This is a genomic window from Franconibacter helveticus LMG 23732 (assembly GCF_000463115.2).
GTDB classification, from domain to species: Bacteria; Pseudomonadota; Gammaproteobacteria; order Enterobacterales; family Enterobacteriaceae; genus Franconibacter; species Franconibacter helveticus.
In genome coordinates this window covers 33069-90739 of record NZ_AWFX01000038.1, presented here as the reverse complement: position 1 = coordinate 90739, position 57671 = coordinate 33069, and the positions used below count along the sequence as shown (strand labels likewise).

The 57671-nt window shown below is 59.2% G+C and carries 42 protein-coding genes and 1 pseudogene (1 of these 43 only partly in view); 19 read left to right on the top strand and 24 right to left on the bottom strand.

Annotated elements, in window-relative coordinates:
• The 5 genes and pseudogenes from DW56_RS09400 to DW56_RS09380 form a co-directional block, all read left to right on the top strand.
• Nucleotides 1-308, top strand: partial view of a helix-turn-helix domain-containing protein gene (locus DW56_RS09400; RefSeq protein WP_024552148.1) — the 3' portion only. It extends 241 nt beyond the left edge of the window; the window shows 308 of its 549 coding nt (coding positions 242-549); its start codon lies beyond the left edge, outside the window; it ends in the stop codon at nucleotides 306-308.
• 133 nt (nucleotides 309-441) lie between these two features.
• Nucleotides 442-651, top strand: a complete 210-nt coding sequence (locus DW56_RS09395) for a YdgH/BhsA/McbA family protein (protein ID WP_024552149.1) — start codon at nucleotides 442-444, stop codon at nucleotides 649-651.
• Between the two features lie 107 nt (nucleotides 652-758).
• Nucleotides 759-1761 (top strand): annotated as a pseudogene (locus DW56_RS09390) (LacI family DNA-binding transcriptional regulator).
• Nucleotides 1762-1878: 117 nt separating this feature from the next.
• Nucleotides 1879-4002: an alpha-galactosidase gene (locus tag DW56_RS09385; RefSeq protein WP_024552151.1), complete on the top strand. Its 2124-nt coding sequence runs from the start codon at nucleotides 1879-1881 to the stop codon at nucleotides 4000-4002.
• Nucleotides 4003-4058: 56 nt separating this feature from the next.
• A complete protein-coding gene (locus DW56_RS09380; protein ID WP_024552152.1) occupies nucleotides 4059-5321 on the top strand; it encodes an MFS transporter in 1263 nt (420 codons plus the stop codon).
• Nucleotides 5322-5387: 66 nt separating this feature from the next.
• Here the strand turns inward: DW56_RS09380 and rhaM are convergent, their stop codons facing one another.
• From rhaM to rhaB, 9 genes are all read right to left on the bottom strand, one after another.
• On the bottom strand, nucleotides 5388-5702 hold the full coding sequence (rhaM, locus tag DW56_RS09375; RefSeq protein ID WP_024552153.1) for an L-rhamnose mutarotase: 315 nt from the start codon (nucleotides 5700-5702) through the stop codon (nucleotides 5388-5390).
• Entirely contained in the window at nucleotides 5699-6847 is a 1149-nt protein-coding gene (gene fucO / locus DW56_RS09370; protein ID WP_024552154.1) for a lactaldehyde reductase, read from the bottom strand. The genes rhaM and fucO overlap by 4 nt, the downstream gene beginning before the upstream one ends.
• 62 nt (nucleotides 6848-6909) lie before the next feature.
• Complete coding sequence (locus DW56_RS09365; RefSeq protein ID WP_024552155.1) at nucleotides 6910-7926, bottom strand: ABC transporter permease; 1017 nt, start codon at nucleotides 7924-7926, stop codon at nucleotides 6910-6912.
• A complete protein-coding gene (locus DW56_RS09360; protein WP_024552156.1) occupies nucleotides 7923-8927 on the bottom strand; it encodes an ABC transporter permease in 1005 nt (334 codons plus the stop codon). The genes DW56_RS09365 and DW56_RS09360 overlap by 4 nt, the downstream gene beginning before the upstream one ends.
• Nucleotides 8927-10438, bottom strand: coding sequence for a sugar ABC transporter ATP-binding protein (locus DW56_RS09355; protein ID WP_024552157.1), 1512 nt, complete (start codon nucleotides 10436-10438; stop codon nucleotides 8927-8929). Before DW56_RS09355 ends, DW56_RS09360 begins: the two co-directional genes overlap by 1 nt.
• Nucleotides 10439-10606: 168 nt before the next feature.
• Nucleotides 10607-11599 (bottom strand): rhamnose ABC transporter substrate-binding protein, encoded by a 993-nt coding sequence (gene rhaS, locus DW56_RS09350; RefSeq protein WP_024552158.1) that lies wholly within the window; start codon nucleotides 11597-11599, stop codon nucleotides 10607-10609.
• Nucleotides 11600-11699: 100 nt separating this feature from the next.
• The gene (gene rhaD / locus DW56_RS09345) at nucleotides 11700-12524 is read right to left on the bottom strand and encodes a rhamnulose-1-phosphate aldolase (protein WP_024552159.1); all 825 of its coding nucleotides are present in this window, start codon (nucleotides 12522-12524) and stop codon (nucleotides 11700-11702) included.
• A gap of 9 nt (nucleotides 12525-12533) precedes the next feature.
• Nucleotides 12534-13790 carry an L-rhamnose isomerase gene (rhaA, locus tag DW56_RS09340; protein WP_024552160.1) on the bottom strand — a complete coding sequence of 419 codons (1257 nt, stop codon included), beginning with the start codon at nucleotides 13788-13790 and terminating at the stop codon, nucleotides 12534-12536.
• The gene (rhaB, locus tag DW56_RS09335; protein ID WP_024562082.1) at nucleotides 13787-15259 is read right to left on the bottom strand and encodes a rhamnulokinase; all 1473 of its coding nucleotides are present in this window, start codon (nucleotides 15257-15259) and stop codon (nucleotides 13787-13789) included. Before rhaB ends, rhaA begins: the two co-directional genes overlap by 4 nt.
• A 299-nt stretch (nucleotides 15260-15558) precedes the next feature.
• On the opposite strand from rhaB, the gene rhaS (DW56_RS09330) reads away from it, so the two are divergent.
• From rhaS (DW56_RS09330) to yiiM, 4 genes are all read left to right on the top strand, one after another.
• Nucleotides 15559-16395 carry an HTH-type transcriptional activator RhaS gene (gene rhaS / locus DW56_RS09330; protein WP_024553837.1) on the top strand — a complete coding sequence of 279 codons (837 nt, stop codon included), beginning with the start codon at nucleotides 15559-15561 and terminating at the stop codon, nucleotides 16393-16395.
• Nucleotides 16396-16467: 72 nt separating this feature from the next.
• Nucleotides 16468-17322, top strand: coding sequence for an HTH-type transcriptional activator RhaR (gene rhaR, locus DW56_RS09325; RefSeq protein ID WP_024553836.1), 855 nt, complete (start codon nucleotides 16468-16470; stop codon nucleotides 17320-17322).
• Between the two features lie 348 nt (nucleotides 17323-17670).
• Complete coding sequence (gene sodA, locus DW56_RS09320; protein ID WP_024553835.1) at nucleotides 17671-18291, top strand: superoxide dismutase [Mn]; 621 nt, start codon at nucleotides 17671-17673, stop codon at nucleotides 18289-18291.
• Nucleotides 18292-18361: 70 nt separating this feature from the next.
• A complete protein-coding gene (gene yiiM, locus DW56_RS09315; protein ID WP_024553834.1) occupies nucleotides 18362-19039 on the top strand; it encodes a 6-hydroxyaminopurine reductase in 678 nt (225 codons plus the stop codon).
• Nucleotides 19040-19128: 89 nt separating this feature from the next.
• Here yiiM and lldD read toward each other — a convergent pair whose 3' ends face one another.
• Genes lldD through lldP form a run of 3 tightly spaced genes read right to left on the bottom strand, consistent with a single transcriptional unit; the run spans nucleotide 19129 to nucleotide 22771 of the window.
• On the bottom strand, nucleotides 19129-20334 hold the full coding sequence (lldD, locus tag DW56_RS09310) for an FMN-dependent L-lactate dehydrogenase LldD (protein WP_029589771.1): 1206 nt from the start codon (nucleotides 20332-20334) through the stop codon (nucleotides 19129-19131).
• Nucleotides 20331-21119 (bottom strand): transcriptional regulator LldR, encoded by a 789-nt coding sequence (gene lldR / locus DW56_RS09305; RefSeq protein ID WP_024553832.1) that lies wholly within the window; start codon nucleotides 21117-21119, stop codon nucleotides 20331-20333. Before lldR ends, lldD begins: the two co-directional genes overlap by 4 nt.
• Nucleotides 21116-22771 (bottom strand): L-lactate permease, encoded by a 1656-nt coding sequence (gene lldP, locus DW56_RS09300; RefSeq protein ID WP_024553831.1) that lies wholly within the window; start codon nucleotides 22769-22771, stop codon nucleotides 21116-21118. Before lldP ends, lldR begins: the two co-directional genes overlap by 4 nt.
• Before the next feature lie 356 nt (nucleotides 22772-23127).
• On the opposite strand from lldP, the gene DW56_RS09295 reads away from it, so the two are divergent.
• Both DW56_RS09295 and DW56_RS09290 read left to right on the top strand, forming a co-directional pair.
• Nucleotides 23128-23493, top strand: a complete 366-nt coding sequence (locus DW56_RS09295; RefSeq protein WP_234409215.1) for a type II toxin-antitoxin system TacA family antitoxin — start codon at nucleotides 23128-23130, stop codon at nucleotides 23491-23493.
• Nucleotides 23490-24026: a GNAT family N-acetyltransferase gene (locus tag DW56_RS09290; protein ID WP_024553829.1), complete on the top strand. Its 537-nt coding sequence runs from the start codon at nucleotides 23490-23492 to the stop codon at nucleotides 24024-24026. The genes DW56_RS09295 and DW56_RS09290 overlap by 4 nt, the downstream gene beginning before the upstream one ends.
• 29 nt (nucleotides 24027-24055) lie before the next feature.
• Here DW56_RS09290 and DW56_RS09285 read toward each other — a convergent pair whose 3' ends face one another.
• From DW56_RS09285 to DW56_RS09275, 3 genes are all read right to left on the bottom strand, one after another.
• Nucleotides 24056-24418 carry a YibL family ribosome-associated protein gene (locus tag DW56_RS09285; RefSeq protein ID WP_024553828.1) on the bottom strand — a complete coding sequence of 121 codons (363 nt, stop codon included), beginning with the start codon at nucleotides 24416-24418 and terminating at the stop codon, nucleotides 24056-24058.
• Nucleotides 24419-24530: 112 nt separating this feature from the next.
• Entirely contained in the window at nucleotides 24531-26042 is a 1512-nt protein-coding gene (gene glpK, locus DW56_RS09280) for a glycerol kinase GlpK (protein WP_024553827.1), read from the bottom strand.
• A gap of 20 nt (nucleotides 26043-26062) precedes the next feature.
• A complete protein-coding gene (locus DW56_RS09275; RefSeq protein ID WP_024553826.1) occupies nucleotides 26063-26908 on the bottom strand; it encodes an MIP/aquaporin family protein in 846 nt (281 codons plus the stop codon).
• A 425-nt stretch (nucleotides 26909-27333) separates the two neighbouring features.
• On the opposite strand from DW56_RS09275, the gene zapB reads away from it, so the two are divergent.
• The gene (gene zapB / locus DW56_RS09270) at nucleotides 27334-27579 is read left to right on the top strand and encodes a septal ring assembly protein ZapB (protein WP_110877497.1); all 246 of its coding nucleotides are present in this window, start codon (nucleotides 27334-27336) and stop codon (nucleotides 27577-27579) included.
• Between the two features lie 49 nt (nucleotides 27580-27628).
• Here the strand turns inward: zapB and rraA are convergent, their stop codons facing one another.
• From rraA to priA, 7 genes are all read right to left on the bottom strand, one after another.
• Entirely contained in the window at nucleotides 27629-28114 is a 486-nt protein-coding gene (gene rraA, locus DW56_RS09265; RefSeq protein WP_024553824.1) for a ribonuclease E activity regulator RraA, read from the bottom strand.
• Nucleotides 28115-28206: 92 nt separating this feature from the next.
• Entirely contained in the window at nucleotides 28207-29136 is a 930-nt protein-coding gene (gene menA, locus DW56_RS09260; RefSeq protein WP_024553823.1) for a 1,4-dihydroxy-2-naphthoate polyprenyltransferase, read from the bottom strand.
• 68 nt (nucleotides 29137-29204) lie between these two features.
• Nucleotides 29205-30536: an HslU--HslV peptidase ATPase subunit gene (gene hslU, locus DW56_RS09255; RefSeq protein ID WP_024553822.1), complete on the bottom strand. Its 1332-nt coding sequence runs from the start codon at nucleotides 30534-30536 to the stop codon at nucleotides 29205-29207.
• Nucleotides 30537-30545: 9 nt separating this feature from the next.
• The gene (gene hslV, locus DW56_RS09250) at nucleotides 30546-31076 is read right to left on the bottom strand and encodes an ATP-dependent protease subunit HslV (protein ID WP_024553821.1); all 531 of its coding nucleotides are present in this window, start codon (nucleotides 31074-31076) and stop codon (nucleotides 30546-30548) included.
• Nucleotides 31077-31166: 90 nt separating this feature from the next.
• A complete protein-coding gene (gene ftsN, locus DW56_RS09245) occupies nucleotides 31167-32225 on the bottom strand; it encodes a cell division protein FtsN (protein WP_024553820.1) in 1059 nt (352 codons plus the stop codon).
• Nucleotides 32226-32312: 87 nt separating this feature from the next.
• Nucleotides 32313-33347 carry a DNA-binding transcriptional regulator CytR gene (gene cytR / locus DW56_RS09240; RefSeq protein ID WP_024553819.1) on the bottom strand — a complete coding sequence of 345 codons (1035 nt, stop codon included), beginning with the start codon at nucleotides 33345-33347 and terminating at the stop codon, nucleotides 32313-32315.
• A gap of 163 nt (nucleotides 33348-33510) precedes the next feature.
• Nucleotides 33511-35706: a primosomal protein N' gene (gene priA / locus DW56_RS09235; protein WP_024553818.1), complete on the bottom strand. Its 2196-nt coding sequence runs from the start codon at nucleotides 35704-35706 to the stop codon at nucleotides 33511-33513.
• Between the two features lie 248 nt (nucleotides 35707-35954).
• Here priA and rpmE point away from each other — a divergent pair, with 248 nt between their 5' ends.
• Nucleotides 35955-36167, top strand: a complete 213-nt coding sequence (rpmE, locus tag DW56_RS09230) for a 50S ribosomal protein L31 (protein ID WP_024553817.1) — start codon at nucleotides 35955-35957, stop codon at nucleotides 36165-36167.
• Between the two features lie 50 nt (nucleotides 36168-36217).
• On the opposite strand, the gene metJ is transcribed toward rpmE, so the two are convergent.
• Nucleotides 36218-36535, bottom strand: coding sequence for a met regulon transcriptional regulator MetJ (gene metJ, locus DW56_RS09225; RefSeq protein ID WP_024553816.1), 318 nt, complete (start codon nucleotides 36533-36535; stop codon nucleotides 36218-36220).
• 276 nt (nucleotides 36536-36811) lie between these two features.
• On the opposite strand from metJ, the gene metB reads away from it, so the two are divergent.
• The 6 genes from metB to DW56_RS09195 all read left to right on the top strand — a co-directional run bounded on the left by metB (nucleotide 36812) and on the right by DW56_RS09195 (nucleotide 57191).
• A complete protein-coding gene (gene metB, locus DW56_RS09220; protein ID WP_024553815.1) occupies nucleotides 36812-37972 on the top strand; it encodes a cystathionine gamma-synthase in 1161 nt (386 codons plus the stop codon).
• Between the two features lie 2 nt (nucleotides 37973-37974).
• Nucleotides 37975-40395 (top strand): bifunctional aspartate kinase/homoserine dehydrogenase II, encoded by a 2421-nt coding sequence (locus DW56_RS09215; protein ID WP_024553814.1) that lies wholly within the window; start codon nucleotides 37975-37977, stop codon nucleotides 40393-40395.
• A gap of 245 nt (nucleotides 40396-40640) precedes the next feature.
• On the top strand, nucleotides 40641-41537 hold the full coding sequence (metF, locus tag DW56_RS09210) for a methylenetetrahydrofolate reductase (RefSeq protein ID WP_024553813.1): 897 nt from the start codon (nucleotides 40641-40643) through the stop codon (nucleotides 41535-41537).
• A 380-nt stretch (nucleotides 41538-41917) separates the two neighbouring features.
• Complete coding sequence (locus DW56_RS09205) at nucleotides 41918-43582, top strand: ShlB/FhaC/HecB family hemolysin secretion/activation protein (RefSeq protein ID WP_024553812.1); 1665 nt, start codon at nucleotides 41918-41920, stop codon at nucleotides 43580-43582.
• Between the two features lie 12 nt (nucleotides 43583-43594).
• Nucleotides 43595-56719, top strand: coding sequence for a hemagglutinin repeat-containing protein (locus tag DW56_RS22165; protein ID WP_029589770.1), 13125 nt, complete (start codon nucleotides 43595-43597; stop codon nucleotides 56717-56719).
• Nucleotides 56709-57191 carry a hypothetical protein gene (locus DW56_RS09195; protein ID WP_139152830.1) on the top strand — a complete coding sequence of 161 codons (483 nt, stop codon included), beginning with the start codon at nucleotides 56709-56711 and terminating at the stop codon, nucleotides 57189-57191. The genes DW56_RS22165 and DW56_RS09195 overlap by 11 nt, the downstream gene beginning before the upstream one ends.
• A 40-nt stretch (nucleotides 57192-57231) precedes the next feature.
• Here DW56_RS09195 and DW56_RS22160 read toward each other — a convergent pair whose 3' ends face one another.
• Nucleotides 57232-57669, bottom strand: coding sequence for a SymE family type I addiction module toxin (locus tag DW56_RS22160; protein ID WP_152976860.1), 438 nt, complete (start codon nucleotides 57667-57669; stop codon nucleotides 57232-57234).
• Nucleotides 57670-57671: the final 2 nt, after the last annotated feature.

The window sequence follows — 57671 nt, the reverse complement described above, 5'->3', positions numbered from 1 at the left end:
AAGGGCTGGCCGTCAACGCCGAGCTTGCGCAATACAAGGCGATTTTGCTTGCGGCCTGCCCGCCGGGAGCGCGGCGCGACATCTACTTGTTGTTAACTGAGCCTGGCGGAGAGCGTCTTTCGCACCCTCATCCCGCCGGTTCTGTCGAGCACATCATCGTGACGCGTGGCCGGGCGCTGGTCGGGCTGACGCAAGCTCCGGAAGAGCTGAGCGCGGGCGATTACATCTGTTATCCTGGCGATCAGGAGCATATTTTCCGCGCGCTGGAGCCTGATACCGAGGCGATACTGGTGGCGGAGCAGAACTGAGACACAACATTCAAAAATTTTGACTTATAACGGCAAATCCTTCCGCTTTTTGTTCCGTGAGTGCAGGTCTATTATTACTCACATCGAAGGCAAGCAGCCTTCTCCCTGAACAAACTACCGGAAGGATTTTACCATGAACACTATCAAAAATTTTGTTGCAGTTATCGCTCTCTCTTCTGCTTTTGGCGCTTTCGCTGGTCAGACCGTCACCGCGACCGACACCACGCTCTCCGGCGCGGAAGCAAAAATCGCCGCGCAGGCCAAAGACGCAGGCGCTTCTTACCGCATCACCGAAGCGTTCACCGGCAACCAGGTTCACATGACTGCCGAACTGAGCAAATAAACGAAACTTTGTCGAAAGAGCGCCTGCGGGCGCTTTTTTTGTTTTATGGACTCCATAGAGGCGATGGGCGAAACTAGCCGGGTTTTCACCATGGATACGGGGATCGTATGTCGCTTAAAGCCATCGCCAAAGAACTCGGACTCTCTGTGACCACCGTCAGCCGCGCGCTGAACGGCTATGACGATGTCTCAAAAGAGACGCGCGCCCGCGTTGAGGCAACCGCGCAGGCTCGCGGCTACCGGCCTAACACCTTCGCCCGCCGCCTGAAGATGGGCAAAATCGACGCCGTGGGGCTGGTTTTTCCGGTGCACCCGGTGCCGCTCAATAACAGCGTGTTTATGGAGATGGTCGGCGAGATAAGCCGCGAGCTGGCGCGGCATGAAATTGATTTGCTGCTTATTGCCGATGACGATCTGGCGGACAGCCACAGCTACATGCGGCTGGTGCAAAGCCGCCGCGTGGATGCGCTTATCGTTGCGCATACGCTTGATAACGACCCGCGTCTGCGGCAGCTTCAGGCGGCGAATTTTCCCTTCCTGGCGCTTGGCCGCAGCCAGCTTGCCGCGCCCTACGCCTGGTTTGATTTTGATAACCATGCCGGGATGTATCAGGCGACGCAGCGGTTAATTGCGCTTGGTCACCAGCGCATCGCGCTGCTTGGCGAAAACAACAGCCAGGCGTTTATCACCCAGCGCCGCGAAGGCTGGCGCGACGCGCTCAGAGCCCATCAGCTTAATGACAGCGGGTTGCGCATGTTGCCGCCCACCCGCCGCGCGGGCTACAAAGCGACGATGGATTTGCTGGCGCAGCCCGTGCCGCCTACGGCGATAGTGACCGACTGCAACACCCTCGGCGACGGCGCGGCAATGGCGCTGCAAACGCTCGGCCAGTTGCACGGCGATAACGCTGTTTCGCTGGTGGTCTACGATGGCCTGCCGCCGGACAGCATCGTGGAAACGGACGTGGCGGCCGTTATCCAGTCCACCCGCGAAGGGGTGGGCCGCCAGATAGCCGACATGGTCCGGCATTTGATTGCCGGCGTACCGGTCGACCAGCTCGCTCTGGCAACCCGATTTTCTCCCTGGCGCCACGCTCCATACGCCAGCATAAATCCCGCCTTTTTTAGCCTGCAAAATCGTGCTGCGATCACAGATCCAAAACGTTTGGGTTGGCATCCGAAACGTTTCGGATCAACAGTAAAAGCATACCTGAAACAGGAGATGCTTAATGGAAGCTGTTTTTTACCGCCTTGCCAGTCCCGTTACGGACATCGTCGTCAAAACCCGGCCGTTTGCCGAAATAGTCTACTGGGGGCCGCATCTTGCCCACTTTTCCGCGCAAGATTGCGAAAGTTTGCAGCGCCCGGTCGCCAACGGGCGGCTTGATACCGATTCCCCCGTCACGCTGATGGCGGAAGGGGGTCATGGTCTGTTTGGCTCGCCGGGCATTGAAGGTCACCGCAACGGGCTGGACGCTTCGCCGGTATTTACAACCGTAGAAGTGCGCCAGCAGGGCGAAACGCTGCTTATTGTGAGTGAAGATGTGAATGCGGGCCTGCGGCTGGAAAGCGAGCTGGCGCTGTCGCAAAGCGGCGTGCTGAAGGCGCGGCACGGCCTGACTAACCGCCGCGCCGGCGCCTGGCAGGTTAACCGTCTGGCGGTAACGCTGCCTGTTGCTGAACGGGCTTTTGAGGTCATGGCGTTTCATGGCCGCTGGATCCGGGAGTTTCAGCCGCACCGCGTCGTGTTGAGCCACGACGGTTTTGTGCTGGAAAACCGCCGCGGGCGCACCTCTCACGAGCATTTTCCGGCGCTTATCGCCGGCACGCAAAAGTTCGGCGAGCAGCATGGCGAAGTGTGGGGCGCGCATCTGGGCTGGAGCGGCAACCACCGGCTAAAGTGTGAGGTCAAAACCGACGGCCGCCGCTACCTTCAGGCCGAAGCGCTCTATTTGCCGGGTGAAATCGCGCTGGAAGAGGGCGAAACGCTGCACACCCCCTGGCTTTACGCCAGCCACTCCACGCAGGGGCTGAACGGCATGAGCCAGCAGTTCCACCGTTTTCTGCGCGACGAAGTTATCCGCTTTCCCGGCAACAAGCCCCGCCCGGTGCACCTCAATACCTGGGAAGGGATCTACTTCGACCACAAGCCGGAATACATCATGCAGATGGCGACCCAGGCGGCGGAGCTTGGCGTGGAGCGTTTTATCATCGACGATGGCTGGTTCAGGGGGCGCAACGATGACCACGCGGCGCTCGGCGACTGGTATCTCGACGAGAAAAAATACCCCGACGGCCTTATGCCGGTTATTCAGCATGTGAAATCGCTCGGCATGGAATTTGGCATCTGGGTGGAGCCGGAGATGATCAACCCCAATTCCGATCTCTGCCGCGCCCACCCGGACTGGGTACTGGCGCTGCCGGGCTATCCGCAGGCGACGGGACGCCACCAGTGGGTGCTTAACCTGAACATTGCCGAAGCGTTTGACTATTTACTGGAGCGGATGAGCTGGCTGCTTGGCGAGCACCCGGTGGATTACGTGAAGTGGGATATGAACCGCGAGCTGGTGCAGCCGGGGCATGAGGGCAGGGCGGCAGCGGACGCGCAGACGCGCCAGTTCTATCGCCTGCTTGATACGCTGCGCAGCCGCTTCCCGCAGGTGGAGTTTGAGTCCTGCGCTTCCGGCGGCGGGCGCATTGATTACGAAGTGCTGACCCGCTGCCACCGCTTCTGGGCTTCTGATAACAACGATGCGCTGGAGCGAAACACCATTCAGCGCGGCATGAGCTATTTCTTCCCGCCGGAAGTGATGGGCGCGCACATCGGCAACCGCCGCTGTCACGCCACCTTCCGCCAGCACAGTATTGAATTTCGCGGCCTGACGGCGCTGTTTGGCCATCTGGGGCTGGAGCTGGACCCGGTAAAGGCGGACGCCGACGAGCAGGCGGGCTACCGTCGCTACGCCGCGCTTTATAAACAATGGCGCGGGCTTATCCATAGCGGCAACCTGTGGCGCGTGGCGATGCCGGAACCGTCCACCCAGGTACAGGGCGTGGTGAGCCAGGATAAAAGGCAGGGGCTGTTTCTGGTCAGCCAGCTGGCGATGCCGGACTACACGCTGCCGGGCGCGCTGCGGGTGCCGGGGCTTGAGCCGGGCGCGCGTTATCAGGTGCGGCTGGTGGATCACCCGAATATCGCTCTTACCGGCGAGGGCGGACATACCATGCGTAAACTGCCTGGCTGGATGAACGAGCCGCTGAGCGCGACGGGAGAATGGCTGGCGCAGGCGGGGTTGCAACTACCGGTGCTGGATCCGGAAAGCGCCATTTTGATTGCGTTTGAACGCGTGTGAAGGTGGGGCGCCGTTCACGCGGCGCCGTAACGGTGTGCTTTGCAAGGATAACGATAATGACGACGACCGCCTGTACCTACAAAAACAACCCAAATTTCTGGATTTTCGGCCTCTTCTTCTTTTTCTACTTCTTCATTATGGCCACCTGCTTTCCGTTTCTGCCTATCTGGCTGTCGGATGTGATTGGCCTGAATAAAACCGATACCGGGATTGTCTTTTCCTGCATGTCGCTGTTCGCGATCGCTTTTCAGCCGGTGCTGGGGGTGATTTCCGACAAGCTCGGGCTGAGAAAGCATCTGTTATGGATCATCACGACCTTACTGGTGCTGTTCGCGCCATTCTTCCTGTGGGTGTTCGGGCCGCTTTTGAAGGTGAACATCTGGCTCGGCGCGCTGGCGGGCGGGCTGTACATCGGCTTTTGCTTCTCTTCCGGCTCCGGGGCCATTGAAGCGTACATTGAGCGCGTGAGCCGCAGCAGCGCTTTTGAGTACGGCAAAGCGCGGATGTTCGGCTGTCTCGGCTGGGGACTGTGCGCGTCTACCGCGGGCATGCTGTTTAACGTTAACCCGGCGATGGTCTTCTGGATGGGCTCCGGCGCGGCGGTAGTGCTGATGGTGCTGCTGCTCATCGCCCGGCCGCGCGCCAACCCCACGGCGCAGGTGATGAACGCGCTCGGCGCCAACCAGCCGCAGGTGACGGCGAAAATGGCGCTGGGGCTGTTTCGTCTGCCGAAGCTGTGGATGTTTATTCTCTATGTTGTTGGCGTGGCCTGCGTTTATGACGTCTTCGACCAGCAGTTTGCTACCTTTTTTAAATCATTCTTCCCGACGCCGCAGGCAGGCACGCAGGCGTTCGGCTTCGCCACCACGGCGGGCGAGCTGTGCAACGCCGTGATTATGTTCTGCTCGCCATGGATAATTAACCGCATCGGCGCGAAAAACACGCTGCTGATAGCGGGCGCTATTATGGCTACGCGTATCATCGGTTCGGCATTCGCCACCACGGTGTATGAAGTTATCGCGCTGAAGATGCTGCACGCGCTGGAAGTGCCGTTCCTGCTGGTGGGCGCGTTTAAATACATCACCGGCGTGTTCGATACGCGGCTCTCGGCGACCATCTACCTGATTGGCTTCCAGTTCGCCAAGCAGATGGCGGCGATTTTCCTCTCCGCCTTTGCCGGCAATATGTATGACCGGATAGGCTTCCAGGACACTTACCTGATCCTCGGCAGCATCGTGCTGGGGATAACGCTGGTTTCGGCGTTTACGCTTTCCAACCATCGGCCCGGTGTGGCCTTAAAAGAGACCGTGAAGGTGTAAGGCTGGCGGCGGGTGAGGCAAAGAGTGGCGGGTGCGCTTCGCTTACCCGCCATCCCCACTACCCACTTACGCCAGATAAAACACCGCTTTTAACTCCTGGCTTATCGGGCTGTTGTCCGGGTTTGAAGGCATAATCTCCCGCATATATTGCCACCAGCGCTGGCAGACCTCGGTGTTTGCTACCGCGTTCCAGCGCTCTTCGGATTCAATCTCAACGGTGGCGAACAGCAGGTTACGCCCGGCGTCGAGATAGATCGCGTAGTGATGCGCGCCGTGCTGCTTCAGCACCGCCTCCAGCTCCGGCCAGATGGGGGAGTGGCGGCGTTCGTACTCTTCATGGGCGCCGGGATTGACCTGCATAACAAACGCTTTGCGGATCATAACGCCTCCAGATAAAGCTCGCGCACCTCGTCGCGGGTGGCGCTGCGCGGGTTGCAGGGCGCGCACGGGTCCGCCAGCGCGTTATCAAGCCAGCCTTCGATATCCGCTTTGGTTACGCCAAGCTGGCTGAAGCCGGAAGGAATGCCCACACGGGCGGAAAGGGCGCGGATGGCGGCAATCGCCTGCTGGCTCGCCTGCTCGTCGCTCATGCCCTGCGTATTCACGCCCATCGCCTGCGCCACGCGGGCAAAGCGCGCCACGGCGTTCGGACGGTTAAAGTTTTCGATAATCGGTAAGAGAATGGCGTTGCAGACGCCGTGCGGCAGGTTGTGCGTCGCGCCCGGCTGGTGGGCCAATGCATGCACCAGACCCAGACCGGCGCTGTTAAACGCCATGCCCGCCAGATACTGACCGTAGGCCATCATTTCACGCGCTTCGAGGTTATGGCCCTCTTCCACCGCCTTCGGCAGCCACTGGCTAATCAGGCGTATCGCCTCCAGCGCGTTGGCGTCGGTCAGCGGATGCGCGCCGACAGAAACATAGGCTTCCACCGCGTGGGTCAGCGCGTCCATGCCGGTGGCGGCGGTCACCGCGGCAGGAATATCGAGCATCACGCTGGCGTCATCCACAGCGATATCGGGAATGATGTTCGGGTCGATGATGACCTCTTTCACCTGGCGGTCGGAATCGATGATCACCGCATTGCTGGTCATCTCCGCGGCGGTGCCTGCCGTGGTGTTAATGGCCACCAGCGGCACGCCGGGGTGTGTCACTTTGCCGACGCCGGCATAGCCGGTGGAGGGACCGGGGTTGGCGGTAAGAATTTTGATCGCCTTGGCGGTATCAATCGGGCTGCCGCCGCCGAAGGCTATCAGGTAATCACATTCGGCGTTTCGGTAAGCGTCGTAACCTTTTTGCACTAGCGCCTCGGTGGGGTTGGGGAAAACCTCGTCAAACAGCTCATAAGAGAGCTGATGCGCGTCCAGCGCGGCGAAAAGGCTCTCCAGCAGGCCAAGCTTCACCAGCTGCCCGTCGGTGACGATCAGCGCTTTGCCCCAGGGTTTCCCCGCCACCAGTTTCACCATATCGCCTATCGCGCCTGCGCCATGCAGGCTGATTTTTGGTAACGCCAACATAAAGCTCATGATTCTCTCCTTTAATTTGCTGCGATTTTTCCGGCGGCAAAATTCCTTGTCGCCGGAGGAATTTATCTCTCCGGCTGAAGTTTTCTGCGTTGCAGCAGGCGGCGGGTGATAATCGGCAGCGTGATCACCGTAATCAGCATCAGGCCGACAATAATCGACATCACAATGCCCGGCACGTTGAGCAGGCTCAGGCCGAAAGTCACAAGGCCCATCAGGAAGGCGGCGATGATCACGCCTCCCATGCTGCCGGAACCGCCAAGAATATTGACGCCGCCCAGCACCGCCATGGTCACCACGCTAAGCTCCCAGCCGAGCGCGATGGTCGGGCGCGTGCTGCCAAGCCGCGAGGTCAGCAGCACGGCGGCAAGCCCCGCCATCAACCCCACCAGCGCGAAGAGGATCAGGTTGTGGCGCTTGACGTTAATGCCGGAAAACCAGGCGCCGGTGGGGTTATTGCCGATGGCGTAAGTGCGGCGGCCAAAGTTGGTTTTGTGCAGCAAAAACCAGAACGCGGCGGCGAGCACAAGAAAGAGCGCGAACTCAAAAGAGAGCGCGCCCCAGACATATCCCTGGCCGAACCAGGCGAAGCTCTCCGGGTAGTGGTTCAGCGCCTGATCGCCAAGCAGGATATAAGTAATGCCGCGATAAAGGCTCATGGTGCCGATGGTGATAACAATCGACGACAGGTTAAAACGCGTCACCAGCACGCCGTTGAACAGCCCGCACAGCAGGCCCACCCCAAGCCCGACGCAAACCAGCAGCGGCGTGCCCATGCCCGCCTGGGCGCAAAAGCCCATCACCGTGGAGCAGAGCGCCATGGTGGAAGCCACAGAGAGGTCGATTTCCCGGGCGATAATCAGCATCGCCATCGGCAGCACGATGATTGCCTTTTCAGTGAAGTTAAAGGTGGCGTCTGAGAGGTTCCAGATGTTGAGGAAATAGGGCGAGGCCAGCGCGTTGGTGATAAAAACCAGCAGCGTCACCGCCAGCAAAAAGCCTTCCCAACCCAGCAGACGCCGAAAAAACGACGGCGACGCAGAGGCCGTGGCCGCAGGTTCGGAAATCAGGATCTTACTCATGGTTTCACCGCCTCTTTTTGACGTGAAAGCGCGACGTCGCGCAGGATCAGCCGTCCCTTGCGTTTATTGCTGCGCTCGTTGAGCAGCACGGCGATAACAATCACCAGCCCGGAAATCGCCATCTGCCAGAAAGGCGAGACGCCGATAACCGGCAGCGCGTTGTTAATCACCCCGAGGAACAGCGCGCCGAACAGGCAGCCCATCACCCGGCCAATGCCGCCCATGGTGCTGATGCCGCCAATCACGCAGGCGGCGACCACCTGTAGTTCAAAGCCGTTCGCCACATCGACATAAGCGACGGCGAAGCGCGAAATCCACAGGTAGCCGCAGAACCCGGCCAGCGCGCCGGAGAGGCAAAAGCTGATGAACTGCATTTTTCCGGCGTTGATACCGGTGTAATAGGCCGCCGTGGCGTTGCCGCCTGCGGTGTAGAGCGCCCGCCCGGTGCGGCTGTAGCGCAGGAAATAGCTCACCAGAATGAGCGCGGCGATAGCGCACCAGCCCAGCAGCGGCAGCCCAAGCACCGGGGTGCGCGGCAGGCCGAGGAAGTCCGGGCTCATCTGGTGGGCGTTGATCCAGCCGCCGTCAGAGAGCAAAAAGACGATGCCGCGATAAATGCTCATGGTGCCAAGCGTCACCACAATCGCCGGAATGCCGAGCTTCCAGACCAGCAGGCCGTTGATCGCCCCCATCACCAGACCCAGCCCGGTCGCCAGCAGCAGCAATGCCCAGACCGGAATGGCGGGATAGTGGAAGTTGAGGAGGGCGACAATCATGCCGGTGAGTGCAAGGTTCGCGGCCATAGAGAGATCGATGCCTTTGGTGAGCAACACCATCATCTGCCCGAGGGCGAGAATGATCAGGATCGCGGTGTCGTTAAACATCTCCAGCAGGTTCGCCGGGCGCAAAAACGACGGTACGCGGCTGCCGATAACCAGCAGCATCAGCACAATCACCAGCCCGAGCAGCGCCTCGCGGTGCTTCAGTAATTTCTGCATCATTATGCCGCCTCCTGACCCGCGCCGCTGGCGGCGCTGACGATGTTCTCGGCAGTGGCTTTGCCTGCGCCATATTCTGCCGCCATCAGCCCTTCGTGCATCACGATGATCCGGTCCGCCATGCCCATCACTTCCGGCAATTCAGACGAGACCATAATCACCGCCAGCCCCTGGCCTACCAGCTCCGACATAAACTGATGCACTGCCGCTTTCGAGCCGATGTCGATGCCCTTGGTGGGTTCATCCAGGATAATGACCGTGGGCTGGGTGGCGAGCCATTTGCCGATAACGACCTTTTGCTGGTTGCCGCCGGAGAGCGTTTCTACCGGCTGGCGCCAGCTAAACGCTTTTACCTGCAACCGGCGGGCGTATTCTTCGGCAAGCTTCCATTCGCGGTCATCATGCAGAATGCCGTTAGGGTTCAGGTGTTTTAGCTGCGGCAGGCTAATGTTTTGACTGATGGGCAGCTCGATAATCGCCCCTTGTTTTTGCCGCTCTTCCGGCACGTAAACAATGCCTGCTTCAATGGCGTCGGCAGGCTGGCGGAACTGCACGGTTTTGCCGTTGAGAATAATGTCGCCGCTGGAAGGGCGCGTAACGCCGCACAGCGCCTGCATAAGTTCGGTGCGCCCTGCGCCCACCAGCCCGTAAAAACCGAGAATTTCCCCTTTGCGCAGCGAAAAGCTGATATGGGCAAACTCGGTCGGGTGGCAGAGGTCTTTCACTTCCAGCACCGTGTCGCCCGGCTCGCAGGCGACTTTCGGGTAGGTTTGCGTAATGGCGCGGCCCACCATCATCGACACCATTTTTTCTTCGGTAATGCCGGAGATATCGCCTGCGCTGACGAATGCGCCGTCGCGCAAAATCGTGTAGTGGTCCGCCAGCTCGAAAATTTCATCGAACTTGTGCGAGATAAACAGAATAGCTTTGCCTTCCTGCTTCAGGCGCTCGACGATTTGGTAAAACTCCAGGATCTCATGCTGGGAGAGGGCGGCGGTAGGCTCATCCAGAATCACGACCTGCGCGTCAAAGGAGAGCGCGCGGGCAATCGCCACCATGTGCCGCTGGGCGATGCTCAGGGTTTTCAGCACCGCGTGCGGGTCGATATTCACCTCAAGGCGCTGCAAAATCGCCTGCGCCTGCCGGTGCATGGCGGCCCAGTCGAGCTTTTTAAACAGGCCGCGGTAAAGATAGTGGCCAACGAAGATGTTTTCCGTCACGGTGAGTTCGTCGAACAGCACCGTTTCCTGGTGAATGGCGGTGATGCCGACTTTGTGCGCCGCTTCCGGGTTGGGCAGGGTAATCGGGATAGCTTTGTAGAGCAGTTCGCCAGCGTCCGGCTGGTAAATGCCGGTCATCACTTTCACCAGCGTCGATTTGCCCGCGCCGTTTTCGCCGATAAGCGCCGTCACGCGACCGGGCCAGAGATCAAGCTGTACGTTCTCAAGCGCGCGCACCCCGGGGAAAACCTTGGTGATGCCCTTAAGCGACAGCAGAGGGGTGGAAGCCGTCATACTGATGCTCCTTTTTCTGAGTGACCGTTTCAGCGGCGTTTTTTCCGCTGCGGCGGGTGGCGCTGCGCCGACCCGTCATGGGGTGAGTTCTGCGAGGGCGGATACTCGCGGCGGCCTGTGGTTTTGCAGGAGGGGCAGCGAAGCGCTACCCGCCCTGGTGGCCGTGACTCAGAAAATCTTCGAGAACTTATCAATATTGCTGGCGTCGTAGACGAAGGGTTCCGCCATCGCGCCGCTGCCGTCGGCATCCAGCTTCACTTTGCCAAGCTTGCCCATGCTGGCTTCAGTTTTGGTCGCCGACCCTTTCACCAGGTCATCCGCCAGATAGGTCGCGGCGTAACCGAGGTCGATAGGGTTCCAGATAGCGAAGCTTTTCGACGCGCCGGATTTCACTGCGCCCGCCATTTCAGACGGCAGCCCCAGCCCGGTTACATACACCTGGCCGATTTTCCCCTGGTCTTTCACCGCCTGCGCCGCCGCCACAATGCCGACCGAGGAGGGAGAGACAATCACTTTCAGGTTGGGGTAAGACTTCAGCAGCCCCACCGCTTCGCGGTAGCTTTTATCAGAAAGGTCGTCGCCATAGGCCACCGTCACCAGGTTCACCGAAGGGTATTTCGGCAGCACCTTTTTCATTTCGGCGATCCAGGTGTTTTGGTTGGTGGAGGTGGGGGTGGCGCTTAAAATCGCCACGTCGCCTTTTTCCACGTTCAGCGCTTTCAGCGCGTCGGCGGCGAGCTTAACGTTGGTTTCGCCAATCAGCGCGTTATTCGACGGATTGAGATGGATCTGGCGGCCCTCTTTCGCCACGCCGGAATCCCAGGAAACCACCTTGATACCGCGCTGCATCGCTTTTTTCAGCACCGGCACCACGGCGTCCGGATCGTTGGCGGAGATGGCGATCGCATCCACCCCCTGGGCGATCAGCCCGTTCAGCACTTCGATCTGCGCTTCGGCGGTGGTGGTGGTGGGGCCGGTATAAATCACCTTCACATCCCCTAACTCTTTGGCTGCTTCCTGAGCCCCCACGTTCGCTGCTTCAAAAAAGCCGTTGCCTAACGATTTCGCCACCAGGGCGATTTTCACTTCGGCAAGGGCGGAACCGGACAACGCCAGAATGGCAACGGTGAGTGTACAACCTAAAATGGCTTTTGTTTTCATTTGCTTGTACTCCACGTAGTGACTCAGTTTGCAGGTAGAGAGGTTCCACGATCGCATCAGGCCGCCATAAGGCGACCTGGACGTCGGGCGATGTTGTTATTTAAAGTGCGATAGCGCCTGCGTGCGGGGTCACGCCAAAGCGCTCTCCCAGCGCGATTAATTCTTCACGGCTGATGGTCTGTTTCATACCCCCCATAGCGATGACTTTAACGAGGATCTCCGCTGATTTTTCGGCGGTGTCGATAAGACCGAAGGCTTCGTCAAGCGTCGGGCCGGTGCCGAAAATGCCGTGGTGCGGCCACAGCACCAGCGTGTGGGTTTTCATCTGCTCCGAGGTGGCGCTGCCGATGCCGTCGGTGCCTGGCACCATCCACGGCACGATGCCGACGCCGTCCGGGAAGACCACCAGGCACTCGGTGCTGCCTTCCCACAGCATGCGGGTAAAGCGCGCTTCATCCAGCTCCAGTACGAAGCTCAGGGCGATAAGATTTGTGGCGTGGCAGTGCATGATCACCCGGTCTTTATCGCCGGAAACCGCCTTGCGCACCGCGTGCGACTGGAAGTGCGACGCCAGCTCCGAGGTCGGCAGGCCGCCGTTGGTCAGCCCCCAGTGGATGTGATACGCCATGCCGTCGTCGGTGATTTGCAGCAGCACCAGCGTGTCCGCCGGGTCGAGCTGCACGTTGCGGAAAAATTTTCCCGAACCGGTCACCAGGAACCAGCAGCCTGCCAGTTCGGCGCGCGGCTGGCTCAGCTCCACGCAGCGCGGCTGCGGGTAAAATTCGTTGCGATAAGGCTCGACGTCGGCGGCGTCCAGGCGCAGGCTCACGTTGCCGCCGTTACGTTCGTCCCAGCCTTTCAGCCACATATCGCTGGTGGCTTTCACCATACCCTGAACAAACCAGGAAGAAAGAATGCGTTGCATGAGTGCTCCTTAGCGCTTGCTTAAAACGTTTTGTTCATAGTGACGAACGGCGGTAAGCCAGGCGGCGTCGGCCGGGGTGTCATGCCGCTGACAATACGTTTCCCAGACCGCCTGCCACGGCAGCGATTTTTGCTCTTCCAGCAGCGCCAGGCGGCCGGTGTAGTCGCCTTCTTGCTCCAGCTGGCGCAGCAGGGCGGTCGGCTCCAGCAGCGCGCGCAGCAGCGCTTTTTTCATGTTGCGGGTGCCAATAACCCACGCGGCGACGCGGTTGATAGAAGCGTCAAAAAAATCGAGGCCGATATGCACGCGGTCGAACAGGTCGTGGCGAATGATCTCGCTGGCGATAGCCTGAGTTTCGTCATCCAGCAGCACGACGTGGTCGCTGTCCCAGCGCACCGGGCGGCTTACGTGCAGCAGCAGGCGCGGCACGTAGAGCATGGCGGCGGAGATTTTGTCGGAAATGACTTCGGTTGGATGGAAGTGACCGGCGTCGAGACACAGCGCGGTCTGGCGGCTGGCGGCGTAGCCCATATAAAACTCACCGGAGCCGACGGTATAGCTTTCGGCGCCGATACCGAACAGCTTGCTCTCTACCGCGTCGATATGGTGCGCCGGGTTAAGCTTTTCGCTGATGACCTCATCAAGCGCGGAAAGCAGGCGTTGACGCGGCGCCAGGCGGTCTACCGGCACATCTTTCATGCCGTCCGGGATCCAGATATTCATCACCGACGGCGTGCCGAGCTGCTCGCCGAAGTATGCGGATACGCGGCGGCTTGCCTGGCAGTGCTCAATCCAGAACTGACGAATCTCCGGGTTGACGTGCGAAAGGGTAAAGCCGTCGGCGCTCAGCGGGTGTGAAAAACAGGAAGGGTTAAAGTCGAGGCCGAGCCGCTGCTTTTTGGCCCATTCCACCCAGTTTTGAAAGTGCTGCGGTTTGATTTCGTTGCGCGCCACCGGCGCGTCGGCTTCCAGATAAATGGCGTGCAGGTTCAGGCGCTTCGGCCCCGGGATCAGGCTCATCGCCTGCTCCAGGTCGGCGCGCAGTTCCGTGGCGTTGCGCGCTTTGCCCGGATAATTGCCGGTGGCCTGAATGCCGCCGGTCAGCGCGCCCTGCGGATTTTCAAACCCGGCGACGTCGTCGCCCTGCCAGCAGTGCATGGAAACCGGCAGGCGGTCGAGCTGACGAAGCGCCTCGTCGGCATCCACCCCGACGGCGGCGAAGCGCTGTTTCGCCAGTTCCCAGGCCTGATTAATGTAAGTGGTCATGCGCAAAGCTCCTTACGTGTTTTTAAGTTGTGCTGAAACTGCGCAACAAAGCGGGCAATTTCGCTGTCTGTCCGGGGAGAGAACGCCTCCAGCGGGTGGCTGGTAAGAATGAGCTGGCGGAACGCGTCCACATCTGCAATCTCATCAAGCGCCATTAGCTGACAGCCGATGTTGCCAAGCGTGGACGCTTCAACCGGGCCGGAGGAGACCGGCAGGCCGCAGGCGTCGGCGCACAGCTGGTTTAAAAAGCGGTTCTGGCTGCCGCCGCCCACGATATGCAGGCGCGTAAACGGCGTGCCGCGCAGCTGCGCCAGTTCCTGCAACACCTGCGCGTAGAGCAGCGCGAGGCTGTCGAAGATGCAGCGCGCCAGTTCCGCCGCGCTGCGGGGAACTTCCTGATCGCCTTCGCGGCAGGCGGCCTGAATTTCCGCGCTCATGTTCTGCGGGTTGAGAAAGCGGTCGTCGTTGGGGTTAATGACAAACCGGCAGGCGGGAAGCTGCTGCGCCTGCTGAATAAGCGCGGGCAGGTCGCTGACGTTTTGCTCTTTCACCATGCGCTGAAGCAGCCACAGCCCCATGATATTTTTCAGCACCCGGTAGCGGCCTTCCGCGCCGCCTTCGTTGGTGACGTTGGCGGCCAGCGCCGCTTCGCTGGCATAGGGCGTTTTGCTCTCAAAGCCCATCAGCGACCAGGTGCCGGAAGAGAGCCAGGCGGCGTCGGCGTCCTGTAAAGGCGCGGCGATAACCGCGCTGGCGGTGTCGTGGGTGGCGACGCAAACCACCGGTATGCGCCTGCCCTCGCGGCAAACCCAGTGGCCGATGACGTTCCCGGGGTGCGTGGGCGCGCCAAACCAGCGCGGCGGCACGCCAGCCCAGGCGAGCAGCGTTTCATCCCAGTTATCGGTATTGATATTCACCATCTGCGTGGTGGTGGCGTTGGTGTATTCCCAGTTCAGCGTGCCGGTGAGGCGGTAGCAAAGGTAGTCGGGCATCAGCAGGGCATGCTCGACCTGCCCGAGCAGCGCAGGTTGCTGTTCGGCCAGCGCGCGTAGCTGATAAAGGGTATTGAAGGGCAGAAACTGAATGCCGGTGCGGCGGTAAATCTCTTCGCGCCCCAGCTCTGCGCAGGCCTGCTGCATTACGCCTTCGGTGCGGCTGTCGCGGTAGGCAACCGGCAGCCCGACGCGGTTTCCTGCTTTATCGAGCAACACAAAATCCACGCCCCAGGTGTCGATGCCGATGCTGTCTATCACCTGCGCTTCATCGCAGGCTTTCTGTAACCCGACGCGGATTTCACCCTCCAGCGCGTCGACATCCCAGGTATCAAAACCTTGCTGCCGCTTAAGGCTGTTGGCGAAGCGATGGATCTCCTTAAGGTGCAGTTCGCGGCTCGCGCTGTCGTAACGCGCCAGCATCACGCGACCGCTGGAGGCGCCCAGGTCAACGGCAACACTATGGCGAAGAGTCATGATGAGGTCCTTGTCTGAAGCTTTCCCGCCAGTCTAAAAAAGCGCGCGGCCTGTCACCTTCACGTAACTGACAGCGCTATACCGGGTCTGGCAACAGAACAAAGGTAAACGTGAGGCGTTTCACAAATCGGCCTTTGCGGCAGAAAGCGAGCGCCTGTGAGCCTTCCCGCATTTCTGAATATTTCCGGCCCTTTCTTAAAAAACGTGCAGAGTTTGCGCGTTTTTCTGTCGAAAATTTAAGGTGAGGGGCCGGGCGCTTATCTACTATCACGCTACTTTCAGGTGTGAAGGAGGCGAACATGACGGTCTTATACGGCGCTGATTTTTTCCCGTCGGGCAATGCGACGGTGGCGATTGAACCACGCCTGCCGCAGGCGGCGTTTCCTGAACATCATCACGACTTCTGGGAGATCGTGATAGTTGAACACGGCACCGGCACCCACATTTTCAATGGTCAGCCCTATACGCTGAGCGGCGGCTCTGTTTGTTTTGTGCGTGACCATGACCGGCACCTTTTCGAGCACACCGAGAACCTGTGCCTGACTAACGTGCTTTACCGCGCGCCGGACGCCTTTTCGTTTATCGCCGGACTGGAGCGGCTGCTGCCGCAGGAGCAGGACGGCAACTATCCTTCCCACTGGCGGGTCGGGCCGCAGGTTTTACAGCAGGTTCGCGGGCTTATCGAACAGATAGAATCCCTGGGCGAAGCGGCTGACACGCACGCCGTCGCTAACCGGGAGCTTCTTTTTATGCAGTTGCTGATTTTGCTGCGAAAAAGCAGCCTTGCGGAACATACCGGCCATGCGGACGAACGGCTTAACAGGATGATCGCCTGGCTTGAGGCGCACTTTGCTGAAGAGGTTTGCTGGGAGCAGCTCGCCGACCGGTTTAATCTTTCGCTTCGCACCCTGCACCGGCAACTAAAACAGCAAACCGGGTTGACGCCGCAGCGTTACTTAAACCGTTTACGGCTGATTAAAGCGCGGCACCTGCTGCGTCACAGCGAAGAGAGCGTGACGGATATCGCCTACCAGTGCGGCTTTGGCGACAGCAACCACTTCTCCACGCTTTTTAAACGCGAGTTCTGCTGGTCGCCACGCGAAATTCGCCTTGGCCGCGACGGTCAGTTCCAGTAACGCGAGACAAATCACCCTCTTAAGCGCCAAAAACGTCGATACTTTCTGACTGTTTAGCCTGGGGAGCGTGATGTGGCCGGCCAGTTAATCCTCAAAAAAGATGACTTTTTTGCTACCGCGACCCAGGCCGTCGCGGTAGCGGACCGCTATCCGCAAAATGTCTTCGCTGAACATTCCCATGACTTCTGCGAACTGGTGCTGGTCTGGCGCGGCAACGGCCTGCATGTGCTGAACGACCGGCCCTGGCGCATCACCTGCGGCGATCTGTTTTATATTCGCGCCGAAGACCGTCACAGCTACCAGGCGGTGAACGACCTGGTGCTGCATAACATTATCTATTGCCCGGAGCGCTTGCGGCTGAACGTCGACTGGCCGGAACTGCTGCACCCGCCGCGCGGCAGCGAAGCGCGCTGGCGCATCGGCAGCCAGGGGATGGCGCAGGCGCGGCAGATCATCCACCAGCTGGAGCATGAAAGCGTTAAGCCGGACGCGCTGTCGCAGTGCCTTGCCGAGAGTCTCTTTTTGCAGCTTTGCATCGCGCTGCGCCGCCACCGCTACCAGCCTGCCGACGAAGCGGCGACGGAGCAGGGGGAAACGCTGGACTTGCTTATCGCCGCGCTCGGCAAAAGTCTCGACGCGGATTTCGACCTGGCGCGCTTCTGCGAGCGTCATCAGGCAGCCGAACGACCGCTGCGCCAGCTTTTCCGCCAGCAGACTGGCATGACCATCAGCCAGTATCTGCGCCAGCTGCGCATCTGCCAGGCGCAATATTTGCTGCGCCACACCGACATGTTGATTAGCGATATTGCCTCGCGCTGCGGTTTTGAGGACAGCAACTACTTTTCGGTGGTGTTTACGCGAGAAACGGGCGTGACGCCACGGGTATGGCGCCAGCAGTTCGGCGTTGCGTTGCACAAAGCCTCGTAAGCTTCCATGAACCTTCAACAGACGATTGCCCCCGGCGTTATGCCTCGCAAACCTCAAGCAGACCAGCCGGCGGTGGCTCGCGGGTTAAACGTTTTCTGAAAAAGTTATAAAAAAGCGTTATATCACGGTGCGGAATAAAGCCTTGTTTAAGGCCGTGTGAACGGGCATAGCGGCCCGGAACGACACGGGCGCGCCGCTTACTTTTTGCGCATCCAGCCGAAAAACAATAACCTTATGAAAACTGCGGCATTGATAAACATTTTCAATATCACTTAATTAACTATAATGAACCAACTGCTTACGCGGCGTTAACACCCCTCTGCCGCCCGACAATAAATGGAGATGATTATGAGCTATACACTGCCTTCCCTGCCGTATGCTTACGACGCCCTGGAACCGCATTTCGACAAGCAGACGATGGAAATCCATCACACCAAACATCACCAGACCTACGTTAACAACGCCAACGCGGCGCTGGAAAGCCTGCCGGAATTCGCTAACCTGCCGGTTGAAGAGCTGATCACCAAACTGGACCAGGTGCCGGCGGACAAGAAAACCGTACTGCGCAACAACGCGGGCGGCCACGCTAACCACAGCCTGTTCTGGAAAGGCCTGAAAAAAGGCACCACCCTCCAGGGCGATCTGAAAGCCGCTATTGAGCGCGATTTCGGCTCCGTTGAGAAATTTAAAGAAGAGTTTGAGAAAGCCGCTGCTACCCGTTTCGGCTCCGGCTGGGCGTGGCTGGTTAAGCAGGGCGATAAGCTGGCTGTGGTTTCCACCGCTAACCAGGATTCCCCGCTGATGGGCGAAGCGGTTTCCGGCGCTTCCGGCTACCCGATCCTGGGTCTGGACGTGTGGGAGCACGCTTACTACCTGAAATTCCAGAACCGTCGTCCGGACTACATCAAAGAGTTCTGGAACGTAGTGAACTGGGACGAAGCGGCTGCGCGTTTTGCTTCTCAGAAATAAGATTGCAAAATGACCGCTAAGAAGCGAGCCTGATGGCTCGCTTTTTTTATATCCGCAAAAGGAGGCGCGAATGCAGTATCCCGTAGACGTTTTTATCGGCAAGGTGCGCGAGTATGAAGGTTCGCGGCCAAGCGCTATCGCCAAAGTGCAGGTGGAGGGGGAGTTATCCCTGACCAGCCGCGGGCTGGCGGGTGATAAACAGGCTGAGAAAAAAATACACGGCGGACCGGATCGGGCGCTGTGTCATTATCCGCGCGAGCATTACGAACAGTGGGCGCGGGAATTCCCTCAGCAGGCGGCGTGGTTTGTCGCCCCGGCGTTTGGCGAGAATCTGTCTACCGTCGGGCTTACGGAAGAGAACGTTTTTATTGGCGACATTTTCCAGTGGGGCGAGGCGCTGATTCAGGTGACCCAGCCGCGCTCGCCCTGTTTTAAGGTTAACTTTCACTCCGGCATTAACGATCTTTCCGGGCTGATGCAGGAAAAAGCGCGCTGCGGCTGGCTTTACAGGGTCATTGCAGAAGGGAAAACGACCGCCGATACGCCGCTGGCGCTGGTTTCCCGCGTGAGCGATATCGCTGTAAAAGAAGCGGCCGCCATCGCCTGGCATATGCCGTTCGATGACGAGCAATACCACCGCCTGCTTAGCGCCGCCGGGCTTTCAGCAAGCTGGGCTAAAACCATGCAAAAGCGGCGTCTTAGCGGCAAGATCGAAAGCTTTTCGCGCAGGTTGTGGGGAAGAGGCTAATGACGGGCCTGCGTTAATTGCCCTGCTACTGAATTTTATGTCGGGCGAGTTTGCGTAGCGAAATGAAACTCGCCCTTAAACACCGCGGCTTAAGCCGCGTTATCCCGCTTGGTTTTTGCGCTGGCGGCAGGCAGCTCCGCCAGCACCGAGGTAAACTCCGGCGCAGGCACCAGTGACTCACGCGTGATTTCCTTGATTGATTTCGCGCCCGTCAGCGTCATCGCTACCCGCATCTCTTTTTCAATCAGATTCAGCAGATTAGCCACGCCTTTCTCGCCGTGCGTGGCGAGGGCGTAAAGGTAAGCGCGGCCCAGCAGCACGCTGTCGGCGCCGAGCGCAATCATGCGTACCACGTCCAGCCCGTTGCGAATGCCGCTGTCGGCGAGAATGGCGATATCGCCTTTCACCGCGTCGGCGATAGCGGGCAGGGCGCGGGCGGAAGAGAGTACGCCGTCCAGCTGGCGGCCGCCGTGGTTGGAGACCACAATGCCGTCGGCGCCGAAGCGCACCGCGTCGCGCGCGTCTTCCGGGTCGAGAATGCCTTTAATCACCATCGGGCCGTCCCAGAACTCGCGGATCCACTCCAGGTCTTTCCAGGAAATCGACGGGTCGAAGTTGTTGGCCAGCCAGCCGATGTAATCCTCAAGCCCGGTTGGCTTGCCAAGGTAGGTGGAAATATTGCCAAGGTCGTGCGGGCGGCCATGTAACCCGACATCCCAGGCCCATTCCGGGTGCGTGACCGCCTGCCAGTAGCGGCGCATGGCGGCGTTGGCGCCGCTCATGCCGGAGTGAGCGTCGCGGTAACGCGCGCCAGGCGTCGGCATATCGACAGTAAAGACCAGCGTGGAGCAGCCCGCCGCTTTGGCGCGCTCCAGGGCGTTGCGCATAAAGCCGCGGTCGCGCAGTACGTAAAGCTGGAACCACATCGGGCGGTTGATGGCGGGCGCCACTTCTTCAATCGGGCAGACGGAAACAGTCGAGAGGGTAAACGGAATGCCTTTTGCCGCCGCTGCGCGCGCCGCCTGCACTTCGCCGCGGCGGGCATACATGCCGCACAGCCCGACAGGGGCGAGCGCTACCGGCATAGAGAGCGTTTCGTTAAACAGTTTCGTTTCAAGGCTCAGGTCGGACATATTTTTCAGCACGCGCTGGCGCAGCGCCACCTGCGAAAGGTCTTCCACGTTGCGGCGCAGGGTATATTCGGCGTAAGCGCCGCCGTCGATATAGTGAAACAGAAAAGGCGGCAGCTTGCGTTTCGCTGCGGCCCGGTAATCACTTGCCGCGGAAATAATCATTCTTTTTTCTCCTGGTAAGGTGCGAGCGGGTCGTCGGGCAGGCGGGTTACGCGCGCCTGGCGGGCGACGTCTTCATCAAGTTGTTTAATGGTGGAGTGGACAAAGCCGAGGTGCTGCATCACCGCTTTGCGCGCCTGCTCGGCGTCGCCCGCCAGAATCGCTTCCAGCATTTCACGGTGTTGTTCAGTGAGCTGCGAGAAAATCGGCGGTTGCAGATACATACGCTGGCGGCTTTCCATCACGGAAGATTGCAGCAGGTCGAAGAAGCCGCGCATGGTTTGCAGCAGCACGATGTTATGTGAGGCTTCGGCAATCGCCAGATGAAAGCGCACGTCCGCCTGCGCGGCGAGATCCGGGTCGTCGCGCTCGGTAAACTTCAGCGTTGCGTCAAAACAGATTTGCAGCTTTTCTTTGTCGGCGGGCGTGGCCCGAAGCGCCGCATGCCAGGCGGTGCTGGCCTCAATGGCGTGGCGCGCTTCTAAAATGTCGTAGCGGTAGCCGGGATCCTGCGCCAGCAGGCTGCGGATGGGCTGCACGATGCGCTGTTCCGACCAGGGCTCCAGCTGATAACGCAGGAAGGTGCCGCCGCCGCGACGGCTGACCAGCAGCCCTTCGCGGATAAGAATTTGTATCGCCTCGCGCAGCGAATTGCGCGATACGCCAAGCTCGGCGGCGAACTTGCGCTCGGCGGGCAACCGCATGCCCGCCTCCAGCCCCCGGTCGCGAATAATCGTCCGGATGCGCTCCACCAGGTGGTCGGCGAGGCGCTTTGTCATCATGGTCATGGGATCATCCAGGTGAAGACATAAGCCTGAAGCGTGGTGATAAGACCCACCATGCAGGTAAAAATCAGGCTGTGTTTCACGGTAAAGCGGAACAGGTCTGACTCTTTGCCTACCAGCCCCACAGCCGCGCAGGCGATGGCGATAGACTGCGGCGAAATCATCTTGCCGGTCACGCCGCCGGTGGTATTCGCCGCCACCATCAGAATATCCGACACGCCAATCTGCTGGGCGGCGGTCGCCTGAAGCGCGGCGAACAGCGCGTTCGACGAGGTATCCGAGCCGGTCAGGAAGACGCCGAGCCAGCCGAGGAACGGCGAGAAGAACGGGAACGCGCTGCCGGTATGGGCCAGGGCCAGGGCAAGCGTTGACGACAGCCCGGAGTAGTTAGAGATAAAGGCAAACGCCAGCACCATGCCGATGGAGTAAATGGGCAGCGCCAGCTCTTTCATCGTCTGGCCGAAGGTTTCTACTGCCGCCTTCGGCTTCATGCGCAGCCAGACGATGGAGATAAGCGCCGCAACGAGGATGGCGGTGCCGGTAGCCGAGAACCAGTCGAATTTATAGACCGCGGCATACGGCGTGGCTTCCGCCACCACAGGCGGCATGCGGGCCACCAGTTTATCCAGATGCGGCACGGCGATATTAAATACCCAGTCCGCAAGCGGGCCTTCTTTCGCAAACAAAGCCTTAAACGGCGGCACGCTCCAGAGCGTTACCGTGGCGGTAAGGAACAGGAACGGCGTCCAGGCGCGAACCACCTGGCCTAAAGTATAGTTCTTGCGCGCCAGCGTCTGGTCCACCAGCGAGGCGCCGGCATCGCCGAAGCGGAAGATGCGTACCGGCTGCCAGCGTTTTAAAAACAGCGTCAGGCAAACCAGCGAAACCAGCGACGAGATAATGTCCGGCAGCTCCGGGCCGATAAAATTCGAGCTTAAATACTGGGCTATCGCGAACGAACCGCCCGCCACCAGCACCGCCGGCCATGTCTCTTTTACGCCGCGCCAGCCGTCCATAATCGCCATGATCCAGAACAGCACGATGATAGTCAGGAACGGAAGCTGGCGCCCTACCATCTGGCCGATGGCGAAGCTGTCGATGCCGGTCACCTGGCCTGCTACCAGAATGGGAATGCCCATTGCGCCGAAGGCCACCGGCGCGGTATTGACGATAAGACATAGCCCCGCCGCATAGAGCGGGTTAAAACCAAGCCCTACCAGCAGCGCGGCGGTAATCGCCACTGGCGCGCCAAACCCGGCGGCCCCTTCCAGGAATGCGCCAAACGAAAAGCCGACGATCAGCATCTGCAAACGCTGGTCCGGCGTAATTGAGAGTATTGATGACCGGATGATGTCGAACTGGCCGGTTTTTACCGAAATTTTATAAACAAAAACCGCCGCGATGATTATCCATGCGATCGGCCACAGGCCGTAAAAGAAGCCGTACACCACCGAAGCGAAAGCCCGGTCGACCGGCATGCGGTAGAAAAAGAGCGCCACCAGCAGCGCGATAGCCACGGTGATGGTCGCCGCCAGATAGCCTTTCAGCTTGAGCTTAATCAGCGCGAAAAAGAAAAAGAGGATGGGCAGCGCGGCAATCAGGCTGGAGAGCCAGAGATTGCCTGCCGGGTCGTAATTCTGTTGCCAGAGTTCCATTGCCTGTCTCCTGGGGACCGCGTTACGCCGCGCTGAGTCTGCGCTCATTTAAAAGCGACACTTCGTAAAGGTGGTCCAACCAAAATGGGTTTGTAGGGTAAGTGACAATGAATGGTTAATCAGATGTTAGTTTTAGGCAACGCAGTGGTTACGGTTTTTTAAGGTTCTGTGAGAGGCCAGAAGATTTTAGCCAGGATTGGTTGGGCCAATTATCCCCTTGCCGGACGTCGCCAGCCTGCATAAAGCGATTCTCTGGAAGCGGGCTCGTAAAAGCGGAGCGACAAAGTGCGGTCACTGAAAAGCGCGGATAATATGCGTTTTAAAAGAACTGGAAGCAGCAGAAGCAGGAGGGGCGTTTGAAAATTCAACAACCGGGCGTTATCCTCGCTGTACGTAATTTTACCGTACAGCCACCGGGGGCGACCGTAAGGAGAATGACCATGACCGCCCAGCCTAAAAGAGAGCGTCTCGAATGCCGCCTTTCCGCTGAAGACAAGGCCAGTATTGAGGCTGCCGCCAGCCTTACGAAAGTCAGCGTCTCGCAGTTTATTGTTGATTCAGCCTGCAAAAGGGCGCAAACGCTGCTTGAAGAACACAACCGCATCAAACTCACCGGGCAAGGCTGGCAGGCTGTCATGGCTGCGCTTGATAATCCGCCTGAACCAAACGAGCAATTGCAGCGGGCTTTCAAACGGCTGGACGAGGATGAAATCTGGGAATGAAGCTGAAAAAAGGCGTTTTTCCTTTCGCGCCAGAGCAGGGATGGTTAACGACCCCTTTTGATTGTGGTTGTAGTGAGTTGAATACGTTTCTGCATGACCGCCTTGCGCTTCAACAGCAGCGTAATGTATTGCGCGCCTGGATGATTGTCACAAACGAAGATGCGCCTGCTGTCGCCGGTTATTACACTTTATCCGGCGCCTCTTTTGAGAAAGCGGCATTCGGAAGCAAGAGACGGCAAATCCCTTACGCTAATGCGCCCTGTATTTTACTGGGCAGGCTGGCGGTAGATAAACGCTTCGCGGGAAAAGGGCTGGGCGCTATGCTGGTGGCTGACGCTGCCAGGCGTGTTTATGAAGTAGCCCGTACGGTAGGGGTTTACGCGCTGTTTGTTGAGGCGAAAGATGAGCGTGCCGTCGCGTTTTACCAAAACCTGGGGTTTATTCCGACACCCACCACCGATGGACGTAAAAGGCTTTTCTATCCGGTTAATGCCCTCGAATCCTTGTTGTCACAGGCTCCTGAAAAAACATAGCGGGCCGACATAGCCCGCCCGCTAAGCCATCAGAACGCGCTTTTCGCAAAGCCCGTCATCTCTTTTAAGTCCATTTCGCGGCCCAGCGCGGTCATTGGGTGTACGACTACCAACCCACGCACGCTTTTCTTCAGCTTGCCCATGTCGGCCTGCTCTTTTTTGGTAATGGCGCGCTTAAAGGGCATCGCCAGCAGCTTTTGCGCCTCTTTGCTGAGCTTCTGGTTACGCACGTCGTGCAGACGGGCGATTTCCGCCTCAAGCGTTTCCTTCTCTTTCTCAAGCTCCATGTATTTGTCTGCGGCTTCCGTCAGCGGCGTGGCGGCCTGCTGGTGGCGGATGGCGTCGAGGCGGTCGCTCAGACGCTTAATTTCTGCTTTTTCGATCTCTTTCATTTACTGCGAACCATCAAAAGGGGAAGTCTGACGCAAAGGATACACTATCTGGCGGCAGGAACGGTAAAACGGGGGAGAAACTCTCCCGCCCGCAGGCGGGAGAAGGGGAAGATTATTGCTCGTGCTCTTCCCATGCCATGGCGCGTTTAACCGCTTTGCGCCAGCCTTCGTAGCGGTAGTTACGCTCGGTGGTTTCGATACCCGGGCGGAACTCACGCTCAATGACCGCTTTTTCCTGCAACTCGTCCAGGTTCTGCCAGTAACCGACGGCGAGACCAGCCAGATAAGCCGCGCCCAGCGCCGTTACCTCACGCACTTCCGGACGCTCGACGCGGGTGCCAAGAATGTCAGACTGGAACTGCATCAGGAAGTTGTTCGCCACCGCGCCGCCATCCACGCGCAAGGCGTGCAGTCGAATGCCGGAGTCTGCCTGCATGGCTTCCAGCACGTCACGGGTTTGATAAGCGATGGATTCGAGCGTTGCGCGGATGATGTGGTTGGAATTCACGCCGCGGGTGAGGCCGAAAATAGCGCCGCGGGCGTACGGGTCCCAGTAGGGCGCGCCAAGGCCGGTAAAGGCAGGGACGACGTAAACGCCGTTGGTGTCCTTCACTTTGGTGGCAAAATATTCGGAGTCGAAGGCGTCGCTGATAAGCTTCATTTCGTCGCGCAGCCACTGGATAGAAGCGCCAGCCATAAACACCGCCCCTTCCAGCGCGTAGTTCACTTCGCCGCGCGGGCCGCAGGCGATAGTCGTGAGCAGGCCGTGGGTCGATTTCACCGCTTTCTCGCCAGTGTTCATCAGCATAAAGCAGCCGGTGCCGTAGGTGTTCTTCGCCATCCCTTCTTTTACGCACAGCTGGCCGAACAGCGCCGCCTGCTGGTCGCCCGCGATGCCGGCGATAGGAATACGGGTGCCGCCTTTACCGCCAATGTTAGTCTGGCCGTAAACTTCGGACGATTTACGCACCTGCGGCAGCATGGCGCGCGGGATATCCAGCGCGTCCAGCATTTTGTCATCCCAGTCGAGATCGTGGATGTTGAACAGCATGGTGCGCGAGGCGTTGGTGTAGTCGGTGACGTGCACGCGGCCCTGGGTCATTTTCCAGATAAGCCAGGTGTCGACGGTGCCGAACAGCAGTTCGCCGCGATGAGCGCGTTCGCGCGCGCCTTCCACATGGTCCAGGATCCATTTCACTTTGGTGCCGGAGAAGTAGGGGTCGATAACCAGGCCGGTGGCGTGGCGCACATACTCTTCCATGCCGTCGCGCTTGAGCTGCTCGCAAATCTCCGACGTGCGGCGGCACTGCCAGACAATCGCGTTGTGGATGGGCTTGCCGGTTTCGCGCTCCCAGACCACGGCGGTTTCACGCTGGTTAGTAATGCCGATAGCGGCGATCTGGTCGGAGCTAATGTCCGCTTTCGCCAGCGCTTCCACCAGTGTGGAGCTTTGCGAAGCCCAGATTTCCATCGGGTCGTGTTCCACCCAGCCCGCTTTCGGGTAGATTTGCGTAAACTCGCGCTGCGAGACGCTGACGATATTCGCGTTATGATCCAGCACCACGGCGCGGGAACTGGTGGTGCCCTGGTCGAGCGCGACGATATACTTTTTTTCTGTAGTCATAGTGGTGTCCCGTGAATCTGTTACAGCGAAGCTTTTTGTTGTGCGGCGGCGGACTGCTCTTCGGCGTCGTCCACGCAAGCATCGCACGGTAAATGGCGGCCAATCAATTTGCGATAGCCGAAGGCGCCAAGCGCCGCCCCCACCACCGGACCCAGCGCAGGGACCAGGAAGTAGGGAATATCACGCCCGCCGGTAAAGGCGACATTACCCCAGCCCGCAAGCCAGGCGAAGGCTTTCGGTCCTAAGTCGCGCGCCGGGTTCATGGCGAAGCCGGTAAGCGGCCCCATAGAAGCCCCGATAACCGCAATCAGCAAGCCAATCAGCAAAGGCGCCAGCGGGCCGCGCGGAATGCCGTTGCCATCGTCGGTCAGCGCCAGGATCACGCCCATCAGAATAGCCGTGATAATCATTTCCACTGCGAAGGCCTGCATAAAATTGATATGCGGGTTCGGGTAAGTGGAGAAAATACCGGCCAGGTCGAGGCTTTCCACACTGCCGCGCACCATGTGATGGGTCTGTTCGTAGTCGTAAAAAAGATTGTAATAAAGCCCGTAAACCAACGCCGCTGCGCAAAAAGCGCCGGCAAACTGAGAAAAAATAAAAGGCACAACTTTACGCCCGTCAAAGCAAGCGAACAGCCACAACGCAATGGTTACCGCCGGATTCAGATGCGCGCCAGAGACACCTGCGGTCAGGTAGATAGCCATCGCCACCCCTAAGCCCCAGATGATACTGATTTCCCACTGGCCGAAACTGGCGCCAGCCACTTTCAACGCCGCCACGCATCCTACACCGAAGAAAATCAACAACCCGGTACCGAGGAACTCAGCGATGCACTGTCCTTTTAAGGTTGATGTTTGACTCATAATCGGGGTCCTGAAGCAAAGTGAATATTATTGTTAGCCGAACGATAAAACTGTCCGGTATGTCGTGTAGACACAGTGTTAATTTATCGTTAACGAGCAAAAACGAGAAATAACGAAATCGAAATGTGTGTGACACGTCAAGAAAATGAGCGTTTTCGAGCGATATCAGAAAAGGGAAAATTGCGCTGGCGCCATAAATGCTCGAAATGGGTGAGGGAAATGTTAATCATCGCCTGCAATGCTTGCAAAAGGCATTCAGCATAGGCTGAAAAGTGTGGCAATCCGCAAACAGCGCGGGATGCCGCTGGACACTGGCTGTCACGCTCCATACAATCGGAACTAGCGTTTTCGCACGTAACATAAGGCGTCGCCGGCAACCGGGACGAGGATAGCCATCCATCAACGCCTTGCAATTCAGGAGAGGTATGACGATGTCATTTGAAGTGTTTGAGAAACTGGAAGCAAAAGTACAGCAGGCGGTTGATACCATCACGCTTTTGCAGATGGAAATCGAAGAGCTGAAAGAGAAGAACAACAGCCTGGCGCAGGAAGTACAAAACGCGCAGGGCAGCCGTGAAGAGCTGGAGCGTGAGAACCACCAGCTGCGCGAACAGCAACACGTATGGCAGGAGCGTCTACAGGCGCTGCTGGGTAAAATGGAAGAAGTGTGAGTTGACGCTTTAACCAAAAAAGAACGGGCGCTTAAGGCGCCCGTTTTTGTTACTCGATATCCAGCGGATCTTCGGAGAGGATAATGCCCGTGTTATCGGCATAGAGATGGTCGCCGGAGAAAAAGGTCACGCCGCCGAAATTGACGCGCACGTCGCTCTCGCCGATGCCTTCTCCCGCTGCGCCCACTGGAATGGCGGCAATAGCCTGAATGCCGATATCCAGCTCTTCAAGGTCGTCCACCTGACGCACCGCGCCATAAACCACCATGCCTTCCCACTCGTTCTGCACCGCAAGGCGCGCGAGATCGGCGTCGACCAGCGCCCGGCGTACCGAGCCGCCGCCGTCCACCAGCAGCACGCGGCCGCGGCCGTTCTCCTCGAGCAGCTCATACAGCAACCCGTTGTCCTCGAAACATTTTACCGTGATGATTTGCCCGCCAAACGAAGAGCGGCCGCCAAAATTGGTGAAGAGCGGCTCGACGACGTTGACCTCTTCCTGGTAGATATCACAAAGCTCAGAAGTATCGTATTTCATTGGCTTAACGCTTAGTTGCTGCAAGAGTTTTCAGTATATCGCTTAACGCGCATTGTTGGCAAAATCATCAATTGTTAATTGATATTTGTCAGCTAAAAAGGCACGCGGCTTAGCACAACGCCCAGCGCAAACAACAGGTTAACCAGCAGCGCTCCTTTGACCGTGCGCTCCAGCATCGGGCGCATCGCCACCGGCTCCTGCTCCGTTAAAACGTAGCGCGCCTGTTTAATCAGCAGCGGAGCGGCGAGAATAAACAGCCAGCCCCAGGCGCTGTGCAGCCATAACAGGTTAAATACCGCAAGGCAAAGCAGCGAGCCCAGCAGCAGCGCGGCGTGATAGCGGCGCGCCATCACCGGCCCCAGACGTACGGCCAGGGTGTTTTTACCGTTCGCCCGGTCGCTGTCGATATCGCGCAGGTTATTAATGTTCAGTACGGCAGTGGCGAGCAAACCGCTGGCGGTGGCGGGCAGAAAAATCGCGCCAATCAGCGTGTGCGCCTGTAAATACCAACTGCCTGCCACGCTCAGCCAGCCAAAGAAAACCAGCACGGAAATATCGCCAAGCCCCATATAGCCGTAAGGGCGCGTGCCGACGGTATAGGTGATGGCGGCGACGATGGAGAGCGCGCCAAGCGCCAGAAAGCCAATAAAATCGGTCATGTTATGGCAGGCGACGCGCACCAGGGCAAAACCGGAAAGGCAAATCAGAATCACGGTGATCACCAGCGCGCGTTTCATTTGCGCTGCGGTAATTACCCCTTTTTGCATGCCGCGCAGCGGGCCGATACGGTCCGGCTTGTCGCTGCCTTTTACCGCGTCGCCATAATCATTAGCGAGATTAGAGAGAATTTGCAGCAGTCCGGCGGTAAGCAGCGCCAGCAGCGCGACGACAGGATCGAACATGCCCTGCCAGTAGGCGAGCGCGGTGCCAACCACGATAGAGGCGAAAGCAAGAGGCAGCGTGCGGGGACGCAGGCTTTCCAGCCAGGCCTGGGTACGGGATACAGAATCGGTTTCAGTCATGAGTGCGCCAACAATAAAAAATGGGGGCATAGCCCCCACTAAATGTGATGAAAATGCGTTGCGCGCGATTATAGGATAAAACGGCTCAGATCTTCATCTGCCACCAGCTCATCCAGATGCTTGCTTACATATTCCGCATCAATAGTAATGCTCTGGCCGCCGAGATCGCTGGCGTCATAAGAGATATCTTCCATCAGGCGCTCCAGCACGGTGTGCAGACGACGCGCGCCGATATTCTCAGTGGTCTCGTTCACCTGCCAGGCCGCCTGGGCGATACGACGGATGCCATCGTCGGTAAAGTCGATGTTCACCCCTTCGGTCGCCATCAGCGCTTTGTACTGCATAGTGACGGACGCGTTCGGCTCGGTCAGGATGCGCTCGAAATCTTCAGTCGTCAGCGCCTGCAACTCAACGCGGATCGGCAGGCGGCCCTGCAATTCCGGAATGAGGTCGGACGGGCTTGCCACCTGGAACGCGCCGGACGCGATAAACAGGATGTGATCGGTTTTCACCATCCCGTGTTTGGTGGAGACGGTGCAGCCTTCCACCAGCGGCAGCAGGTCGCGCTGCACGCCTTCACGGGAAACGTCCGGCCCGGAAACGTTGCCGCGCTTACAGATTTTGTCTATCTCATCGATAAAGACAATGCCATGCTGCTCAACCGCTTCGATAGCCTGCTCTTTCAGCTCTTCCGGGTTAACCAGCTTCGCCGCTTCTTCTTCCACCAGCAGCTTCATAGCGTCTTTGATTTTCAGCTTGCGCGGCTTCTGCTTCTGGCCGCCCAGGTTCTGGAACATAGACTGCAACTGGCTGGTCATCTCTTCCATGCCCGGAGGCGCCATAATCTCCACGCCCATCGGCGCGGCGGCGAGATTAATTTCAATCTCTTTGTCGTCCAGTTCGCCTTCGCGCAGTTTTTTGCGGAACGCCTGGCGAGCGGCAGAAGGTTCCTGCGCCTGCTCCGGCTGGCCCCAGTTGTTTTTCGCCGGCGGGATCAGCGCGTCGAGAATGCGCTCTTCGGCCAGCTCTTCAGCGCGATAGCGGTTTTTCTCAATGGACTGCATGCGCACCATTTTAATGGCGGAATCGGTCAGATCGCGGATGATGGAATCCACTTCTTTACCCACATAGCCCACTTCAGTGAATTTAGTTGCTTCCACTTTAATGAACGGCGCATTGGCGAGCTTCGCCAGGCGACGGGCGATTTCGGTTTTACCCACGCCGGTTGGGCCGATCATCAGAATGTTTTTCGGCGTGACTTCATGACGCAGCTCTTCGTTAAGCTGCATACGGCGCCAGCGGTTACGCAGCGCGATAGCCACAGAACGTTTCGCCGCGTCCTGGCCGATAATGTGTTTGTCGAGTTCGCTGACAATTTCGCGAGGAGTCATTTCAGACATGGGAGATCCTTACGCTTTAGAAGGTAATTCTTCGATGGTGAGGAAGTGGTTGGTGTAGATGCAGATATCACCCGCAATCCCCAGCGACTTCTCTACGATTTCACGAGCGCCAAGCTCGGTGTTTTCCAGCAGCGCGCGTGCCGCAGCCTGCGCATAAGGCCCGCCGGAACCAATGGCGATGAGGTCGTTTTCCGGCTGCACTACGTCGCCATTACCGGTGATGATCAGTGAGGCGTTTTCATCCGCGACCGCCAGCAGCGCTTCAAGACGGCGCAGCATACGGTCGGTACGCCAGTCTTTCGCCAGCTCCACGGCGGCTTTCACCAGGTGGCCCTGGTGCATTTCCAGCTTGCGCTCAAACAGTTCGAACAGCGTAAAAGCGTCTGCGGTGCCGCCTGCAAAACCGGCGATAACTTTGTCGTTATAGAGGCGACGCACTTTTTTCACGTTGCCTTTCATCACGGTATTGCCCAGGGTGGCTTGTCCGTCACCACCAATTACGACCTGGCCGTTGCGGCGCACACTTACTATTGTTGTCACGAGCAATCCCCTTATTGCATAGGCTAAAGAAGGGCCCCGCACGGTGTACGGGGCAGAATGCAATTATAGATGGGGGGCGTTTTGGGGCTTTCAACCCCCGGCGGCGAGACGAATGCAGTTTGCGTGGCCTGCAAGCTTAAGGCGGGTGAGGGTGCCGTCGGCGTTTTCTTTGCCTTTCATCGGGCCTATTACCACGCGGTTCCAGCCATTGTTAGCGGTAATACGTGAATCAAACCCTTCAAACGCGAGCTGCGCGCGTACGGTTTCCGCCTGCTCCGCGCCTTTAAACGAGCCGCACTGCACCATCCAGCGGCGAGTGTCTTTTTTCTCCGCTTTTTCGACGGGTTGTTTCGCCGTTTCTACCTCGCGAGTGACCGGCGCGGCCTGCTCGGTTTTCGGCGGCGTGCGCGCCGTTGTGTTATGCGGCGGCGTTTGCAGCAGATCCTGGTAAGGCTGCTGTTGCGCGGCGCTGCGGGCCGGCTGCGCGGTTTTCGGCTGCTGATAAGCCTCAGTACGGGCAGGCTGCTGCTGATAGGTTTGCGCCTGGCGAACAGGTTGTTGCTGATAGCTCTGCGTCTGACGGCTTTGCTGCTGCGGCTGGTAAGGCTGCTCCGCCACGCGTTGCGGGTTACGCTGTTGCTGCGCTGCGGCATTCAGCTGCTGTTGCTGCTGGATTAACCGTTGGCGCTGCAACGTTTGCTGGCGCTGCTCCGGCGTCTGCTCGTTCCACGGCACTTCGCTAAGCTGCGTCGGCTGCTGGCGCATATCCGCCTGCATCTGCTCAAGCAGCTGGCGCTGTTCGTTGGTCAGCTGATCCTGGTGCATGATTTCGCCGCCTGCGGACGGCTCGGTGGGCTTCACCACCCCAGGCTGACGGCTTTCCAGCTCTTTAATATAGCGCCAGCGCTCTTCCGGCTTTGGCGGCAGGCCGTTGCCCGCCACTTTATGGCCCGGCAGCGTCTCCGCCTCTTCTTTCTTGTGATGGGTAATAAAGTACAGGGCGCCGACAAAGGCGACCACCACAGCGGCCGCAATGGCGACCATAGCCGGGGAAACAGCAGGCAGGTTACGTTGCTTTTTGCGGGTAGGACTCTTTTTGCGCCGCGCGGGAGCCGGCTGTCCGCGGCGTACATAATCTCTTTGTGCCACTATCGTTTCGCTGTATTCGTTCGTTATCAGCCCGCCATGTTACTTAAGGGGCGGCCCTTTGACCAGTCAGGGGCGTCTTAAAGGCGCTTATTTTCGAAGCGCAGGCGCTGCGCTTGAGCCGCGCACCACCAGTTCGCAGTCGAGCAGGCGCGAACCGCTGTCGACCCTTATCCCGTTAAGCTGGTCGAGCAACAACAGCATCGCTTCGCGGCCAATGTCGAAACGCGGCTGCGAGACGGTGGTCAGGGGCGGGTCGCAGAACGCGGAAAGCGAAATATTATCAAAGCCAATCAGCGAGATATCGTTCGGCACTTTGTAGCCGCGCCGTTTAGCGTGCGAAAGCGCGCCCAGCGCCATTACGTCGCTGTGGCAGAACACGGCGGTAGGCGGCTTAGGCAGGTCGAGCAGTTGGGAAAGTGCGTTGGCGCCGGCTTCGTAAGTAAAGTCGCCGCGGGCGATATAGTGCGGGTCGACGGTGATGCCGCAACGGCGCAGCGCCTGCACGTAGCCCTGCAAGCGGTAATGACACAGCGGCATCTCTTCAGGCCCGGCGATGCAGGCGATGCGCTCATGCCCCAGTTCATGCAGATAATTCACGGCGTTGAAGGCGGCGGTAAGGTTGTCGATATGCACCGTCGGCAGCTCCAGCTCCGGCGCGAATTCGTTCGCCATGACCATCGGCGGCAGGTTGCGCTGCTCTTCTTTGCTGGCGTCGAAGGGCAGGCGCGAGCCGAGCAGCAGCATGCCGTCAATCTGCTTGGTGATAATCAGGTCGATGAATGTTTTTTCCTGCTGGTTCTGATGAGCGCAATCGCCAATCAACACCAGATAGCCCTGTCCGGCGGCAGTCACTTCAATACCGCGAATAATTTCGCTAAAGAAAGGGTCGCAAATATCGGGCACGATAACCAGGATAGTACGGGACTCGTGGCGTTTGAGGCTGCGGCTGAGCGAATTGGGCAGATAACCTACCTCAATAGCCGCCTGTTCAACGCGGTGGCGGGTCGTCTGCGACACCTTTTCCGGGTTCATTAAGGCGCGCGATACCGTGGCCGTCGAAACGCGCGCCTGGGCGGCGACATCTTTCATGGTTGCGGCGGCAACCTGCTTTTTGGGCTTCAACTTCTTCTCCTCATCTGCGCCACAGCGGACGCAGACACTTCCTTTATCGGACATTCATCACGTTCTTATCAGCTATTTAAAGCATCGACTTACAAAAATTACATCAGTAATGTGATGGAGATTTCATTTTTTTCGATACGTTTCGCAGAAATCGCCGCGTTGATTAACTTTCGATCGGATCCACATCCAGCGTCCATTTCACCTTGCGGGCGGCAGGCAGCGTGTTGACGAGCGCGAGGCTGCCGCCGAGCAGACGCTGTAAAAGCTGCCGGGAAGGGTGCTGCAACAGCAGTTGCCAGCGGTAGCGGCCGCCGCGTTTCGGTTGCAGCGCGGGCACCGGCCCGAGGATCCACAGATGGGCGTCCGCCAGCGGGCTTGAGCGCAGCAGGTTATTCATCTGTTGCAGGAACTGCGGCGCCTCCTGGTTGTTGTGATCTTCCGCGCGAATCAACACATGGCTGCTGAACGGCGGCAGCGAAACGCTGACGCGCTCGGCCAGCGCCTGATCGGCGAAGGCGTCATAGCCCTGGCTTAAAAGCGTCTGTAATAAAGGATGCTCCGGGTGGTGGGTTTGCAATATCACTTCGCCCTGTTTGCCTGCGCGGCCGGCGCGTCCCGCCACCTGGGTATAAAGCTGCGCGAAACGCTCGGCGGAACGAAAATCGGCGGAAAAGAGCGCGCCGTCCACATCCAGCAGCGCCACCAGCGTCACGTCCGGAAAATGGTGCCCCTTCGCCAGCATCTGGGTGCCGATAAGAATGCGCGCCCCGCCGCGATGCACTTCGGCGAGGTGTTGCTCAAGCGCCCCTTTGCGGCTGGTGGTGTCGCGGTCAATGCGGGACAACGGCACGCCGGGAAAAAGAGGCGCAAGCGTTTGTTCCAGCTGCTCGGTGCCAAGCCCCACCGGAACGGTATGCGTGGAGCCGCACTGCGGGCACTGGCGCGGCACCGGCCGCTGGCTGTCGCAGTGGTGGCAGCGCAGCTGATGCGTTGACTGGTGAAGCGTATAGTAGTGGTCGCAGCGCGGGCATTCGGCAATCCAGCCGCAGTCGTGGCACAGCAGCGCAGGGGCGAAGCCGCGGCGGTTAAGAAAAAGAATCACCTGGTTATTGGCCTGCAAATGCTGGCGCATGCTGGCGAGAAGCGCAGGCGCGAGGCCCGCCTGCAAAGGCTGGCCTTTTAGATCCAGCACGTGCTGTATGGCGGGGCGGGCGTTGCCGGCCCGGCGGGTCAGCTTCAGCAGGCGGTATTTGCGCAGGCGCACGTTATGCAGCGTTTCCAGCGCAGGAGTGGCGGAGCCAAGAATAATCGGGATCTGTTCCGTATGGGCGCGGTAGACCGCCAGGTCCCGGGCGTGATAGCGGAACCCTTCCTGCTGTTTATAAGAGCTGTCGTGCTCCTCATCGATAACAATAACGCCCAGGTTTTTAAACGGCGTGAAGAGCGCGGAGCGGGTGCCGATAACAATCGCCGCCTCGCCGCTTTTCGCCTTCAGCCAGGCGCTCAGGCGCTCGCTGTCATTAAGCCCCGAGTGCAATACCTCCACCGGCGCGTTAAAGCGTTCGCGAAAGCGGGCGATAGTTTGCGGCGTCAGGCCGATTTCCGGCACCAGCACCAGCGCCTGCTTGCCCTGAGCGAGCACATTTTCCAGCACGCTGAGATAAACTTCCGTCTTACCGGAGCCGGTAACGCCCGCCAGCAGCCAGGCGGAGAAGCTGTCCGCCGCGCTGTGAATGGCGCCAACCGCCGTCGCCTGTTCGGTGTTAAGGCGCAGGCGGTCGCCGGAAACCTGAAACGCGCCGCGCCAGTCGGCAATCGCAGGCAGTTCGCTGCGCAAATCGCATAACGCCTTTTCCCGCAGCGCCTGGAACGCCGTCTCGCTAAAGCCTTCCTCCGTCACTTCATGACGCCAGATATTACGCTGGCGAAGCGCGGCCAGCGCCTGCTGCTGCTTTGGCGCACGCTTAAGGCTTTGCAAATCGACGCTGCGTCCTTCATCGGTGGCGAACCAGTACCAGAGCGGCGCGGGGCTGGCGGGCTTGCCCTGGCGCAACAGTACGGGCAGAGCGTGAAACAAGACGTCGCCGATCGGGTGATGGTAATAATCGGCGGCCCACAGCAGTATCCGCCAGAGCGCAGGCGGGAAAAGCGTTTCGTTATCGAGCACGTCCGCCACGCTTTTTAGCTCGTTGCGCGGCAGTTCGCTTTGCTCGCTGACGGAGACCACAATGCCGACGCGCTGCTGCTTGCCGAAAGGCACGCGCACGCGGCAGCCCGCCGCCGCCGTCATCTCGTCAGGCAGCAGATAATCAAAGGTGCGGGCTAAAGGTACGGGCAAGGCAACATGAGCAACGGGCATGAAAATCATCCAGCTGATAAATACGACGCCATAGTGTACACTGTGTGCCCGCAAAATGGCGCACTCTCTCCCGGCGTATCCCGCGCAGCGGGTGCGGAAAATGGCGGAACAGTTTGCATACGGCGGTTATTTTCTGTATGATTCGCCGCCTTTGATGTGCAGTTTCGCCATCAAACCTTTCTATCAACATCGCGTGGTGTCTGGCGTCAGGGCCGGAAGAGCGACGCGGCCTTAACCGAGGTTTTCCCATGAAAAAAGGTATTCACCCGAATTATGTAGAAATTACTGCAACTTGTTCTTGCGGTAATGTAATCAAAACCCGCTCCACCGTGGGTCACGACCTGAACCTGGACGTGTGCGGCAAATGCCACCCGTTCTTTACTGGTAAGCAGCGTGTTGTTGATACCGGTGGTCGTGTTGAGCGTTTCAACAAACGCTTCAGCATCCCGGGCAGCAAATAAGCTACCCAAAGAAAAAGGCGCCGAAAGGCGCCTTTTTTGTTTCTGCAACTTTAATATTCCCAGGTGTCCGGGTCGATGCCCATTTCACGCATGATGGCTTTCGCCTCTTCCGGGATCTCGTCGCTGCGCTCTTTACGCAGATCCTCGTCGTTCGGCAGGGGCTGGCCGGTAAACGCGTGGAGGAACGCTTCGCACAGCAGCTCGCTGTTAGTGGCGTGACGCAGGTTGTTCACCTGACGACGCGTGCGTTCATCGGTGAGGATTTTTAACACCTTCAGAGGAATGGAAACCGTAATTTTCTTTACTTGTTCACTCTTCTTGCCGTGCTCAGCGTAGGGGCTGATATATTCGCCGCTCCATTCAGCCATGAGATACCTTTAATCCTCTCAGTCATTGGTCCAGGGTCAAAACCTGACGAATCTCACGGTCTTAACCATAACGTCTATTAGTGTACAGCGTAGAATATACCGTGATCCGGGCGCTCTCGCTGCGGCACTGCTCTAAAACCCCAATTTTAACGGTTATTCCGCTTTTGCTCAATCTATACGCAAAGAAGTTTAGATGTCCAGATGTATTGACGTCTATTGTCTCAGTGTTTACTCTGAGGCCTGACTTTTATCCGATAAGCCAGGAAACGACTCACCATGACGCGTAAACAGGCCACCATCGCAGTTCGCAGCGGATTAAACGACGACGAGCAGTACGGCTGCGTTGTCCCGCCCATCCACCTTTCCAGCACCTATAATTTCACCGGCTTTAACGAGCCCCGCGCGCACGATTACTCCCGTCGCGGCAACCCGACGCGTGATGTCGTGCAGCGCGCGCTGGCGGAGCTGGAAGGCGGCGCGGGCGCGGTGCTGACCAATACCGGCATGTCGGCCATCCATCTGGTCACCACCGTTTTCCTCAAGCCTGGCGATCTGCTCGTGGCGCCGCACGACTGCTACGGCGGCAGCTATCGCCTGTTCGACAGCCTGGCGAAGCGCGGGTGTTACCGCGTGCTGTTTGTCGATCAGGGCGACGAGGCGGCGTTAAAGGCGGCGCTGGCGGAAAAACCGAAGCTGGTGCTGGTGGAAAGTCCAAGCAACCCCCTGCTGCGCGTGGTGGATATTGCGAAAATTTGCGAACTTTCCCGCGCCGCCGGGGCCATAAGCGTGGTGGATAACACCTTCCTCAGCCCGGCGCTGCAAAACCCGCTGGCGCTGGGGGCAGATCTGGTTCTCCATTCCTGCACCAAATATCTCAATGGCCACTCCGATGTGGTGGCCGGGGTGGTGATTGCAAAAGAGGCCGATACCGTCACCGAACTGGCATGGTGGGCGAATAATATCGGCGTGACCGGCAGCGCGTTCGACAGCTATCTGCTGCTGCGCGGCCTGCGCACCCTCAGCCCGCGTATGGAAGTGGCGCAGCGCAACGCCCAGGCGATTGTTGATTTTCTGAAGACCCAACCGCTGGTGAAAAAGCTGTATCATCCTTCCCTGCCGGACAACGCGGGACACGAGATAGCCGCGCGCCAGCAGAAAGGCTTTGGTGCGATGCTGAGCTTTGAACTGGATGGCGACGAGCAGACGCTGCGCCGTTTTCTGGGCGGTTTGTCGCTGTTTACGCTGGCGGAGTCGCTGGGCGGCGTCGAGAGCCTTATTTCACATGCGGCAACCATGACGCACGCGGGCATGGCGCCTGAAGCGCGCGCCGCCGCCGGTATTTCCGAGACGCTGTTGCGCGTCTCCACAGGCATTGAAGATAGCGAAGATTTAATTGCCGACCTGGAAAATGGCTTCCGGGCGGCGAGTAAGGGGTAAGCATGAGTGTTACAGCGCCGGGTCGTCAACTGCATAAATTTGGTGGCAGCAGTCTCGCCGATGTGAAGTGTTATCTGCGGGTAGCCGGCATTATGGCCGACTATTCCCTGCCGGGCGACATGATGGTGGTGTCGGCGGCGGGCAGCACCACTAACCAGTTGATAAGCTGGCTGAAACTTAGCCAGAACGACCGTCTCTCCGCCCACCAGGTGCAGCAGGCGCTGCGCCGCTATCAGAGCGAACTCATCAGCGGGCTGCTGCCGCCCGACGTGGCCGACGGGCTGATCAGCGAATTCATTCATGACCTGGAGCGCCTGGCGGGGCTGCTCGACGGCGCCATTACCGACGCGGTTTATGCCGAAGTGGTGGGGCATGGCGAAATCTGGTCCGCAAGGCTGATGGCGGCGGTGCTTAACCAGCAGGGGCTGGAGGCCGCGTGGCTTGATGCGCGCGATTTTCTGCGCGCCGAACGCGCCGCCCAGCCGCAGGTTAACGAGGGGCTCTCTTTTCCGCTGTTGCAACAGCTGCTGGTGCAGCACCCCAATAAACGTGTGGTAGTGACAGGCTTTATCTGCCGCAACGACGCAGGCGAAACCGTGCTGCTCGGCCGTAACGGCTCCGACTACTCGGCAACGCAAATCGGCGCGCTGGCGGGCGTTTCGCGCGTGACTATCTGGAGCGATGTGGCGGGCGTTTACAGCGCCGACCCGCGCAAAGTTAAAGACGCCTGCTTGCTGCCGCTGCTGCGGCTGGACGAAGCCAGCGAACTGGCGCGCCTTGCGGCCCCGGTACTGCATGCCCGCACGCTGCAACCCGTTTCCGGCAGCGATATCGATCTGCAACTGCGTTGCAGCTACAACCCGGAGCAAGGCTCCACGCGCATTGAGCGCGTGCTCGCTTCCGGCACTGGCGCCCGCATCGTCACCAGCCACGACGATGTTTGCCTGATTGAATTCGACGTCGCTTCGCACCAGGACTTCAAGCTGGCGCATAAAGAAGTCGATGCCCTGCTCAAGCGCGCGCAGGTGCGCCCGCTCTCCGTCGGCGTTCACCCGGACCGCAACCTGCTTCAGCTCTGCTACACCTCGGAAGTGGTGGGCAGCGCGCTGGCTATTCTTGAAGAGGCGGGTCTGCCGGGCGAGCTGCGCCTGCGCGAAGGGCTGGCGCTGGTGGCGCTGGTGGGCGCGGGGGTCTGCCGCAACCCGCTGCACAGCCACCGCTTCTGGCAGCAGTTAAAAGACCAGCCGGTGGAGTTTATCTGGCAGTCTGACGAAGGCATCAGCCTCGTGGCGGTGCTGCGCGTCGGCCCGACCGAGCATTTGATTCAGGGGCTACATCAGTCGTTGTTCCGCGCGGAAAAACGCATTGGCCTGATGTTGTTCGGCAAAGGCAATATCGGCTCCCGCTGGCTTGAGCTGTTCGCCCGCGAGCAGGAAGCTTTCTCCGCCCGCACCGGGTTTGAATTTGTGCTGGCGGGCGTGGTGGACAGCCGCCGCAGCCTGCTGAACTACAATGGGCTGGACGCCAGCCGCGCGCTCGCTTTTTTTGGTGATGAAGCGGTAGAGCATGATGAGGAGTCGTTATTCCTCTGGATGCGCGCGCACCCTTATGATGACCTGGTGGTGCTCGACGTCACGGCAAGCGAGGAGCTGGCGGACCAGTACCTCGATTTCGCCAGCCACGGTTTTCATGTCATCAGCGCCAACAAGCTGGCCGGGGCGAGCACCAGCAACAAATTCCGCCAGATCCGCGACGCCTTTGCCAAGACCGGCCGCCACTGGCTCTATAACGCCACGGTGGGCGCCGGTTTGCCGGTCAACCACACGGTGCGCGACCTGCGCGACAGCGGCGATAACATTCTGGCCATCAGCGGCATTTTTTCCGGCACGCTCTCGTGGCTCTTTTTGCAGTTCGACGGCACGGTGCCTTTTACCGACCTGGTTGACCAGGCCTGGCAGCAAGGGCTGACGGAGCCGGACCCGCGTGTCGATCTTTCCGGTAAAGATGTGATGCGCAAACTGGTGATCCTGGCGCGCGAAGCGGGCTATGACATCGAGCCTGAGCAGGTGCGCGTGGAGTCGCTGGTGCCGACGGGCTGCGAAGAAGGCTCAGTGGACCATTTCTTCGAAAACGGCGACGAGCTGAACGAGCAGATGGTGCAACGCCTGGAAGCGGCGCGTGAAATGGGCCTGGTGCTGCGTTACGTGGCGCGCTTCGACGCCAGCGGCAAAGCGCGTGTGGGCGTTGAAGCGGTGCGGGCCGAGCATCCGCTGGCCTCGTTGCTGCCGTGCGATAACGTATTCGCCATTGAGAGCCGCTGGTATCGCGATAATCCGCTGGTGATCCGCGGTCCGGGCGCCGGGCGTGACGTAACCGCCGGGGCGATCCAGTCGGACCTCAACCGGCTGGCGCAGCTGCTGTAGTCCTGTTGACGTAATAAAAAGGAGCCGATGGCTCCTTTTTTGTTTTCTGCGCCAGGCCCACCCGTCTTTGGCGCCGCTTTACGCCTCAACATGAAGGTTTTTCATGTTGGCTGAATATTCGTCACGCAGGTTAACGATTTTTCTGTTGACGCCCTGCTGCTTTTCCGTCATTTTTACATCTGGACGTCTAAACGTATAGAAGTTCACAACACAACAATGATGACGAGCGATTGATGAGGTAAGGTATGAGCTTTTTTCACGCCAACCAGCGGGAAGCCCTGAACCAGAGCCTGGCCGAAGTGCAGGGCCAGATTAATGTCTCTTTTGAATTTTTCCCGCCGCGCACCAGTGAAATGGAACAAACCCTGTGGACCTCCATCGACCGTTTGAGCAGCCTGAAGCCGAAATTCGTTTCGGTGACCTATGGCGCGAATTCCGGCGAGCGCGACCGCACGCACAGCATTATCAAGGGCATTAAAGAGCGTACCGGGCTGGAAGCCGCGCCGCATCTGACCTGTATTGACGCCAGCCCCGACGAGCTGCGCGCCATCGCCCGCGACTACTGGAACAACGGCATCCGTCACATTGTGGCCCTTCGCGGCGACCTGCCGCCGGGCAGCGGCAAGCCGGACATGTATGCAAGCGATCTGGTTGCGCTGCTCAAAGAGGTAGCCGACTTTGATATCTCCGTCGCTGCCTACCCGGAAGTCCACCCGGAAGCGAAGAGCGCGCAGGCGGACCTGCTTAACCTCAAGCGCAAAATCGACGCGGGCGCCAACCGCGCTATTACGCAGTTCTTTTTCGACGTGGAAAGCTACCTGCGCTTTCGCGACCGCTGCGCGGCGACGGGCATTGATGTGGAGATAATCCCTGGCATTCTGCCGGTCTCTAACTTTAAACAGGCGAAAAAATTCGCTGACATGACCAACGTGCGCATCCCTTCCTGGATGTCGCAAATGTTCGTGGGGCTTGATGACGACGCCGAAACCCGCAAGCTGGTGGGCGCTAACATCGCCATGGACATGGTGAAGATTTTAAGCCGCGAAGGGGTGAAAGATTTCCACTTCTATACCCTCAACCGCGCGGAGATGAGTTACGCCATCTGCCATACTCTTGGCGTAAGGCCGGCGGTGGCGGCATAAGCCGAAACGATATTCATTATAAGGAGGCCTTTGCCTCCTTTATTATTTTGTCTGGAAATTATCTCATTTCGCCGGAACGTGATCCGACGCAGTATAAATGAAACAGTTGTTCCCGCTTTCTTATGCATTATTCTCCGCTCTTAAATTAATTATCCTTTCATCGGCAGTTTCTCTTTTCATTAATTTACTTTAAGGAAATAAATTAAGCTGCCCTAAAGCAAATTTATATTAACGGGCTAATGACAGAATATATCTTTCATTACTCTGTTTCTTTCACAGAAAAAATTGATATTCTATCGGAAAATTCTTTTCCTTAAATTTAACGCCATTTAATTTCTGCGCGTTATTATTTAATTTCGATCATGGACAGGATCAAGAGAATGTTTTCCCGGTATTTCGTTTTATTATTCGCAGCAGGCCAGATCTGTACTGCGGTAGCCGCGCCTTTATCGCCAGCGGACCGCGATACTATTCGCCAGCAGCAGGAACAATTATTATTACAAAACCAGCAGCAGCGCGAAGAATTAGAGCGCAGCACGCCGCTGCCGCGCGCGCCTGCGTCTGAGCCATCTGCGCCTGCGACAGGGCCATGCTTTCAGATCAACGAAATAACACTGTCCGGCGCAACGTTAATTTCCCTTAAGGCACAACAAAAGCTAACGGCGCCCTGGCGCGACCGCTGTCTGGATATGCGAAAAATAACCGAGCTGACGGCAGCGGTTTCCGACTGGTATATAAGCCGCGGCTATATTACCAGCCGCGCTTTTTTAACTGAGCAGGATCTCTCTGGCGGTAAATTAACGCTCGCCGTGCTGGAAGGGAAATTAAGTGATATTCGCCTGGAAGGCGAAAAGCCGCTGATGCTGAAAATGGCCTTTCCGCGTCTCGAAGGCCGGGTGCTTAATTTACGCGATATAGAACAGGGCATGGAGCAAATAAACCGTTTGCGTACCACGCCGGTTCAGATAGAAATTCTGCCTGCCGAACAGCAGGGATATTCTGTCGTCAGTTTAACCGCCACGCCGGAATTTCCGTTAAATGTCAGCGTTGGGCTGGATAACAGCGGACAAAAAAGCACGGGCGAAGAGCAGCTCACCGGATCGCTGACCGCCAGTAACCTTTTAAGAATTGCCGACAAATGGTTTGTGAGCGGCGGGCGCAGCAGCGATTTCGCCACCGCGTACGACGCGCAGAATTTCCAGGCGGGCGTGAGCGTGCCCTTTGGCTACGGTTTGCTGGACTACAGCTACGCCTGGAGCAACTACCGCACCACGCTGGACAACATGGGATACAAATGGATCTCCACGGGCGATACCAAAACCCACCGCGTTAACGCTTCCTGGGTGGTGTTTCGCAATGGCGATATCAAAACCGGCATTGCGGCGAGCGTTACCCAGCGCAGCAGCCGCAACTGGCTTAACGATGCGCCTCTGACCAGCAGCACCCGTAACCTTTCCAGCCTGACCCTTGGCATTAACCACACGCAGAAAATGCTGGGCGGCGTCGCCACCTTCAACCCCAACTACAGCCACGGCACCCCCTGGTTTAACGCCGAAACCGACGAGAACAAGCACGGCGACGAGCCGCGCGCGCTGTTTCGCAAATGGAGCCTCAGCGCCAGCTTTCAGCGGCCGGTTACGAATAGCCTGTGGTGGCTCGCCAGCGCTTATGGCCAGTGGTCGCCCGACCGGTTGTACGGCTCAGAACGCCTGACGCTCGGCGGCGAAAGCTCGGTGCGCGGCTTCAAAGAGCAATATCTCTCCGGCGACAACGGCGGCTACCTGCGCAACGAACTCAACTATGCGCTTTTCACACTGCCGGTTATCGGCCAGGTCAGCGCCACCGTTGCGCTGGACGGCGGCTGGCTGGAGAAAGATCGCGAAGACCGCTACGCCTCCGGCACCTTGTGGGGCGCGGCGGCAGGCCTTGGCAGCGCTAACCGCGTGTACAGCAGCCAGATTTCCATCGGCACGCCGCTGCGCTACCCCGACTGGCTCGGCCCGGATCACCTCAGCGTCAACTGGCGCGTCATGTTTACGCTTTAAGAGATAACGATTATGGATAACCGTCACCCTCCCGTGAGTCTTTCTAAACGCCTGCTGAGCTGGACCATTAGCGTTCTGCTGGTATGGCAGCCGGTCGCGCCCGCCTTTGCGGCGGCGATGACGCCGACCGGGCAAACCACCATGGACCAGGCGGGCAACGGGGTGCCGGTTGTCAACATCGCCACGCCGAATGCGGCGGGGCTTTCGCATAACCAGTTTCAGGATTACAACGTCGGCAAAGAGGGGCTCATCCTCAACAACGCCACCGGGCAACTGACCCAGACCCAGCTGGGCGGGCTTATCCAGAACAACCCGCACCTGAAGGCGGGGCTGGAGGCGAAGGGGATTATCAACGAGGTGACGGGCGCCAGCCGCTCTCAATTGCAGGGCTATACCGAGGTCGCAGGCAAAGCGGCCAATGTCATGGTGGCGAACCCGTACGGCATCACCTGTAACGGTTGTGGATTTATTAACACGCCGAATGTGACGTTAACCACAGGCAAGCCGCAGTTCGACGCCAATGGCAACCTGATGGCGCTGGATGTCACAAAAGGCGCCATTACCGTGGAAGGGCAGGGGCTGGACGCCAGCCAGAGCGACGCGCTTTCCATCATCGCCCGCGCGACCGAAGTGAACGCCGCTATCCACGCGAAAGATCTCAGCGTAACCGCAGGCGCGAACCGCGTCGGAACAGACGGCAGCCTTCAGGCGACAGCGGGCGAAGGCCCGGCGCCGACGGTAGCGGTGGATACCGGCGCGCTCGGCGGCATGTACGCCAACCGCATTCGCCTGGTGTCCAGCGAAAAAGGGGTCGGGGTCAACCTTGGCAACCTTAACGCGCGCCAGGGGGATATCCAGCTCGACGCCAGCGGCCGGATGACGGTGAAAAACAGCCTCGCCAGCGGTTCGCTGAATGCGAAAGGCGAAGGGGTGACGCTGGCGGGCAGCCACCAGACGGGCGGCGCGCTGAGCGTCGCCAGTACGCAGGCGATGACGCTCGATAACGCCACGCTCGCCAGCGGCGGCGATGCGCGCCTGACCAGCGACGGCCGTTTGCAGATTAACGGCGGCGGCGTGACCAGCAGCGGCGCGCTTGATGTGGCGAGCGGCCAGGATGCGGCGCTCGCTAACGCTACGCTGGTAGGCCAGGGCAACACCACGCTCAGCAGCCATGGCGGGCTGAACATCAACGGCGGCGGCGTTTCCGGCAACGGCGCGCTGACTGTCGCCAGCCAGCAGGACGCCACCCTCAGCAACGCCACCCTGGTGGGCCTTAGCGAAACCCGCCTGCACAGCAACGGCGCGCTGAAGGTAGAGGGCGGCAGCCTCGCCAGCCGGGGCGGACTCAACGTTTCCGCAAGCCAGAGTATGCGGCTGGAAAACACCACCGCAGGCAGCGAAGAAAAAGCCGTTTTCACCAGCGGCGGGCAAATCGCTTCTTCCGGCAGTACGCTCACCGCAGGCAGCGATCTGGCGCTCAGCGGCGGCTCGCTCGCCATTTCCGGCGGCGCGCTGTCGGCTCATGGCGCGCTCGATCTCACCGGCCTCCAGGGGCTGTCGCTTGAAAACAGCAAAGCGGGCAGCGGCACTTACGCCACCCTGACAAGCAACGGCCAGCTTGCGGTGACGGGCGGCTCGCTCACCGCAGGCAGCGACCTGCTGCTGAACGGCGGCGCGCTGGCTGTTCGCGGCGGCTCGCTTTCCGGCAAAGGCGCGCTGACGCTCTCCGCCGGGCAGGATTTACTGTTTGAGAACGCCACCGCAGGCAGCGGCCTGAACGCCACGCTCAGCAGCGGCGGCACGCTTGAGATGACCGGCGGCTCGCTCATTGCCGATGGCGACCTGACGCTTAACGGCGGTTCGCTGGCGGTGCGCAACGCCAGCCTCTCCGGGCAGGGCGCGCTGAGCCTGACGGGCGGGCAACGCCTCCTGCTGGATAACGCCACGGCTGGCAGCGGCGCAAATGCTCTCTTTACGAGCAACGGCGAACTGACCGCAACCGGCAGCGCCCTCACTGCGGGTAACGATCTCACCCTCACCGGCACGCAAATGTCGCTGGACGCTGGCAGTCGCACCGGGGCGAAAGCGAACGTGCGCCTGAACGGCGGCGATATTCACAACCAGGGAGAGGTAAACGCAGGCAACGACGCGCTTATTACAGGCCGGAAGGTGGTGAACGAAGGCCAGCTGGCGGCCAATGGCCGTCTTGATGCGCAGACCATAAGCCTTAACAACAGCGGCTTATTGCAGGGCAACGGCGTTACCCTGAAGGGCGACGCGCTGGAAAACAGCGGCACGCTGCAAAGCGGCGGCGCGCTGGATATCCATGTCAAAAACCTCGCCCAGCAAGGCGCGCTTGGCGCTAAGGGCGACGCCCGGATCACCGCGCAGGAGACGCTGCGTAACGGCGGCAGCCTGCTCGCCGACGGCGCGCTTGCGATAAACACCGCCACGCTTGAGCAAAACGGCACGCTTTCCGGCGCAAAAAACCTGACGGTGGACGCAGAAGAGATTGCCAGCGGCAAAGGTTCGCTCGTCACAAGCCAGGGCGACGTGCGCCTGGCGGCAGGGCAGAGAGCCGACATCAACGGCCAGGTGATTGCCAGCGGCGCGCTCGACGTGCGCGGCGAAACGGTTACTACGGGCGCGGACGCGCATCTGCAAAGCGATAACGACCTGACGCTACAGGCCACGACGGCACAGCTTGGCGGCACCCAGGCGGCGAAAGGCGCGTTCGGCGTGACGGCGCAGCAGATTGACCACAGCGGCAAATCCAACGCCAGCAGCATCACTTTCACCGCGCCGCAATCGGTGACCAACAGCGGCACGCTGGAAGCCACCACCTTAACCCTGAGCGGCGACAGCATAACTAACCGCGGCGCGCTGCTGGCCGATACGCTGGCCCTGGGGGCGCAAACCCTCATCAACAGCGGCGGCGTAAAGGCGGGCGCGCTCACGCTGGATGGCGAAAGCCTCACCAACAGCGGCACGCTGGCGGCCGATACGCTGGCGCTACGCGGCAACCATTTTACCAACAGCGGGCTGGTGCAGGGCGCCGACCTGCTGAACCTGCAAACCGATACGCTGGACAACCTCGCGGGCGGCACGCTCTACAGCGCACAGAACCTGGCGCTGAGCCTGCCGACGCTGAATAACAGCGGCCTGATCACCACCGATCGCGACCTGATCCTCAAAGGCGACCAGCTGAGCAATTCAGGCGAGATCAACGGCGTTAACCTCCGCAGCGGTTACGCCACGCTTATCAACAACGCGGACGGACGCCTGCTGGCGGATAATAACCTGACCCTGAATGGCCTGTTGATTGATAACAGCGGCTTGCTGGCGGCGAAAACCCTCTCCCTGACGACCGATACGCTAACGAACCGGGGCGAAGCCCAGGGCGACGGCGGGCTGACCATCACCGCGCAACAGACCAGCAACAGCGGCGCGCTGCGCACTGGCGGCACGCTCGATTTACAGGGCGCGACCCTTGGCAACGATGGCGAGATGAGCGCCACCGACCTGCTGCTCAACCTGAGCGGCAAGGCCGCCAACACCGGGCGGATAATTGCCGACAACGGCTTCACGATCGCTGCGCCGGAGCTTATCAACAGCGGGCTGCTGGCGGCGAGCGACCTGCGCGCAGACGCCTTCGCTATCACCAACAGCGGCACGTTGCAGGGCGCGGCATCCCTTAATGCGACGGGCAAAACGCTGGATAACCAGCAGGGCGGGGCGCTGCTTTCTGGCGGCGCGCTGGAACTGCAAAACGATCGGCTCACCAACGCCGGGCTGTTGCAGGGGAAAACCCTGAACCTGGCGACGGGCGAGTGGATCAACAGCGGCAACGCACTCGGCGAAGCGGGGCTGACGGCGAAAGTGAGCGGCGCGTTCAGCAACCAGGGCAAGGTCCTGAGCCAGCAGGCTATGGATCTGCGCGCAGAAACCCTTGATAACCGCGGCGCGCTGATGGCGAAAGTGCTGGCGCTGCACGGCGATTTGCAAAACAGCGGTCTGTTGCAGGGCAGCAGCGCCCTGAACTGGGACGGCAACGTCTTTACCAACCTGGCGCAGGGCCAGGCGACGGGCGGCGAAACGCTGACCCTTACCGGCAAAACGCTCGACAACCAGGGCCAGCTTCAGGCCCGCAGCGCCACGCTCACGGGGGAGACGCTACGCAACAGCGGGAGCGCGCAGGCGCTGGAGAGCCTCAACGCCAGCATCAGCGGACGGGCAGACAATCAGGGGGCGCTGCTAAGCCAGAACCGGTTTGAACTCGCCGCCGCGCAGCTCTTTAACGACGGCCAACTGGCGGCGAAAAGCGTTACGCTTAGCGCGCCGCAGCTGACCAATAACGGCCTGATTCAGGGCAATGAAAGCCTGGCGCTCGCCACCCGCGACCTGTTAAACGGCCAGAACGGGCAGCTTATCAGCGCCAGCGGACTGAATCTCGATCTTAACAGCCTGCAAAACCAGGGGCTGCTGCTGGCAACCAGCGGCTTTACGCTGAAGGGCAAAACGCTCGTTAACGGCGGCGATATCCAGGCGGATTCCCTTAACTTCACCCTTGCCGACACGCTCGACAACCAGGGCGGGCTGGTGGCGAAAGGCCAGAGCGCGCTCAGCGCCGCGACGCTCACCAACGGCGGCACGCTGGCGAGCCAGACGCTGACGCTTGGCGGCACGGCGATCCGCAACAGCGGTCTTATCCAGGGCAACGGCCAGGCAGACGCGACGGCAAACACCATTACCAACGACGCGGCGGGCAAATGGCTTTCCGGCGGCGCGTTAACCTTTAACGGCGGCACGCTGACCAACGCGGGCGCCATGCAGGGCGCCACGCTGGGCCTTACCGCAAGCACTCTCAATAACAGCGGCGTGCTGACCGGCGCCTCGGCGCTCACCGGCGCTTTCACCGGCGCGCTCAACAACAGCGGGCAGATCCAGAGCAACGGCGCGCTGGGCCTGACGGCGGACAGCCTCATTAACCCCGGGCGCATCGCGGGCGATACATTGACCCTCAACGCCGCCACGCTCAGCAACGACGGGCTGTGGCAGGGCGTTAAAAACCTGACCTTAACGGGCGATACCCTGACCACGGGCGCGGCTTCCCGCACCCTTACCGGCGGCGCGCTGGCGCTGAACGCCGGGCAGCTCAACACGCTCGGCACCTTACAGGGGCAGGGCGTGGAGGTGAACGCGAGCGGCTGGACGCACGGCGGCTCGCTGCTGAGCCTTGGCAACCTCACGGCGGACGTGGGCGGCACGTTTGCCAACACCGGCTCCGCGATGAGCAAGGGCGACGCTTCCCTTGTAGCGCAGCTTATCGACAACGGCGGGCAGCTGCTTAGCGAAGGCAATGCCACGCTCGACGGCCAGAGCCTGAAGAACCGCGGCGCGGTGCAGGGGAAAACCCTCGCGCTGCACCAGACCAGCATTAACAACCAGGGGACGCTTACCGGCCTGCAAAGCCTGACGCTGGAAGCGCAGCAGCGCCTGATGGCGCGCATGTTAATGGCCGCCCCGCAGCAGGAGCTGATCAACGGCGCGAGCGGCGCGCTGCTGACCCAGGGCACGCTGAAAATCACCTCCGGCACGGTCACTAACGCCGGAAGCTGGCAGGGGCAGAACGTGATCCTGAATGCGCAGTCGCTCGCTAACAGCGGCGCGGTGCAGAGCGCCGATGCATTGCAGATGACGCTTGCGAACACGCTTAATTCCACCGCCGGCAGCAAAATTACTGCGATGGGCAATGCGGCGCTCTCTGCGCTGTCGCTCACGAATCAGGGGCAATGGGCGGCGAAAAACCTGACGCTCAGCGGCAACACCTTTAACAACGACGGCGACACCAGCGGCGTGAACGGGCTGACCGTGACGCTGAACGGCGCGTTTACCCAGCAGGCGGGGCGCTCGCTGCTCACCGGCGGCGCGCTAAACCTGAGCGCCGCTTCCGTCACCAACCTCGGCAAGCTACAGGGTAATACGCTTGGCGTCTCCACCGGGGCGCTGAACAACAGCGGTCGGTTGCAGGGCGATAACGGCGCCACGTTCAGCCTGAGCGGCAGGCTGACCAACAACGCGGGCGGGGAGATTGTCAGCCAGCAGGGGCTGACCGTCACCACGCCTGAACTGTTCAACTACGGGCTGATGCAGGGCGGCGGCGACACCCGCGTGGACGCCGCGTCGCAGGCTTATAACAATGGCAAGCTGCTTTCCGGCGCGACGCTAACGCTCACCACGCCACAGTACACCGACACCGGCTGGCTACAGGCGAGCAACCTTGTTCTGAACGCGGCCAACGCCACCAACGGCGGCACCTGGCTTGCGGACCAGGCGACGCTTACCGGCAGCCAGTTCACCAACCAGGGCACGACCCAGGGCGGCACGCTTGCCGTTAACTACAGCCAGTTGAACAACAACGGCACGCTGCTCGGCACCAGCCAGCTTAACGTGAACGCAGGCCAGGTTAACCAGTCCGCCGCAGGCAAGCTCTTCAGCGCCGGCAACCTGTGGCTTGGCAGCAACGGCTTCGACTCGCTGGGGCAGGTGGTGGCGCTGGGCGACCTGACGCTGAAACTGACTAACGCTTATACCAACAAAACCGCGCTGGCGGCGGGCAGAACGCTGACGCTGACCAGCAACGGGGCGATTGATAACCAGAGCGTGATGCAGGGCCAGGCGGTGAACGTCAGCGCGGGCGGCGTGCTCACCAACAATAGCCAAATCACCACCGGCAGCGGCGCAAGCACCTTCAGCGGCAGCGCGGTAGCGCTTAATGGCGCGGGGTCGATTCAGGGCGGCGGCGATATCGCCATTAACAGCGGCAGCAACATCACCGTAAACGGTTTTACCGGCACCCGCGGCAGCCTGACGCTGAGCGGGCCGGGCTCCATCATCAACACCGCGCTGCTTTATGCGGCCAACAACCTGGCGCTTTACGCCAACAGCATCACCAACCAGCGCGGCGATATTCTCGCGGGCAACAGCCTGTGGATGCAGCGCGACGGCGCGGGCAATGCGAATGCGGAAGTGGTGAATACCTCAGGGACGATCGAGACGCAGAACGGCGATATCACGATCAATACCGGGCATTTGTTGAATACCAGGGATGGGTTGAGTGTTAAAGAAGAAGCGTTAACGTCCACATCTTCCGGTATCGACGGGCTTGGTAACGCCTCCATTAATGTACCCGTAGCGCTTTTGCCCGAAGGCAGTTATGGCGCATGGAGTCGTACAGGCACTGGCGAGAGCGGGCCCTGTGGTACGCACAGCGCCTGTAATTATTACAATTTTATCATTTACACTTACGCGCCGTTCCAGGATACAGCCGTACAAAAATTCGTTGCCAGCCAGAAGAAAGTTTCGGTTGTCAGCAACGGAGGTGCAGCGCGTATTTCTTCCGGTCGTGATTTAACGATTGGGGCAAACAATCTTGAAAACTCAGCGAGCAACATTTTAGCAAACCGCAATATAGCCTTGCGCGGCTCGACGCTGAACAATCAGAGCTGGACTGACGGTACGGTTACTGATTATTTCGTTTATGAATTCAAACCCAGCAAATCTGCCAGAACTAAATTCGCCACAGTTGATAAAAGTAAAATGAAGGGAATGGAAGGTTACCGACCCTACCTTCCTGAAGATACTGACGTTATTCCTTTCCAGTTAACCGGTCACACAAGTGAACGGCAAGACGGCCAAATCTACCGCGCCGTAATCCAGGCGGGCGGCAACGTCAGCGCTAACTTCACCAGCAATATCAGCAACACCAATACCACCGCCAACGCGGGCGGCGTCAGCAACACCATTTCCACGCCATCGCTCACTACGCTGAGCAACCAGAGCGTTAGCGGCAGCATTGCGAAACAGAACCTGACCAGCGCCGGGCCGGTGGCGGTAAACTCGCCGCAGTGGAAAGACCAGCTCCAGGGCGCGTTGCAGCAGATCAACGGCGGCGGCGCGCTGGAGGCAACCGGCGCGGCGAACGCGTCGCTTGCCGCTATTTCTACCACGCAGAAGGGCAACGCCAGCCTTGGCAGCATGGGTAATCTTGCGAACGCGGGCGTGACCACGGCGGCGCTCAGCAACGCCAAAGGCGGCGCGTTGGGGCAGTACCAGGGCAAGGCGGTGGACACCAGCGCTTACCCGCTGCCTTCCGGCGACAATGGCTATTTCGTGGTTTCCACCAACCCGAAAAGCCCGTACCTCATCACCGTTAACCCGAAACTCAACGGCCTTGGGCAACTCGACCCGTCGCTGTTTGGCGACCTGAACGCCCTGCTGGGCCTGCAACCTTCCACCCGCGCGCTCCCGGGCGTTCGCCCGGACGTGGGGGCGCTGGCGGGCGTGCAGCCGGGCACGACGGCGCCGCAGGAGACGCGCGCCGTTTATACCGATGAGAAGCAGTTCCTTGGCTCCTCTTACATGCTGGGCCGCCTTAATCTGAACCCGGATTACGACTACCGCTTCCTTGGCGATGCGGCATTCGACACCCGCTACGTCAGCAACTACCTGCTGAACCAGACCGGCAACCGCTACCTCAACGGCATCGGCTCCGACCTCGACCAGATGCGTTACCTGATGGACAACGCCGCCTCGGCGCAGCAGTCTCTCGGCCTGAAATTTGGCGTGTCTCTCACCGCCGACCAGGTGGCGGCGCTCGACCACAGCATCCTGTGGTGGGAAACCGCGACCATCAACGGCGAAACGGTGATGATCCCGAAAGTGTACCTGTCGCCGAAAGATGTGACGGTGAACAACGGCAGCGTCATCGCGGGCAATAACGTTAGCCTGCAGGGCGGCAACATCACCAACAGCGGCAGCACGCTGGTGGCGAAGAACAACCTCAGCCTCGACAGCCAGAACAGCATCAGCAACCTGAACGACGGGTTGATGAAAGCGGGCGGCGATCTCAACCTGAGCGCCATCGGCGATATCAATAACATCAGTTCCGCCATCAATGGCAAAACCGTACAGCTGGAGAGCCTGGACGGCAGCATTAATAACATCACGCTGGCTGATCAGATTGATATCAACGCCAAAGGCAAATACGGCAGCGTTTCGCTGAAAGACACCGTGCTTGGCTCAACGGCATCCATTACCGCGCAGGATGTGCTTTCGCTTTCGGCGGGCAAAGACATCACGCTGACCGGCGCGAACCTCGCCTCCGGCGGCGACATGCTGCTGGACGCCTGGGGCGACATCGCCGTTAACGCCAATCAGGTGAACGACGCCTACAGCCAGTCCGGTTTTCGCGGTAAAACCAACACCAGCCGCTCCACCGTCTCTTATCAGGGCAGCACCATCAGCGCGGGCGGCAACCTGGACGCGAGCGCAGGACATAACCTCAGCCTGACGGCGAGCGACGTGAAAGCGGGCGGCAGCGCTGCGCTTGCGGCGGGCAACGACCTCAACCTGAACGCCGCACAGACCAGCCAGAACAGCGCCAGCGGCAAGAATGAATCGCACAGCACCGGGCTGGACCGCGCCACCGTAGCGGCAGGCGACAACCTGACGTTGAAAGCAGGTCAGGACATCAACTCCCAGGCGGCGGCGCTGGCGGCGACGAATAACGTCGGCATGCAAGCGGGACGCGATGTCAACCTGGCGGCGGAGGCCACCACCGAGGGCGACAGCGCCCGCGCGAAGAAAAAGACCGTCATTAATGAGTCGGTGCGCCAGCAGGGCACTGAGATTGCGAGCGGCGGCAACACGGTGATTGTCGCCGGGCAGGATGTGAACGCGCAGGCGGCGCAGGTGACCGCGCAGGGCGATATCGGCGTGGCGGCAGGCCGCGACGTTAACCTCACCACCGCCACCGAGAGCGATTACTACTACAAAGAGCAGACCAAAACCAAAAAAGGATTCCTGAGCAAGAAAACCACCCACACCATCCAGGAAACCAGCGCCACGCGTGAAGCAGGCACGCTGCTTTCTGGCGACAACGTGCAGGTTTCGGCGGGCAATAATCTGCTGGTGCAGGGCTCTGCTGTTGCGGGTGACGGCAATGTAGCGCTTGGCGCGGGCAACAATGTGGATATTGTCGCCGCCACCAATACCGATACCTCCTGGAACTTCAAAGAGACGAAGAAAAGCGGCCTGATGGGCTCCGGTGGCATTGGTTTTACCATCGGCAGCAGCAAAACCACCCACGACCTGCGCGAGAAAGGCACCACCCAGAGCCAGAGCACCAGCACGGTAGGCTCGACGGGCGGCAACGTGACGGTTACCGCAGGCAACCAGGCGCACGTGGGCGGCGCGGATCTTATTGCAGGCAAAGACCTGACGATTACCGGCGACAGCGTAGTGATTGAGCCGGGCCACGACAAACGCACCCGCGACGAGAAATTCGAGCAAAAATCCAGCGGGTTGACGCTGGCGCTTTCGGGCGTGGTGGGCAGCGCGCTTAACAGCGCCGTAAGCGCTGCGCAGTCGGCGAAAGAGAGCAGCGACAGCCGGGTAGCGGCCTTGCAGGCCACCAAAGCCGCGCTTTCGGGGTATCAGGCTTCTCAGGGTTCGGACCTGCTTCAGGCGACAAACGACCCGAGCAACGGCTTTGGCGTCAGCGTGTCGCTTACCAGCCAGAAATCAAAATCGCAGCAGCATCAGGAGACCGACACGGTATCAGGCAGCACGCTGAATGCCGGGAATAACCTTGCCATTAACGCGACCGGCAAAGGCGGCAGCGCCAACAGCGGCGATATCCTCATCGGCGGCAGCCAGCTCAAGGCAGGCGGCGACGCCACGCTGAGCGCGGCGAATGACATTCTGCTTACCGGCGCGGCGAACACCGAGAAAACCACCGGCAAAAACAGCAGTAGCGGCGGCGGTATCGGCGTAAGCATCGGCGGCGGCAGCAACGGCGGCGGCATTAGCGTATTCGCCAATGTGAATGCGGCGAAAGGGCACGACAAAGGCAACGGCACCAGCTGGAGCGAAACGACGGTAGACAGCGGCGGCACGGTCAAACTGCAAAGCGGCCGCGACACCACGCTTACTGGCGCACAGGTGAACGGCGACAAAGTGATTGCCGACGTGGGCCGTGACCTGACCCTTGCCAGCCAGCAGGACAGCAACCGCTACGACAGCAAGCAGACCAGCTTCGGCGCAGGCGGCAGCTTCACCTTTGGCTCAATGACCGGTTCCGGCTACCTGAACCTGAGCCAGGACAAGATGCACAGCACCTTCGATAGCGTGGCGGAGCAGTCCGGCATTTATGCAGGTAAAGGCGGCTTCGATATCACAGTCGGCAACCATACCCAGCTCGATGGCGCGGTTATCGCCTCCACCGCCACGGCAGATAAAAACCGTCTGGATACCGGCACGCTGGGCTTTAGCGATATCCAGAACCGGGCGGACTATAAGATTGAGCACCAGGGCGCGAGCTTCAGCACGGGCGGCGGCATTGCAGGCAACCTCATCAGCAATATGGCGAACACCATGTTGGCGGGGATGGGCGGCAGCGGCCACGCCGAAGGCACGACGCAGTCTGCGGTGGCAGATGGCGCCATCACCATTCGCGACCAGGCGAACCAGCAGCAGGACCTGGCGAACTTAAGCCGTGATACGGAACACGCCAACGACAGCATCAGCCCGATATTCGACAAAGAGAAAGAGCAGAACCGCCTGCAGACCGCGCAGCTGATTGGCGAGATTGGGATGCAGGTCTCGGATATCGTTAAAACGCAGGGCGCGATAGAGGCGGCGCAGAAGGCTAACAGCCAGATGGCGGGCGTTACTCAGGCGCAGAAGGACGAGGCGCTGAAAGCGCTTCAGGCGCAGGACCGGAATAAACAGTACAGCGACAAGGAGATTAACCAGCAGGTCTGGCAGAACTTCTACGACAACGCCCAGAAGAACAGCGACTACGGCACGGGCGGCAAATACCAGCGGGCCGTCCAGGCGGTGACGGCGGCAGTGCAGGGCCTGGCGGGCGGGGACGTTCAGTCGGCGCTGGCAGGTGGCGCAGCGCCGTACCTGGCGGATGTTATCGGCCATAAGCTGAACCTGGACGAGGGCAGTAAAGCGATTGCCCATGCCATCGCCGGAGCCGTCGTGGCGGAGCTTCAGGGACGCAATGCTCTGGCAGGCGCTGCCGGTGCGGTGGCAGGGGAACAGGCAGCTAACATCTTGCTGGCGCAGATGTTCCCGGGCAAAAGCGCAGCGGACCTGACCGAAGAAGAGAAGCAGACCATCAGCGCTTTCTCAACGCTTGCGGCAGGGCTTGCTGGCGGCATTGCCGGAGACAGCAGCGCCAGTGCGTTAACCGGCGCGCAGGCAGGGAAAAATGCGGTTGAGAATAATGCGCTGAGCGTAAACAAGCTTGATGGATTTGCGGAAAGGGCCCGAAACTGCGAAGGAGCCGGCTGCGAAAAAGTTGTCCGGGACATGATTGACAGCAATATTGAGGTACAGGAAGACATCAAGCTAGTCTGTTCCATATCAGCAGAATTATGCCAGCAGAAATACGGCTATTTGGTTGATCAATGGTCGGTATTTGAAACGACGGTTAAGCATATGGCTGAAGATGAAACCTTACCGTCTGATTTTAGGAACGCACTGGCTCCGGTCTATACATTAAGTATGGAAGCGGAAGGCATCATGGCGAATCAGGGCTGGACTGAACGCTTTGAGGCAATGGGTTTTGATGCTGAAACGGCCTCGAAGATAGCGATGACTCTTCCTGCCCTTTATGGCGCGACCAAAGGTGCAAAAGGCCCAACAAGTGCGACGGCTACAGCGCAAACAGTTAAGCCACAGACACTTGATCCCAGATATGCAAATGATACGTGGAAACCAATCAAGCGTTATCAACTGGTTGAAAAAGATGGTGTCTGGTATACAGTTGGTGAAAGTGGCTCAATGTTTAGAGCAAAAGGTACGTATGACTATGTAACTATCGGTGGAAAGGTTTATGTATCCAGAACTTCATCCAAAGAGGGGGACGTTGGGCACTATGATATTTCGCGGGGAGCATCGCAAGTAGATTATGCTGGCTCTGTTAAATTCGGATGGAGTGAAGGTACCCGTGGAGTATTACAGGGATTTGATAACTCCTCAGGACATTATAAGCCATCTGCTAACAATGCTAATCAATCTGGTTTGCCTTTAGATAAGTTTAGGGAACATAGTGCTAAATGATCTTATAAATGCTCTTCCTGATGGAAGAGCAGAAAATCAACTTGTTAATTATCTAAGGATATTATCTGAAGATGAGAAAGCTTCTGTTATAGAAGGCATGTTTATGCATGACTCTGATTTGGTGAGAGGTTCTGCATTAAGAATTATCCCGAGAGTTGTGAGGGATAAAGGTATTTTAATAAAATTTTTAGATATGGGCTTAGAAAAGAAAAATATATCAGGAACCAAATTATGGGTTAAAGCAACAGTATCCGGTTTAGGTTATAAGAGACTGCTTAAGCATCTACAAGAAATAGCAGAGAAAGAACCTGAATGGATCGTTTATGCCTGGTATCAGTTAGTACCTATTGTACGAAAAGAAGCGCCCGAGCATATGGCGATATTAGAAAAAATCAGGGATACGGTGGATATTGAGCTCGGTTCCGACCTACGAGACTTCTGGCAACGTAATAAAGATGCCGTACCTCTATAAGTCAGTAAAAGATCCCGGCCTGATTGTCGGGATCGTGTTATCAGCCGTCAAGCAAAACGCCCGACCCGCGCTTAATCACCGGCAGATTGCCGGTATCATTGAGCGCGCCGGGGAAGGTCTTAAGCCACTGGAGCATCTTTGGCCTGTTGACGTAAGTCACGCTCAGCCCCTCTGCGCAGCCGTATAGCTCGCGGCTGTTCCGGGTGGTGATAACGATGCAGTCCGACATCACCCGTATCTTAACCGGCATCCCGTCAGTAAATCCCGCGTGCAGTATCCACTCGCCGCGTAAAAATATCGCCTTATGCACGGCCCGGCTGTAGTACTCGCAGCGGGTGGTGGGTTGCGGCGCTTCAGTTGTGCGGCAGCAGCCACGCCGAAGGCACGACGCAGTCTGCAGTAGAATGGCGCCATCACCATTCGCGACCAGGCGAACCAGCGGGCCGTCCAGGCGGTGACGTTCAGTCGGCGCTGGCAGGC

Coding starts and splice junctions, on each gene's coding strand:
- DW56_RS09395 (WP_024552149.1), top strand. CDS start 442: ATGAACACTATCAAAAATTTTGTTGCAGTTATCGCTCTCTCTTCTGCT.
- DW56_RS09385 (WP_024552151.1), top strand. CDS start 1,879: ATGGAAGCTGTTTTTTACCGCCTTGCCAGTCCCGTTACGGACATCGTC.
- DW56_RS09380 (WP_024552152.1), top strand. CDS start 4,059: ATGACGACGACCGCCTGTACCTACAAAAACAACCCAAATTTCTGGATT.
- rhaM (WP_024552153.1), bottom strand. CDS start 5,702: ATGATCCGCAAAGCGTTTGTTATGCAGGTCAATCCCGGCGCCCATGAA.
- fucO (WP_024552154.1), bottom strand. CDS start 6,847: ATGAGCTTTATGTTGGCGTTACCAAAAATCAGCCTGCATGGCGCAGGC.
- DW56_RS09365 (WP_024552155.1), bottom strand. CDS start 7,926: ATGAGTAAGATCCTGATTTCCGAACCTGCGGCCACGGCCTCTGCGTCG.
- DW56_RS09360 (WP_024552156.1), bottom strand. CDS start 8,927: ATGATGCAGAAATTACTGAAGCACCGCGAGGCGCTGCTCGGGCTGGTG.
- DW56_RS09355 (WP_024552157.1), bottom strand. CDS start 10,438: ATGACGGCTTCCACCCCTCTGCTGTCGCTTAAGGGCATCACCAAGGTT.
- rhaS (WP_024552158.1), bottom strand. CDS start 11,599: ATGAAAACAAAAGCCATTTTAGGTTGTACACTCACCGTTGCCATTCTG.
- rhaD (WP_024552159.1), bottom strand. CDS start 12,524: ATGCAACGCATTCTTTCTTCCTGGTTTGTTCAGGGTATGGTGAAAGCC.
- rhaA (WP_024552160.1), bottom strand. CDS start 13,790: ATGACCACTTACATTAATCAGGCCTGGGAACTGGCGAAACAGCGCTTC.
- rhaB (WP_024562082.1), bottom strand. CDS start 15,259: ATGACTCTTCGCCATAGTGTTGCCGTTGACCTGGGCGCCTCCAGCGGT.
- rhaS (WP_024553837.1), top strand. CDS start 15,559: ATGACGGTCTTATACGGCGCTGATTTTTTCCCGTCGGGCAATGCGACG.
- sodA (WP_024553835.1), top strand. CDS start 17,671: ATGAGCTATACACTGCCTTCCCTGCCGTATGCTTACGACGCCCTGGAA.
- yiiM (WP_024553834.1), top strand. CDS start 18,362: ATGCAGTATCCCGTAGACGTTTTTATCGGCAAGGTGCGCGAGTATGAA.
- lldD (WP_029589771.1), bottom strand. CDS start 20,334: ATGATTATTTCCGCGGCAAGTGATTACCGGGCCGCAGCGAAACGCAAG.
- lldR (WP_024553832.1), bottom strand. CDS start 21,119: ATGACCATGATGACAAAGCGCCTCGCCGACCACCTGGTGGAGCGCATC.
- lldP (WP_024553831.1), bottom strand. CDS start 22,771: ATGGAACTCTGGCAACAGAATTACGACCCGGCAGGCAATCTCTGGCTC.
- DW56_RS09290 (WP_024553829.1), top strand. CDS start 23,490: ATGAAGCTGAAAAAAGGCGTTTTTCCTTTCGCGCCAGAGCAGGGATGG.
- DW56_RS09285 (WP_024553828.1), bottom strand. CDS start 24,418: ATGAAAGAGATCGAAAAAGCAGAAATTAAGCGTCTGAGCGACCGCCTC.
- glpK (WP_024553827.1), bottom strand. CDS start 26,042: ATGACTACAGAAAAAAAGTATATCGTCGCGCTCGACCAGGGCACCACC.
- DW56_RS09275 (WP_024553826.1), bottom strand. CDS start 26,908: ATGAGTCAAACATCAACCTTAAAAGGACAGTGCATCGCTGAGTTCCTC.
- zapB (WP_110877497.1), top strand. CDS start 27,334: ATGACGATGTCATTTGAAGTGTTTGAGAAACTGGAAGCAAAAGTACAG.
- rraA (WP_024553824.1), bottom strand. CDS start 28,114: ATGAAATACGATACTTCTGAGCTTTGTGATATCTACCAGGAAGAGGTC.
- menA (WP_024553823.1), bottom strand. CDS start 29,136: ATGACTGAAACCGATTCTGTATCCCGTACCCAGGCCTGGCTGGAAAGC.
- hslU (WP_024553822.1), bottom strand. CDS start 30,536: ATGTCTGAAATGACTCCTCGCGAAATTGTCAGCGAACTCGACAAACAC.
- priA (WP_024553818.1), bottom strand. CDS start 35,706: ATGCCCGTTGCTCATGTTGCCTTGCCCGTACCTTTAGCCCGCACCTTT.
- rpmE (WP_024553817.1), top strand. CDS start 35,955: ATGAAAAAAGGTATTCACCCGAATTATGTAGAAATTACTGCAACTTGT.
- metJ (WP_024553816.1), bottom strand. CDS start 36,535: ATGGCTGAATGGAGCGGCGAATATATCAGCCCCTACGCTGAGCACGGC.
- metB (WP_024553815.1), top strand. CDS start 36,812: ATGACGCGTAAACAGGCCACCATCGCAGTTCGCAGCGGATTAAACGAC.
- DW56_RS09215 (WP_024553814.1), top strand. CDS start 37,975: ATGAGTGTTACAGCGCCGGGTCGTCAACTGCATAAATTTGGTGGCAGC.
- metF (WP_024553813.1), top strand. CDS start 40,641: ATGAGCTTTTTTCACGCCAACCAGCGGGAAGCCCTGAACCAGAGCCTG.
- DW56_RS09205 (WP_024553812.1), top strand. CDS start 41,918: ATGTTTTCCCGGTATTTCGTTTTATTATTCGCAGCAGGCCAGATCTGT.
- DW56_RS22165 (WP_029589770.1), top strand. CDS start 43,595: ATGGATAACCGTCACCCTCCCGTGAGTCTTTCTAAACGCCTGCTGAGC.